The sequence below is a fragment of the Natrinema altunense genome, from assembly GCF_000731985.1.
In the GTDB taxonomy this organism is placed as follows: Archaea; Halobacteriota; Halobacteria; order Halobacteriales; family Natrialbaceae; genus Natrinema; species Natrinema altunense.
Map to the genome: position 1 here is coordinate 1 of NZ_JNCS01000004.1, position 57,671 is coordinate 57,671.

47 protein-coding genes and 1 pseudogene (1 of these 48 running past the window's edge) are annotated in these 57,671 nt (G+C 65.8%); 23 read left to right on the plus strand and 25 right to left on the minus strand.

The window, feature by feature from the left end; all coding sequences use genetic code 11:
• The first annotated feature begins 664 nt into the window (after positions 1-664).
• Complete coding sequence (locus ALTAJ2_RS09040) at positions 665-1,042, plus strand: winged helix-turn-helix domain-containing protein (protein WP_050031453.1); 378 nt, start codon at positions 665-667, stop codon at positions 1,040-1,042.
• Positions 1,039-1,335 (plus strand): DUF7521 family protein, encoded by a 297-nt coding sequence (locus tag ALTAJ2_RS09045; RefSeq protein WP_050031454.1) that lies wholly within the window; start codon positions 1,039-1,041, stop codon positions 1,333-1,335. Before ALTAJ2_RS09040 ends, ALTAJ2_RS09045 begins: the two co-directional genes overlap by 4 nt.
• Positions 1,336-1,481: 146 nt before the next feature.
• Here the strand turns inward: ALTAJ2_RS09045 and lpdA are convergent, their stop codons facing one another.
• The 11 genes from lpdA to ALTAJ2_RS20050 form a co-directional block, all read right to left on the minus strand.
• A complete protein-coding gene (lpdA, locus tag ALTAJ2_RS09050; RefSeq protein WP_050031455.1) occupies positions 1,482-2,948 on the minus strand; it encodes a dihydrolipoyl dehydrogenase in 1,467 nt (488 codons plus the stop codon).
• Positions 2,949-3,016: 68 nt separating this feature from the next.
• Positions 3,017-5,230 carry a phage tail protein gene (locus ALTAJ2_RS09055; RefSeq protein ID WP_007109781.1) on the minus strand — a complete coding sequence of 738 codons (2,214 nt, stop codon included), beginning with the start codon at positions 5,228-5,230 and terminating at the stop codon, positions 3,017-3,019.
• Between the two features lie 3 nt (positions 5,231-5,233).
• Positions 5,234-7,204 (minus strand): putative baseplate assembly protein, encoded by a 1,971-nt coding sequence (locus tag ALTAJ2_RS09060; RefSeq protein ID WP_007109782.1) that lies wholly within the window; start codon positions 7,202-7,204, stop codon positions 5,234-5,236.
• 45 nt (positions 7,205-7,249) lie between these two features.
• The gene (locus tag ALTAJ2_RS09065) at positions 7,250-10,405 is read right to left on the minus strand and encodes a putative baseplate assembly protein (RefSeq protein ID WP_007109783.1); all 3,156 of its coding nucleotides are present in this window, start codon (positions 10,403-10,405) and stop codon (positions 7,250-7,252) included.
• Positions 10,402-10,800: a GPW/gp25 family protein gene (locus ALTAJ2_RS09070; RefSeq protein ID WP_007109784.1), complete on the minus strand. Its 399-nt coding sequence runs from the start codon at positions 10,798-10,800 to the stop codon at positions 10,402-10,404. The genes ALTAJ2_RS09065 and ALTAJ2_RS09070 overlap by 4 nt, the downstream gene beginning before the upstream one ends.
• A gap of 3 nt (positions 10,801-10,803) precedes the next feature.
• The gene (locus ALTAJ2_RS09075) at positions 10,804-11,094 is read right to left on the minus strand and encodes a PAAR domain-containing protein (RefSeq protein WP_007109785.1); all 291 of its coding nucleotides are present in this window, start codon (positions 11,092-11,094) and stop codon (positions 10,804-10,806) included.
• A gap of 11 nt (positions 11,095-11,105) precedes the next feature.
• On the minus strand, positions 11,106-11,843 hold the full coding sequence (locus ALTAJ2_RS09080) for a phage baseplate assembly protein V (RefSeq protein WP_007109786.1): 738 nt from the start codon (positions 11,841-11,843) through the stop codon (positions 11,106-11,108).
• Positions 11,840-12,868: a phage late control D family protein gene (locus ALTAJ2_RS09085; RefSeq protein ID WP_007109787.1), complete on the minus strand. Its 1,029-nt coding sequence runs from the start codon at positions 12,866-12,868 to the stop codon at positions 11,840-11,842. The genes ALTAJ2_RS09080 and ALTAJ2_RS09085 overlap by 4 nt, the downstream gene beginning before the upstream one ends.
• A gap of 2 nt (positions 12,869-12,870) precedes the next feature.
• Entirely contained in the window at positions 12,871-13,545 is a 675-nt protein-coding gene (locus ALTAJ2_RS09090) for a CIS tube protein (protein ID WP_006187166.1), read from the minus strand.
• 5,948 nt (positions 13,546-19,493) lie between these two features.
• Positions 19,494-20,432, minus strand: a complete 939-nt coding sequence (locus ALTAJ2_RS09120; RefSeq protein WP_049900564.1) for a hypothetical protein — start codon at positions 20,430-20,432, stop codon at positions 19,494-19,496.
• Between the two features lie 2 nt (positions 20,433-20,434).
• Positions 20,435-21,760: an eCIS core domain-containing protein gene (locus ALTAJ2_RS20050; RefSeq protein ID WP_081904733.1), complete on the minus strand. Its 1,326-nt coding sequence runs from the start codon at positions 21,758-21,760 to the stop codon at positions 20,435-20,437.
• Between the two features lie 137 nt (positions 21,761-21,897).
• Here ALTAJ2_RS20050 and ALTAJ2_RS09135 point away from each other — a divergent pair, with 137 nt between their 5' ends.
• Complete coding sequence (locus ALTAJ2_RS09135) at positions 21,898-24,018, plus strand: ATP-binding protein (RefSeq protein ID WP_007109793.1); 2,121 nt, start codon at positions 21,898-21,900, stop codon at positions 24,016-24,018.
• Complete coding sequence (locus tag ALTAJ2_RS09140; protein WP_007109794.1) at positions 24,015-24,761, plus strand: DUF4255 domain-containing protein; 747 nt, start codon at positions 24,015-24,017, stop codon at positions 24,759-24,761. The genes ALTAJ2_RS09135 and ALTAJ2_RS09140 overlap by 4 nt, the downstream gene beginning before the upstream one ends.
• A gap of 41 nt (positions 24,762-24,802) precedes the next feature.
• On the opposite strand, the gene ALTAJ2_RS09145 is transcribed toward ALTAJ2_RS09140, so the two are convergent.
• From ALTAJ2_RS09145 to ALTAJ2_RS09165, 7 genes are all read right to left on the minus strand, one after another.
• Entirely contained in the window at positions 24,803-25,933 is a 1,131-nt protein-coding gene (locus ALTAJ2_RS09145) for a hypothetical protein (protein ID WP_239647721.1), read from the minus strand.
• Between the two features lie 329 nt (positions 25,934-26,262).
• The gene (locus tag ALTAJ2_RS09150) at positions 26,263-26,718 is read right to left on the minus strand and encodes a phage tail protein (protein ID WP_007109796.1); all 456 of its coding nucleotides are present in this window, start codon (positions 26,716-26,718) and stop codon (positions 26,263-26,265) included.
• Between the two features lie 48 nt (positions 26,719-26,766).
• Positions 26,767-27,024 (minus strand): DUF6760 family protein, encoded by a 258-nt coding sequence (locus tag ALTAJ2_RS20055; protein WP_239647727.1) that lies wholly within the window; start codon positions 27,022-27,024, stop codon positions 26,767-26,769.
• On the minus strand, positions 27,021-27,581 hold the full coding sequence (locus ALTAJ2_RS09155) for a hypothetical protein (RefSeq protein ID WP_007109797.1): 561 nt from the start codon (positions 27,579-27,581) through the stop codon (positions 27,021-27,023). Before ALTAJ2_RS09155 ends, ALTAJ2_RS20055 begins: the two co-directional genes overlap by 4 nt.
• Positions 27,578-27,739 carry a hypothetical protein gene (locus ALTAJ2_RS19685; RefSeq protein ID WP_165383988.1) on the minus strand — a complete coding sequence of 54 codons (162 nt, stop codon included), beginning with the start codon at positions 27,737-27,739 and terminating at the stop codon, positions 27,578-27,580. The genes ALTAJ2_RS09155 and ALTAJ2_RS19685 overlap by 4 nt, the downstream gene beginning before the upstream one ends.
• The gene (locus ALTAJ2_RS09160) at positions 27,736-28,194 is read right to left on the minus strand and encodes a phage tail protein (RefSeq protein ID WP_007109798.1); all 459 of its coding nucleotides are present in this window, start codon (positions 28,192-28,194) and stop codon (positions 27,736-27,738) included. Before ALTAJ2_RS09160 ends, ALTAJ2_RS19685 begins: the two co-directional genes overlap by 4 nt.
• 54 nt (positions 28,195-28,248) lie before the next feature.
• Positions 28,249-29,985, minus strand: a complete 1,737-nt coding sequence (locus ALTAJ2_RS09165; protein WP_007109799.1) for a phage tail sheath family protein — start codon at positions 29,983-29,985, stop codon at positions 28,249-28,251.
• Positions 29,986-30,314: 329 nt separating this feature from the next.
• Here ALTAJ2_RS09165 and ALTAJ2_RS09170 point away from each other — a divergent pair, with 329 nt between their 5' ends.
• A complete protein-coding gene (locus ALTAJ2_RS09170) occupies positions 30,315-31,556 on the plus strand; it encodes a hypothetical protein (RefSeq protein WP_007109800.1) in 1,242 nt (413 codons plus the stop codon).
• A 62-nt stretch (positions 31,557-31,618) separates the two neighbouring features.
• Here the strand turns inward: ALTAJ2_RS09170 and ALTAJ2_RS09175 are convergent, their stop codons facing one another.
• The 4 genes from ALTAJ2_RS09175 to lipA form a co-directional block, all read right to left on the minus strand.
• Positions 31,619-33,274 carry a 2-oxo acid dehydrogenase subunit E2 gene (locus ALTAJ2_RS09175; RefSeq protein ID WP_007109801.1) on the minus strand — a complete coding sequence of 552 codons (1,656 nt, stop codon included), beginning with the start codon at positions 33,272-33,274 and terminating at the stop codon, positions 31,619-31,621.
• Between the two features lies 1 nt (position 33,275).
• Positions 33,276-34,265, minus strand: coding sequence for an alpha-ketoacid dehydrogenase subunit beta (locus ALTAJ2_RS09180; RefSeq protein ID WP_049900567.1), 990 nt, complete (start codon positions 34,263-34,265; stop codon positions 33,276-33,278).
• A gap of 4 nt (positions 34,266-34,269) precedes the next feature.
• Positions 34,270-35,376, minus strand: coding sequence for a pyruvate dehydrogenase (acetyl-transferring) E1 component subunit alpha (gene pdhA / locus ALTAJ2_RS09185; RefSeq protein WP_007109803.1), 1,107 nt, complete (start codon positions 35,374-35,376; stop codon positions 34,270-34,272).
• A 276-nt stretch (positions 35,377-35,652) separates the two neighbouring features.
• Positions 35,653-36,621: a lipoyl synthase gene (gene lipA, locus ALTAJ2_RS09190; protein WP_007109804.1), complete on the minus strand. Its 969-nt coding sequence runs from the start codon at positions 36,619-36,621 to the stop codon at positions 35,653-35,655.
• A gap of 150 nt (positions 36,622-36,771) precedes the next feature.
• Here lipA and ALTAJ2_RS09195 point away from each other — a divergent pair, with 150 nt between their 5' ends.
• The 3 genes from ALTAJ2_RS09195 (at position 36,772) to ALTAJ2_RS09205 (ending at position 40,407) form a co-directional block, all read left to right on the plus strand.
• Positions 36,772-37,287: a PH domain-containing protein gene (locus tag ALTAJ2_RS09195; protein WP_007109805.1), complete on the plus strand. Its 516-nt coding sequence runs from the start codon at positions 36,772-36,774 to the stop codon at positions 37,285-37,287.
• 112 nt (positions 37,288-37,399) lie between these two features.
• Complete coding sequence (locus ALTAJ2_RS09200) at positions 37,400-37,990, plus strand: hypothetical protein (RefSeq protein WP_007109806.1); 591 nt, start codon at positions 37,400-37,402, stop codon at positions 37,988-37,990.
• A gap of 50 nt (positions 37,991-38,040) precedes the next feature.
• Entirely contained in the window at positions 38,041-40,407 is a 2,367-nt protein-coding gene (locus tag ALTAJ2_RS09205; protein ID WP_007109807.1) for a DEAD/DEAH box helicase, read from the plus strand.
• 56 nt (positions 40,408-40,463) lie between these two features.
• Here ALTAJ2_RS09205 and ALTAJ2_RS09210 read toward each other — a convergent pair whose 3' ends face one another.
• Positions 40,464-41,120 carry an HAD family hydrolase gene (locus ALTAJ2_RS09210; RefSeq protein WP_007109808.1) on the minus strand — a complete coding sequence of 219 codons (657 nt, stop codon included), beginning with the start codon at positions 41,118-41,120 and terminating at the stop codon, positions 40,464-40,466.
• 389 nt (positions 41,121-41,509) lie between these two features.
• Positions 41,510-42,010, minus strand: coding sequence for a hypothetical protein (locus tag ALTAJ2_RS09215; RefSeq protein ID WP_007109809.1), 501 nt, complete (start codon positions 42,008-42,010; stop codon positions 41,510-41,512).
• Positions 42,011-42,107: 97 nt separating this feature from the next.
• Between ALTAJ2_RS09215 and ALTAJ2_RS20060 the strand changes: the two are divergent.
• A pseudogene (locus tag ALTAJ2_RS20060) lies at positions 42,108-42,333 on the plus strand (hypothetical protein); the annotation flags it as partial.
• Between the two features lie 30 nt (positions 42,334-42,363).
• Here ALTAJ2_RS20060 and ALTAJ2_RS09220 read toward each other — a convergent pair.
• Positions 42,364-42,957 carry a DJ-1/PfpI family protein gene (locus tag ALTAJ2_RS09220; protein WP_007109810.1) on the minus strand — a complete coding sequence of 198 codons (594 nt, stop codon included), beginning with the start codon at positions 42,955-42,957 and terminating at the stop codon, positions 42,364-42,366.
• A gap of 432 nt (positions 42,958-43,389) precedes the next feature.
• Here ALTAJ2_RS09220 and ALTAJ2_RS09230 point away from each other — a divergent pair, with 432 nt between their 5' ends.
• The 14 genes from ALTAJ2_RS09230 to pheT all read left to right on the plus strand — a co-directional run.
• Positions 43,390-43,935, plus strand: coding sequence for a hypothetical protein (locus ALTAJ2_RS09230; RefSeq protein ID WP_007109812.1), 546 nt, complete (start codon positions 43,390-43,392; stop codon positions 43,933-43,935).
• 21 nt (positions 43,936-43,956) lie between these two features.
• On the plus strand, positions 43,957-44,331 hold the full coding sequence (locus ALTAJ2_RS09235) for a hypothetical protein (RefSeq protein WP_007109813.1): 375 nt from the start codon (positions 43,957-43,959) through the stop codon (positions 44,329-44,331).
• Positions 44,332-44,606: 275 nt separating this feature from the next.
• Positions 44,607-44,957 carry a hypothetical protein gene (locus tag ALTAJ2_RS09240; RefSeq protein ID WP_007109814.1) on the plus strand — a complete coding sequence of 117 codons (351 nt, stop codon included), beginning with the start codon at positions 44,607-44,609 and terminating at the stop codon, positions 44,955-44,957.
• 123 nt (positions 44,958-45,080) lie between these two features.
• Positions 45,081-46,217 (plus strand): helix-turn-helix transcriptional regulator, encoded by a 1,137-nt coding sequence (locus ALTAJ2_RS09245; RefSeq protein ID WP_007109815.1) that lies wholly within the window; start codon positions 45,081-45,083, stop codon positions 46,215-46,217.
• 171 nt (positions 46,218-46,388) lie between these two features.
• On the plus strand, positions 46,389-47,075 hold the full coding sequence (locus ALTAJ2_RS09250; protein WP_007109816.1) for a hypothetical protein: 687 nt from the start codon (positions 46,389-46,391) through the stop codon (positions 47,073-47,075).
• Positions 47,076-47,130: 55 nt separating this feature from the next.
• Positions 47,131-47,361 (plus strand): Lrp/AsnC ligand binding domain-containing protein, encoded by a 231-nt coding sequence (locus ALTAJ2_RS09255; protein ID WP_007109817.1) that lies wholly within the window; start codon positions 47,131-47,133, stop codon positions 47,359-47,361.
• Between the two features lie 201 nt (positions 47,362-47,562).
• Positions 47,563-47,868 (plus strand): MazG-like family protein, encoded by a 306-nt coding sequence (locus tag ALTAJ2_RS09260; protein WP_007109818.1) that lies wholly within the window; start codon positions 47,563-47,565, stop codon positions 47,866-47,868.
• Between the two features lie 230 nt (positions 47,869-48,098).
• On the plus strand, positions 48,099-48,875 hold the full coding sequence (locus ALTAJ2_RS09265) for a hypothetical protein (protein ID WP_007109819.1): 777 nt from the start codon (positions 48,099-48,101) through the stop codon (positions 48,873-48,875).
• A gap of 118 nt (positions 48,876-48,993) precedes the next feature.
• On the plus strand, positions 48,994-50,070 hold the full coding sequence (gene endA, locus ALTAJ2_RS09270; protein ID WP_007109820.1) for a tRNA-intron lyase: 1,077 nt from the start codon (positions 48,994-48,996) through the stop codon (positions 50,068-50,070).
• A gap of 111 nt (positions 50,071-50,181) precedes the next feature.
• Complete coding sequence (locus ALTAJ2_RS09275; RefSeq protein ID WP_007109821.1) at positions 50,182-51,321, plus strand: FtsZ/tubulin family protein; 1,140 nt, start codon at positions 50,182-50,184, stop codon at positions 51,319-51,321.
• 162 nt (positions 51,322-51,483) lie between these two features.
• A complete protein-coding gene (locus tag ALTAJ2_RS09280) occupies positions 51,484-53,079 on the plus strand; it encodes a tryptophan--tRNA ligase (protein WP_007109822.1) in 1,596 nt (531 codons plus the stop codon).
• A gap of 116 nt (positions 53,080-53,195) precedes the next feature.
• Positions 53,196-54,566 carry a hypothetical protein gene (locus tag ALTAJ2_RS09285; protein WP_007109823.1) on the plus strand — a complete coding sequence of 457 codons (1,371 nt, stop codon included), beginning with the start codon at positions 53,196-53,198 and terminating at the stop codon, positions 54,564-54,566.
• A gap of 370 nt (positions 54,567-54,936) precedes the next feature.
• Complete coding sequence (gene pheS / locus ALTAJ2_RS09290; RefSeq protein ID WP_007109824.1) at positions 54,937-56,517, plus strand: phenylalanine--tRNA ligase subunit alpha; 1,581 nt, start codon at positions 54,937-54,939, stop codon at positions 56,515-56,517.
• Positions 56,517-57,671: the 5' portion of a phenylalanine--tRNA ligase subunit beta gene (gene pheT / locus ALTAJ2_RS09295; RefSeq protein ID WP_007109825.1), read on the plus strand. The gene runs 558 nt beyond the window's last position; only the first 1,155 of its 1,713 coding nucleotides appear in the window; its start codon is at positions 56,517-56,519; its stop codon lies beyond the right edge, outside the window. Before pheS ends, pheT begins: the two co-directional genes overlap by 1 nt.

A 57,671-nucleotide genomic window follows, 5' to 3' on the forward strand; every position in this document is an offset into this window, starting at 1 on the left:
GATCCATCCGAGATGACGGAGCGAGTTGAACGCCCCGCCGATCACGTCTTCGTTCGCGTTCATATCCAACTGCCCTCGTACATATAAGGGCATCGGATCACGTCCCCGCCGGAAACCGCATCCGGCGAGGACTTCCGCGTACTCCGACCGACGATCCCCTATCGTATAAGGGCGTCGTATCGTGACGCCGTCGATCGGCGTCAGTCGCGGTGAGTCCGAGTGCCTCGAGATGGACGGCAACGGAGTGGTCCGCTGGCGTCGCGAGGGCGGATATGATGCCTACCTCCGTGCCGGGTCACGGCCGGAGGGAACGTGACGGCGTGCGCCACGTCGTTCGCATTAGTGTCGGATGCCCGGGCAACATATAAGGCCGTCGGACGAGACCGGCATCGGAACCCGATACCATGGCACGATTTTCCGCGAGATCATTGCTGGAGTGACACTAATAAATGCAGCGACTGCTCGAGCGAGTCGAAGCGCCGTCTCGAGAATGTCACGCGGGCGGAGGTCGGCCGGTCATCCCGCCCTTGTAGGGAGTCGGACCGAATGATACCCGCGTGCTCGCACTCGAGCGTGCACGCGCAAGAAGGCTTCGTGTCGCGGACCAACGGCGGGGCCAACGCATCGATGCCGATAAACCACGTGCGTTGCAAGAGGGAGACGAATGGTCCGGGACCCGTTCGCTTCGGAGTCGACGCCGTCGGCAGAGGAGATCTGCTCTGCGCTGGACGATCCCGACTGCCGCGAGATCATCCGCAATCTCGAGGAGCCACTGACCGCGTCGGAGCTATCGAAGCGGTGTGAGATTCCGCAGTCGACGCTGTACCGGAAACTCGAATTGTTGACCGAAGCGACGCTGCTCGAGGAGTCGACCGAGATTCGACAGGACGGCCACCACGCGAGCAAGTACTCGATCGCGTTCGACGAAATCACGCTCGGGTTGGACGAGGAGCGGTCGCTGACGGTCCAGATCGAACGGCCGGCGCGAACGGCGGACGAACGGCTCGCGGAACTGTGGTCGGAGGTGCGAAAGGAAACATGAATCCATTGCCCGCCGGCTCGGCCGAGACGATGTTCGCGCTGGCCGTCGTCAAGACGCTCGTGCTCGCGGTCGGGAGCGTCATTACGTACTTCGCGTTCAAGGCGTATCGTCGAACTCGACAGCCCGCACTGGGCTATCTCGCCGCAGGGTTCGGTCTCGTCACGCTTGGACTGGTTCTCGCCGGGATGTTGTACGAACTGCTCGATGTCGGGCTCGCGACGGGAATCTTACTCGAGAGCCTGCTCGTGTTGGCCGGTTTTCTCGTGATCGCGTACTCGTTGTACGTACAGTAAGGGTCGAACTCGAGGTCGGCCGGTCGCTACCCTCGCTGCGGACCAGTGTGGCCGCGGCTCGAGCCGGATGGGAATCGACACAACTCGGACGAACGGAAGTATCGAGGGTTCTATCCAGGGAGTAGTTCCACCGTCCAGTGATCGGGTTACCGATTGAGCGTGTGAATCGCGTGGCCGAGCGCGTTTTCGGCGGCCTCCATCACTGCCTCCGAGAGCGTCGGATGCGTATGAACCGTCGAGGCGACGTCCTCGAGGGTCGCGCCGAGTTCGATCGCAAGGCCGAGTTCGGCGATCAGTTCCGAGGCTTCGGGGCCGACGATCGAGGCGCCGAGGACATAGCCGTCCGCATCGTCGGCGACGATCTTGACGAAGCCGTCGGAGTCGCCGGTAGTCAACGCACGGCCGCTGGCGCGGAGCGGGAACTGACCGGTGACGGTCTCGAAGCCGGCATCTTCGGCCTCGGACTCGGTCATCCCGACGGTAGCGATTTCGGGGTCGGTGAAGACGGCCGCGGGCATGGCCTGGTGGTCGATCGCTGCGGGTTCGCCGGCGATCACCTCGGCAGCGACCTGCCCCTCTGTGCTGCCTTTGTGAGCGAGCATCGGTTCGCCGGCGACGTCGCCCACGGCGAAGATGTGATCGACGTTCGTGCGTGCGCGCGAATCGGTTTCGATGAACCCGCGGTCGTCGGTCTCGACGCCGGCTTCAGCCAGGTCGAGCGTGTCCGAGACCGGCTGACGGCCGACGGCGACGAGTACCTTCTCGGTGTCGAGTTCGAGGCGTTCGTCGGCGACGGCTTCGGCGCTTCCACCGTCGGCGGTGGCCTGTTCGGCCGGGTCGGCGACGACGCGGATCCCGCCGTCCTCGCGCTCGTCCCAGTCGGACGCGGTGTAGCCGAACTCGAAGTCGATCCCGAGGTCGGTCGCGCGCTGTTTGACCGGACGCTTGAGGTCGTCGTCGTATCCCGGCAGGATCGAGTCGAGCATTTCGATAACGGTCACGTCGGTCCCCAGTTTGGCGAAGACGCCGGCGAGTTCCATCCCGATGTAGCCGGCCCCGACGACGACCAGCGAGTCGGGGACGGAATCGAGCGCGAGCGCCTGTTTGGAATCCAGGACGGGCTCGTCGTCGAACTCGAAGTTCGGGATCTGGATGGGCCGCGAACCGGTTGCGACGATCGCGTGTTCGAACTCGAGCGTCTCCGAGCCCTGTCCCTCACCGCTGTGCGAGACGCGGACAGTGTTCTCGTCCGCGAAGTGGGCGGTGCCCTCGAGCAGATTGACCTGGTTCGCCTTGCAGAGTTTCTCGACGCCGCTCGTGAGTTGGTCGACGACGCCGTCTTTCCAGTCCATCATCCCGGCGAGATCGATCGCGGGATCGGCGTGAATCCCCATCTCCTCGGCGGAGGCGGCCTCGTGGGCGATATCCGTCGCGGTAATCAGTGCCTTTGAAGGGATACAACCGTAGTTCAGGCAGGTCCCCCCGTAGGCGTCTTTCTCGACGAGCGTGACATCCAAATCGAGTTGCCCGGCGCGGATCGCAGCCACGTAGCCAGCGGGTCCGGCACCGATTACCAGTACGTCCGTTCCAGTGGTAACATCTCCAACGACCATTGTTCAATTCGGACCGACGATCCGAAGCATACTGTAGGTGTTCCTTGGCGACGAACCAACGGGCGTCGTCACTCCGATTCGGTTCGATCGACGAGCACCGTATTCTCGCCGAGCGTCGTCTCGCCGAGCGCGAACTCCCGTTCGGTCAATCGGCTGTTGATACCCAGGAACGTATCGCCCTCGAGACTCAACTCGTCGTCGATTTCGACGACATCAGCGCCGACGTGGGCCGGTTTCCCGGAGGCGACGATCGACTCGATCGCGGCCCGTTCGTCGTCAGTTTCGAACGGCCCACAGAACACGGCAAACGACTGTGGATCGGACGCGGGGAGCGGATACTGGCGGCGAACCGAATCGCGCTCGATACACGCGAGGTCGTCGTCGTCGATGAAGAACAGGCGGTGGCCCGACGGCGTATCCCCGACGGTTCCGTCGCCGCCGTCGGCCGTCGCCGTCGGTGCTGCGGGCCTGCCCCCGTCGACACCGCTCCCGCCATCGCCGTCGAAGCCGCCATCTCCCGGCGAGGATGCCGGTGAAGGAGTCGCCGACGCCGATCCGGTATGGCGGAGATAGAGTTCGAGCATCGACTGGAGCCCTGCTTTCGTGCCGCGTCGTTTGTACAGCGCCGGTGCTCGAGAGAGCAGTTCCCGCCGTGCGTCCTCGGGCCAGTTCTCGTCGGTCTCGACCGCGAGCCACTGCTCGAGCCACGAGAGGGCCTCGCTCGGAACGGCATCGGGGTCGAAGTAGCGGCCGATGTCGTCGATTTCGGCCTCGATATCGGCGAAGACGGACTCGAAGACGGAGAGGTACTGTTCTAGGAACGCGGCCGACCGATCGTCCTCCTGGTAGAGTTCCGGAAGGTATCGGAGGTACGACTGGCGCGGACAGAACGCCGTCACGGAGTCGACACGCGGCGATGACTGCGGGCTTCCGTCGAGTTCGAGCGCGACGAACAGGTATCGACCGACGGCGTCCCGCAAGAAGACGTCGTCCGGGTTCAGGGAGTCGACGGTCGTCCAGTGGGCGTCGGCGTGTGCCGCAAGCGCGTCGATCGCTGCGGTCCGCCAAGCGTCTACGTCCGACCGGGACCGATCCGGTAGCGCCGCTGCGAGCCGGTCGCTGTCGCGACGGGCAAGCTCCCAGACGGAGGTAACGCCCAGATCACGCAGCGAATCGGCCGCGTCGGCCGGTATCGCATCGAGGTCCGCGAAATCAGCGTCGCTGGGCATCGGGTGGTTCGTCGCGAGATATCGGACCCGGACCTGCGTGCTCGCGGTCAGCTGGGAGAGCTCGAGCGCGATGCGGTGCCACTCGGTGTCGTCCGAGCCGGAATCGTATCGGTGGAACGCGTCGCCGACGTGGCGGTCCCGTCGCGGGTGGCGCGCGTGACGCTGTCGCTCCCGAAGCAACTGACCGGAGCCGTTCGAACCGGTAACCGCGTACAGCTCCCGCCGGTCGTCGGGTGCGGTCGGTCGAGCGGCGAGGGTCCGACAGGACCGGTCGAACCGGTGGCGTTCGCGGAAGGTTCCCGATTCGGGGTCGCGCTCGAACAGGGCCGGCAGTTCGTCCTCGAGTCGGCCGGCGATGAAGAGCGTGTCGTCGACCACCGAGAGCGCAGTCGGGGAGAACTCGCTGCCCGCCGCGACGAACTCGGCGTCCGTAATCGGGAACCGATCGGTGGCGTCGTTGTCCCCGAACGTCCGGACGATCGGGTCGCCGTCGTTACGGTCGAGCACGTATCCGCAGCCGTCCGCACCGACGGTGAGGTCGGTCGGGTCGACGAGCCACCAGTCGATAGTCAGCTCGGGACTTCCGTCTCTGCCGACGGTCCGGATACGACCAACGTCATCGAGGAGATAGAGGCGGCCACCACCGTGGGCGATCCCGATCGGGTCGGTCGCGTCGGTCTCGATGGTTCCGATCGTCCGCTGGAGTTGCGGTGCGATGACGGTGATGGAACCGTCGGTTCCGTCCGCGATGAAGGCCCGATCGTCGTCGACACAGAGCGCACACGGATCGACGACATCGCCGGCGGAACGGGTCCACAGGCGTTGTGTGATGTCCGTCGTCGGATCGTGGCGATAGAGCGACCCCGACGTGTGAAGGCTGTACAGATCGCCGTTCGAATCCATCGCTGCGTCGACGACGCTGTCGTCGATCGCCGACCGCTCGATGGCAACCGTCGTCGCCAGTCCGATCCCCTCCTCGCGGACGTCGACGTTTCGCCCGATCCACTCCCGCCAGTCCGCGGTACTCGTCGTCGTCGCGTATGAAAAGTCCATGAGTTAGGTCCCCCCGTCGGTCGAATCGGTTCGGATCGAGAGATCCGTCGTCACGTCTTTGACGGCGAACAGCGAGGTGTCGTCGATCCGGACGGTCCCGTCGTCGATCGTCGCACCGCCGTGGGCGACGATCGTGACTTCGCTAACCCGGTCTATCACGTCCAGTTCCGCGATCCGGTCGACGAGTTCCGAGCGGTGTAACGCCTCGCCGAACGGCCATCCCGTTCCGTCACCTCCCGTCAGGGGATGGACGAACTCCTCGATGGCCGTCCGAACGGCGACATCGTGACCACCGCCGGCGTATCGAGCTCTGGCCCGGCCGGTAACCGAGATATCGAGGCCGACGTACCGGGGTCCCATCACGCGGACTCGATCGCTCAGCAGTTTCCGGTCGCCGATGTGCTGCCTGACGGCGCGCAGGAACCCCTCGCTCGGTTCCGGCATCCCCACGTCCGGCGGCGCGAAGGGGACGACGACGACGGTGATCTCGCCGTCCTCGACGAGCACGTTCGTCCGGCCGATCCTGAGCCCGGGCGTATGTGCGGCGACGTACCGGTAGTCGTCGGCAGTGATCGCCCGGTACGGGATCCGACGGTCGCGCCGCACGCGGTCGAGCGCGTCGTCGATGGTCTCCCTCGCAGCGCCCCCGGTCGCGGCGGCCATCGGTGTCGCCTCGATGTCGCTCCCGTCGATCGGTCCCTCGAGCGAGACGTCGGGATCGGCGAGATGCCAGATCGTCTCGGCCGGAACGTTTCCGGCCTCGCCGCCGCCGGCAACGTAGTCGGCGACGACGGTGGCGTCGGCGGACGGAACCCGACCGTGATTGCCATCGCCGAAGGTGACGGTTCCCGCCTCGCGGTCGAGGACGAAGTGTCTATCGTCGGGCCCGGAGGAATCGAAGTCGGGAACCGCCTGCCACCGTTGCCCGTCGACGAACACCGTCGCGGAGAGTACCGGCGACCGCTCGAAGGCGTACGTCTGGCCGTCGAGCGCCGGCGTCTCGTGCGGGCGGCCGACCCGCGTCAGCGCTTCGTCGCGGACCGACACCCGATGGCTGACCGAGACGACGTTCGGCTCGATGGCGTCGAACTGCGGCGGGATCTCGTGTCCGGCCGTCTCGAGACGACACCGGAGCCACGGTCGCTCCGACGACCGGACGGCAGCCGGCGGTTCGGGCGTGTCCGCGCCGCCTGTCACCGTTCGGTCGTCGGGGAGGACCAGTTCGATCCGACCGCTCCGATAGAACGCGTTCGTCCCGTCGGCCGCGACCGAAAGCCGGTGCCACGCGTCGTCGTCCCCGCGGCGATACTCCCAGACGGGTTCGACCGAAGGTTCGAACGACGACTCGAGCGAGCCGTGGGTCGCCGGCTCCGGGAGATTGTCCTCGTGATAGCTGACGGTCAGGGTCAGCGTCCCGGCGTGTGCGAAGGGGTCGCCATCGAACCCCAGATAGCAGGCGTCTCCCGCGGTCGCGTCGGCACCGAACGCGCGGTAGAACATCCCGTCGGTCCGGTTCGCGTGCGTGTTGTCGGTCCGCCCGCTATCGGTCACCGTCAGCACGCGCTCGAGGGTCGCCGCGGTCAGCGTGACCGCGTGGTCGGTCTCGAACCGGTAGCTCGCGTCGGCGTCGTTGGTATCGGTGACCGAGAACTGCGTCCCGGCGGGGAGCCGTCCCCACGCAGCGTCGGTCGGCAGCGACAGTCGCAGACGCGTCGACGCCGGCGTCGGCGGCCGTCGACGCTCGCCCATCAGTGCGAGGTACTTCTCGCGGTGATCGTCGGTGACCCTGTCGAGTTGATAGACGTACGTTTCGGTCAGCCAGGACAAGACCTCGAGGATCGTGATCCCGGGATCGTGCGGATTGGCGTCGGTCCACTCGTCGGCGTAGGCCGGGATGAGGTTCGTGGCCTCGGACAGGATCTCCTCGTAGGTTCTGTCGTCGAGTTCCGGAACGTCAATACCCACGTCGATCACCCCCGGGCGATGGCCGGCTACGACGGTCGGGTCGAAGTGCGTCGATCACGAGCGATCCGCCTCCATCGTGACCGCCACGTCGTGACCGCCGCTGCAGACGAGCACGTCCGACGGGAGGGGTGGCCCCGTCTCGCGCTCGGACAGGGAGCGTTGCTCGCCGCCCACCTCGATCGTCGCATCCAGATCGACCACGTCAGCGACGTGGTCCGCACCGTCGACGAGATCGGCCAGCGCGTCGACCGACGGTGCCTCGCCGAAGGCCCACCCGTCGCCCCCGTTGCCGTCGAGGGGGTGCAGGAACTCGTCGAGCCGTCGTTCGATCGCTGCCTTCAGCAGCGAGACGCTCGTGCTGTCGGCCATGGACACCGCGACCGAGACCGATAGCTCGGCGTAGCTCGGTCCGCGGACGACGATCCGGGACGTTTCGGACTCCACGAGCGAGGCTGGCGCACGGTCGCGGACCGTCTCGCGAACCCGTTGTTTGAGTTCCATCGACGGCACCGGTTTCTCTCGCTGTGCATAGGGAACGATCAGGAGGGTGACGCTGCCGGCCTCGACGGCCCCGTCCGGATCGCACTTGACTTTCGACAGTTCACGAAACGCCGCGTTCGCGACCCGCTCGTAGTCGGTCGGCGTAACTGCCCGATCGCGGTGTTTGAGCTGGTTCGTGGTTCGTTCGACGAGCGCATCCCTGGACTCGGCATCGGCCCCGCCGTCGGCGGGCTTCGGGTTCGAGACGTCCTCGGCCAGCGAGATCGAACTCTGTAGATCGGTGATCGTGTCGGCCGCGACGTTCCCGTCGCGCCCGCCGCCGGTCGTATACGTGACTGTAATGTTCCCCTGTCCGGCCGGCGGGATCCGACCCCGGTTGCCGTCGCCGAAGCTGACGGTCCCGTCGATCCTGTCGACGACGTAGTGGCGGTCGGTCGCCTCGGACTCCAAAAAGTCCGAGACCTGCTGCCATCGGATCCAATACTCCGTCACGTCGCCGCTGGCGTCGGTGACGCGTCGAACGTCCTCGGGCCGCTCCGAGCGGAGGGCGCGCCGTTCGCTGGTCGACACCGTCTCGGACTCGTCGACCCACACGTCGACGTCGATGACCGGCGCGTGGGCACACGCGAACGATTGCTCGTGGGTACCGTCGCTCGAGCCGAGGACTTCGTCCTCGATCGTCCGCGTGTTGTAGGCCCACTGCGTGTTCGGATACAGTCCATCGAGGGTCGGCGGGGCTGTGGTCCGGTCCCGGGGCTGATCGGCTTCGGGGGCCGACTGCGAGCGGTCGCTCGGTCGCCAGTCGAACTCGTCCTGGGTGACCCGGACGCGGATCCAGTGGCAGCACCGACCGAAGCGGTCGAACGCGGTCGTCGGTTCGGGGAAGGTCAACTCGACGATGCCACGCTCGGTCAGCCCGCCGGTCCGGTCCCGAACGGTGAGTTTCGACCACTCGTCGGCGTCGGGGTCCACGCAGTACTCCCAGCGCATGCCGGGATCGAACGAACGCGGATAGGTGACATCCTCGATCGGGACGAAAAACGTAAGCGGACCGTTTCGGAGCGTTTCGTCGAAGCCCAGATACAGCGTCTGCGTGTCTTCGGGGAGTTCGTCGAACGGCGAGATCGGCGATTCGCTCTCCGCGAGGTCGCCGCTGATGGCGGCGTTGTTGCGCGTCCGAATCGTCTCGAACGACTGCATCCCGCGGTCGTAGTGAATCGAGATGTCGCCGAAACAGGGCGGATCGGGCGAGTTGACGACCGACCCCCGCGTGCCGGCGTCGGTGACGCCGAACGACGGCTGTCCGTAGTTCCCACTGACCAGCCGAGCGCGGACCCAGACGTTTTCGTGACCGGACACCGCCGTCGGTTCGATGTCCTCGGGAACGGTAAAACGAACGTGGCCGGCCCGCCGAAGCGCGTTCGTCTCGTCCTCGAGAACGGTCAGTCGGTTCCAGCCGCTGCCGGTCCAGTACTCCCAGGAGAGTTCCGGCGGCCCGCCGAGCACCCCGACGCCCTCGGCCGCCGATGTACCGTCGGCGTCGATGTCGACTTCGCCGGGTGTGTCGGCATCGGTTACGGCATCGAGTTCGTCCGCGTCCGGATCGGCGGGCGGGTCGAACCGCACTTCGACGACCCCGCCCCGCTTGGTAAAGGCCTCTTCCGAGGCGATATAGAACGTCGCTGGCGGCTGGGGCAGCCGACCGAGCGGCCGAACGTCCCCGTCATCCGTCGAGAGCGGAACGTCGTTCGAACGCAGCGAGTCGGGAGAGAGTCCGTCCTCGCTCGGATCGCGGCCGACGCTGGCCGAGATCGATTCCAGGTGCAACGAGAACACGTCCGGATCGGGCTCGTCATCGTCGATCCGACACCGAAGCCATCGACTTTCGACGCCGTCGACCGCGTGTTCGACCGGCGTTCCGGGAAGCCGAAACCGCAACTCGAGCCGATCGCCATCGCCGGATCCCGGGGCGGAAGACTGGAGCCGTTCCTGTAGCAGGTCGAGCCGAATAGCGTCGTCGGCCGCCTCGTCGTCAGTCCACTCCTCGAGTCGGTGCCATCCCTCCGTTCCGTCCTCCTCGCCGTAGTACTCCCAGACGGCGTCGGTCTCGAGGACGGGATTGTCGGTGGCCATCTCGGCGGTGATCGTGATCGGCGAGCCCGGCTCGAGAGTCAGCAGGTCGCTGTGTGCCAGATAGAGAACGTGTTCCTGGATACTGTCGCCGGTGAACAGTTCGACCGGCTCGTCGGCGGTCCGAACGTCGCCGTGGTCGACGATTCGATCGGCGGCGGGATCGACGGAGAGCACGTCCGTCAGCGATGCCCCAGTCGCTTCGAACCCGTCGTCCTGTGGAATTTCGAAGATCTGGTCGGGACCGTCGCTCGGTTCCGCGACGGCCTGTGTCCCCCCGGGGATCGCGACGTTGCGATCGATATCGGCCGAGACCGAAAACGTCAGTGGAAGCCGTGCGGCCTGGGGCGGTCGCCTATCGAACCCGAGCGCGTCGAGGAACGCGATTCGGTGTTTCGCCGGGACGTCGTTCAGCCGCCGGATGACGTCGGCACCGAGCTGGGAGAAGATCCGCAAGAGCACGGTGGCGTTGTCGTCCGTCGACGGGTCCCATGATTCGGTGTACTGATCCGCGAGGGTCCGTAACTCGGCGTACAGATCCTCCCGATCCCTGTCGTCGACGACCGGTGGCCGACTCATCCGTCGCCCTCCGTGATGTAGAACGGATACACCATGTTCGAGAGGCTGTTTGTCGTCCGGACCCGGTACTCGATGTCGATAAGGACCTTGTTCGGCGATTCGTCGTCCGTTCGAGCATCGATGTCCTCGATATCGATCCGCGGCTCCCACTGGACGAGCGCCTCGCGAACGCTGCTCTCGATGAGGTTCAGCGTCGCCGGCGTCGCGGCCGAAAACACGTGGTCGTGGATCTCACAGCCGAATTCGGGTCGCATCACTCGCTCACCCTTGGCCGTTCCGAGAATGATCCGGATCGACTCGCGGATGTCGTCCTCGGCCTCGGACGTTCGGACCGAGCCACGGGCATCGGTCTCGACCGGAAACGACCAGCCGGTTCCGAGAAACTCGTCGGACATGAGTCAGCCGATCATGACCGTCGAACACCCGCTCGCGATCGTGTTGGGCGGTCCGCTCTCGATGATCGTATCGCCCATTCTCGCCGCGGGCATCTTGTTGATCAGGACGCTCGTACTCCCCTTGGTCACGGTGCCGCCGACGTGGGGCACGGGCCCGGTCGTGAGCGGACACGTATGCACGTCCGCCAGCGCTCGCCACGCGGGCCGCTTCCCGATCAGGACGTTCGGACTGCCGGTCCCGGTCAGCGGCGTCCCGTGTGCCGTCTGATCGCCGACTCTCGCTGCTGGTTGCATTTGACTCTATTTTAATTCAAGGTAATTAGTTTCCCTTTAACTTTTACCATCCCGGTCCCGTCGACGTTAACCATCGATCCGGAGAGCGCGAGTTTCGCCTTACTATCGACGTTGACCGGTCCCTTCCCTTTGATCTTGACGCCCTTCTTGCCCGTGATCTCTACGGAGTTTCCGTCGAGGGAGATCGTCGATGCCGAGAGTTCGAGTTCCGATTTCGCGTCGATCGCAACCGAACCGCTGTCGGAATCGAGCGTAATGCTGTTGTCGTTGGACTCGTCACTGATCCTGATCGTCTCCGAACTGCCCGAGTCGTCGATCACGATCTCGTTGCCGCCGGTCGTTCGAATCGTAATACTGCCGTCGTCGGCGTCGTCGAACGCGATCACGTGATCGCTCCGGGAGCGGACTTCGCGGATATCGTTGTTCCCGTCGCCGTTTTTCTGCGGTGGTTTCTGCTTGCCGTTCCACAACGACCCGATGACGAACGGCTTGTGAATGTCACCGTTCTCGAACGCGACCAGTACCTCGTCGTCGATCTCCGGCAGAAAGTAGCTCCCGTACTCGTTGCCGGCCATCTCGGTGGCGATCCGCGCCCAGTGACTCTCGTCGTCGGCGTCGCGCCACGGGAACTGGAGTTTGACCCGCCCGAGATCCTTCGGGTCCTCGTTGTCCGTCACGATGCCGACGGCGACGCCGCGAATACCGCCGTCGTCCGCGCCCCCGTCGTCGATGAACCCGGACGGCTTCACGAGGACACCTCCGTTACCTCGAAGGACGTCCGATAGCCGGCGCTTCCCATCCGGTGAGTGGCTTCGGTGACGTAGTAGTCGGCGGAGAATCGGCCCCCCAGCTCCTCGAGTCGAATAACGCTGCCGGCCCTGATTTCGGGGGTGCCGTCGGCCTCACCGTGACCGGTGATGACGCCGTCGGAGAATCGATTCAACTTCGTTTCGGCGACCCGTTTCGCTTCGTCCCGTGACATTGCTTGTACTCTGAAAACCTCCTTGTAGTTCGCGTTCGTACTGCCGGCGGTCGCGACGATCTCGGATTTGTTCTGTTCGTCCCAGCTCCGGACCTCGACCTCGTCGATCTGAGACCGCCGTGTGATTTCGGCGTAGAAATCGTGAAGCGCTTCGCCGTACCACAGTTCGGCGACCGGGCCGTCGCCGTCGCCTTTCGCGGAGCGGGGGCGGAAGCGAACGGTGTCCCGCTCGGCGTAGAACTCGAATCCGTAGGTCTCGGCCAACTGCTGGAGGAACCGATAATCGCTCTGGCCGTCCTGAATCAGCTTTTCGCGTTTGATCGACGCGTCGGAGACGTCGACCGTCGAAAACGGGTACGACGACAGCACGTCCTCGACGGCCGTCCCGACCGTCTCCTCCGCCCACGAGTCCGAGCGGGTTCCCTGCATGAGTTCCCAGAGCAGGCCGTAGCCCGACACCGTGACCGACGGTCCGCGGTCGGTCGTGAACTCGGCGTTGATCGAGCGGATGGAACCGGTCAACAGCGGCGTCAGCGTCCCGTCACCGCCGTACCCCATCGCGATTTCGACGTCCGTTCCGACCGCGAAATCGTCCCAGGTCAGGCCGCTGAACTCCCCGAGCTCCTCGTCGAACGGGAAGTTCAGGGTAAACGAAAACCGATCCGCGCCGTCGAGGGTCGTCTCGACGACGAGATCGGCGATCCGGCCGCCCGGCTCCTGGAACTTCGTGTCGCCGATATCGACTTTGAACCGCGGCGAATAACGCGGCTGGATGTTCGTTCCGGTACTCATGACTACAGCGGGGGTAGTTCGAGTTTGTCACCCGCTTCGATCGCGCGGGGATCCTCGATGTCGTTGTGATCGGCGATCGTCCGCCAGTGCGACGAGTCGCCGTACTCCTCGGCCGCGATCAGCCACAGAGTGTCACCGTCGGTAACAGTCCAGACCTTCGTCTTGTCCGTCGACTCCGGCGACACCTCGGATTTGTGATAGTCGGCCGTCTTGTACTCCATGAACACGACGTTCACTCGAGCGCGGACGGGAACGCCACTGGGAAGGAACTTCGTGAACTGCTTGTTCGCCCGCTGAACGAGGGCGGTGAAGTCGATTCCGTCACCCCAGACGAACCGACAGACCGGCGGCGCGTGCAACTCGCCGTCGACCGACAGCAGCGTATCGATGTGTTTCGTATATCGCTCGCGGACGTCGACCCGCTCCGTGTCGGGCGACCCCTTCGAATCCAGTTCGTCGCTCGTATCGAAAAACAGCTCCATCGACAGCGTCTCCGCGTTCCCGTCGACGAACTGCATGATCGACGCCCCCGATCCGGTCGCCTTCAGTTCGCCGTAGTTGACGCTCTTCTCGACCGTGTAGGCGTTCGGGTTGAACTTACAGTCGATCGTCTCGCCCTTCTGTTTCCCGTTCAGGATCATGATCTGGGCTTTCTCGAGTTTGCCGCTGCCACTCATCTACAGCCCCCTCCGTTCGCGCTCGACCCTGATTTTCCGCTCGAGCTTCCGGTAGAGTTCCTGAACGGCGCGATCGACATCGGCGTCGAACCGCGGGTCCGTGCCGGACGACAGATCGACACTGTCGAACCGGTTCCGGCCGTGACGGTCCTGATCGGACCGACGACCCCGTGACGGCTCCGACCGCCGCTCCGTGGACTGCTGGGGTCGGTCGATCGACGACCGCTGGCGGTCGTTCAGTCTCGACCCTACGTCGTCGTTCAGTCCCGATCCTCCATCGTCGTGACCGACTACCGACCCGGTCTGGGCGGGTTCCCGGCTGCGCTTCGACCCGAATCCGGATCGCGTCCGATCACCGCCAGTCTCCTTTCGACCCGACGGTCCGCGTCGCTCACGGCCGGAGCCGTGTCCCGGCGTCGCGCGGCTCGTCGTCGATTCTCGAGTCGCTCCGCTCGGTGTCGTCGAATCGCGCGGCGTTGCGTTCGAACGGTTCGGTCCACCCCGGTCGACGGACGGCGCATCCGTCGTCGACGACCGTCGATAGGTCAGCGACGGTCGGTCTGACGCTGCACTCGTTTGCATCCCGTTCACACCCGTACGTTCCTCTGTTGATTCAATAGTATTAGTTGTTGGTTTATTTTTCGGGGCGTTCGACATCCGAGACTGTCCCGGCGACGTCGACGGGGCCACCGCGTCCGTCGTCGGTTCGGGCACGTCTTCTCGAGTCCGGAGCGAAAGCGACGGGGTATCGACTGCAGCGTGACCGCTTCGTCCCTCGTCCGGTGATCCATCCGTCGCAGCAGGCCCCGTCGACGGCCGTCGACGCATCCGGAGCCGTGACTCGAACCGACGACGCTCGCTCGCGATCCCAGCCGTAGTCGACGGTCGATCCGACGCGGTCGACCCGAGACCGTCAGTCTCACCGGACTCCGTGGCGGCCGTGCCGACCCGTGCTCGTCTCGAGTTAGCAGCGCCGACGCGGTCTCGGTCTCGCCGCGGCGACGCGTCGGCCCGCTCCGCCGTCGATCCCGGGCGGACGGCGATCGTCGGCGGTCGCGCCGGACGGTGATCGGATCGGGAACTGGACCCGTCGGACACGCTCGCAGCGGCGGTGTCGGTACGGACCGAGCGACGAGTCGTGTGAGACTGGCCCGACGAGCCGGCCGCCGTCGTTCGCAGAACCGAAAGCGGCGTCCGTCGGTCCGACCGAGGTGCCCGACTAGCCGCTATACCGGTCGCCTCGACTGGCGCAGTCGCCGCCGACTCGGTCCTCGGGGTCGTGTCGGGTTCGACTGTCCCTCGAGCCGGTCGGGGTTGCGACTGAGCGGCTGACGCCGTGGTATCGACGCCCCGACTCTTCGATAGGCGCTGGCGCGTGGTCGAATCAGTTGCCGTCCGCTGGTCGATGCCAGTCGATCCGGTAGCCGGTTCCCGACCGCGCCAGTCTCCCGAGCGGGGACGTGAACCGGCACCGTCGTTTCGCTCGGACGGCGATCGGCTGGGAGCGGTTCGCTGTGCGTCGGTAGCCGACGGACGGTGTTGTGCCATCGCTCCCGTCGGTGAAGCACCGACCGTACTATCGCGATCGAGCCCGGTGACCACCGAGCGACCGTCTCGAGGCGACTGGGACCGCGGTCCGGTCGGATCGGTCACCGCGGGCGATCGATACTGAAGCGTTGCCGACTGCCTACCGAACTCCGCTCCGAACTGGGAGCCGACGGCCGATGTGAGCGGGTCCGAACGAGTCGGTCCGCGAGGGTTCGCGGAGACGCCGGACGGAGAGACGACGGTGTTCGTCGAATGCGTGTGTGTCGTCGTCCGGCTCGGCGTTTCATGAACGCGAGCCGAGATATCGGTCGACCGGGCAACGGAGCGAGCGGTCGGTCCCTGTGCACTTGCCGACCCTCCAACTGGCAACGTATCCGTCGACGCCGAGGCCGCGTCCGCGGCCGAATGGATCGTCGCCCCGACCGGTCCGGAGTCGGGGAACGAGGAATCACCCGTGGTCCGTTCCCGCTCGCGTCGTGTCCGGGACGAGTCCGGGCTCGAGTGGACTGTCCGAACCGTCCGATCGCCCCGTCCAGGTGACGGTCCCCGGTCGGAACGCAGCCGAAGGACCGGCATCCGGCCGCTCGAGTCCGGCAGGGTCGCGTCCGCTCGATCGCGTGGTGTCCCCGAATCGAATCGATGGCTGCTAGAGGCGACCGCTGTTCCGAGAGCCGTCGGGTTCGGGTCGGGAGACGCGGCTGCGGGTTCGGTGTCGGCAGCGGACGGCTGCTGGCTCCTCGAGATCGAGTGTGACGGTGCGGACGGCGTGTCGCTGTTCGATACCGTCACGGGCGTCGCAGTCGTCGCCCCGGGCGCCGCGCTCGAGCGAGATCGCTCGAGCGAACGAGTGCCCCTTTCCCCGTCGTCCAATCGCGTCAGAGAGACCGTCCCCGTCCGAGAGCCGCCCATTTGTGCGAGCGTCTCCCCTTCGGATCCGCCTCTCTGCGTGACTGTCCCCATCCCGGACCCTCGGCGCTGAGAGATCGTACCGGGCGAACCCGCAGTCACGGGGTCGCGCCGCGACGAGCGGACCGGTCCGGCGATCGGTTCCGAACGGGCCGCGGCTTCGGTTCCCTGTTGCGAACGGTGGGAACGCTCGCGTCCCATCACCGCCAGCCGCGGTCCTCTCGAGTTCAAGGACGCGGCTCCGCGGGGCTCCGTCGGCTCCCGCTCCGGTGACGGAGCGACGTCGGGATCGGTCACCCCTCGAGTCGGTCCCGTAGCCGCGACGGACCGAAGCGAATCGATACGCGTCGGTGCTCGAAGCGAGCCCGAATCGTCGTGCCGTGACGGGCCGGCCGCTGCTGAGTACCGAGTCGGGTCGGACGAGCGAGTGTCGGTCCAAGAGGGCACTGTTCCCGCTCGAGCCGACCCGTCGCTTCCGGCGCGGACGGCAGTCGCCGAAGACGGAACGGGCGTTGTATCCGACGGTCGACTCCACTCCGCCCGGACCACATCGGCGGCGTGGCGGTCGGTCGAATCCCCGATACCCGATCGATCCCGCGCCCATCCGACGGCAGCGTGGGTCGCGGCCGGGGTTCGCAGGCTCGAGGGATTCGCGTCGGACCGAAGCGGCGACGAAACGCGCGCCCGGCGATTGGGTTCCGGTGCTCCCATCTCGTCGGTTACGGTCCCCGAATTGGCCCCCGCGGTCGAGTGGCGCTCGACCACGAGTTCCGAACTCCGACGGTCCGACTGCCTCGCAGGGGGACGCGACGCCGACCGACGATCGGTCACGGAGACCCGGCCGGAACCCGTCCGCCACTCGTCCCGATCGCCGATTCGTGGCGACGACGCACGCCGTGAAAAACCAGTGGCAGTCGATCCGAGCGACCGAGTATCGGTGGTCGACCCCCCGAACCTGGGCGTGCGGTCGGCACGACGATCACCAGCCGGTCGGCCGCTCGCACTCGAGAACGCGCGGATAGGCGATTCAGTGGGTCCGACGCGTCCAGTCGTCGTGGCGCTGGTACTGGAACCGGATCGATAGTCGTCGACCACACGGGTCGGGTCCGTACCCGGCGGTGGCGATGGAGTCCCGGATACGGATGCGGCGTTCGGCTCGAATCGCCGCTGTGACTCGGCCGACTGTCGACCGGCGACCGAACCCGGAGACACGGTCAGTCGACGGTCAGTCGCGGCCGGCTCCGGCCGACCGTCAGCTGCGTGCGCGCCGCGAGCCTCGGTCGCCAACTCCAAGGGAGGGTACTGGTGCTGTCCTGCTTGGCTCGGAGCCGCCATGGCAGGGGTCGCGGTCGCCGGGGAATCACCCCGGGCCACTGTTTCGTGCCCCGTTCGATCGGTCCGAGGCGAGGCACGTGACTCTCGGAAGACGAACGCGGAACGAGAGGAGTCCACTGCAGCCGTCCCATCACGAAGCCCGCGCGAGTCCGTCGCCGTCACCCGCGACTGCCGTGGAATCCGATCGGTACCCGTCGCAATCACCGTCGGCCGGTGGCGACGCGGTCGCCGCAACTGGACCGCGACCGCTCGACCCGAGTCGGAGCCGGACGGTTGGCGGTCCGCGCCGGCGCTGGCCGTGATCGGATCAGCCGCTCCCGGCTCGATCGGCTGTGACCGACTACGGTGGGAGTCGAACCCGACCACTTCGTCGATCCGAGTCTGCCATGGGGCGCGCTTGCGGCCTTCGGCTGAGACAGGCGACTGGGTCGTACTGTCAGCACGCCGCTCGAGGCTCCCGCTCGAGTCCGTTACGGTGGGACCGCGACTTACGCCTGCCCTGTTCGTCGGATCGATCGCGCTTCCGGGGCGCACAGGAGTCGACATCGAGGCCGCTCGAATCGGTGTCCATCCATCGTATACGGTGTCGACATCGGACCGACGGCGAGACGGCTGGTTCGCGCTTTTCGTGACACCGGCGGCCGTCGAAGCCGGACTCGAGTCGACCGCTGACATCGGGCGGCGATCATCGAGATGCGGACGACGGGGCGGGTGTTGTACAGTCTCACGCGAGGGTGACGGCGAAGCCGTCGGATCCGACGACGGAACCGGTCGATCGATGAGCGGCGGCGGCGCGGACTCGCCGCGGGCTGGCTCCTGGCGTACAGCCGATGTCACGTCCGACGTCGTCTCGGTCGGCCGGCGCGAGACGCGTAGCGATGGCGTCTCGCGTTCGAGCGACTCGCTGTGGCTCGAGGAGCCGCTTCTCGAAACGGTCGAGTCGAAACCGGTCGCCGAGCGCCGACGCCCGGAACCGTCGGAGTCGGACAGAGTCCGCCGAGCGATCGCGTCCGCCCACGTGACACGTGTCGCGAGCGTCCCCGGTCGGGTCGGCTGTCGCCGTCCGGTCCTGCCAGTCGATTGCCGTGGCCGGTCGTCGTCGACCGGTCCCGATCGACCGGGCATCGGCCCCGACTTCGCTCCGGAGGTACTCGGCGCGTCACCGTTCGAGCGAGCAGCGGCACCCGCCTCAACGTCGCCTCGCCGGTGCGCTCGCTCCGACGAACGGATTCCGTCCCGTCGTTCGGGACCGTCGTGCTCGCGAGACGCCGTCTGGGCGCGATCCGATGTCCGTGACCCGTAAGGCTGTGATCGCCTGTCGGACCGAAATACACGTTCTGCCGGCGATTGGGTGGCCGAGTCGGATACCGGTCCAACCGAATCGTCGGACTGTGAACCACGGCCCGACCGACCGGACTGCGTGAGATACGTGAACGCATCCTCGTGATGGTCCGGCCGGGCGAACGGTGATGGCGAGACGATCGATAGCTCCGGGTCGTCCACCGACTCGCCGTCAGGCGGAGCGACGGCAGGCGAGAGAAACGACAACTCGATCGGACTCCGTTTCCGCGCAATCCGGATGCCGAATCCGCCCGCCAGTCGGTCGGGCGTCAACGTCGCGATGGATGCGACGCTGGAGCGGAGGCGAGCAACCCCTGGCCGGTCGTCCGACTCACCCGCCGTCGACGTACCTGCGCCCGTCGAGCGACCAGTCACGCTGATCTCCCGCAGCGCCGTCTCGCACTCGAGGTCGTCAGTTGTCTTCATCACGGTTCGTCGAACCGCTGCTCGTACTCATCGATGGCCGATTCATCTTCCCCTCCCACCACGATACCGGTGTCCACGCTCTTATTGAGATATTATAAGAGGATCACTTAATGGTTTTGACGCCGCGTAATACAAAATTAGAACTCATCATACTGGACTGGTAACGGTTCGTGACTACGCCCTCGAGTCGCCGATCGGGATCGATCTCCAACTCGGCGTCCGACTGAGGCCTCATGCCGACCTCTGCACCGCCGTTTTGTGTTCGACAGTATCATTTATAACTGGCCAAGCCCCGTTACTTGCGAACCGGTCGGGACAAAGGCAAGACGAAGCGCTGTCGCCAACACCGGTCCGGGAGAGACAGACCGCAAGTGCGTTCATTCGGTCGTCGGTTACTCGAGCGCCAGCGCCCAGTCGATGGCAGCCTCGGGATCGTGATAGGGTTGGAGGGAATCGAGGGTCTGGTACATCATCGTGAACAAATCTCTTCCAGGGCCCTGCACGCGAGCGTATTCGGGTGGTCGTTGTCCCGTCTGAACGTAGGCGTCCCGAATCTGACACCGCAGGTGACGAACGAGGTACGACTGGAACTCCGCGAGCGAGCCCGGATCGTGCGGATGGACTTCGATCCCGACATCGGGTTCGCGATCGAACTCGAGGTCGCTGTTCTGGCGGTGGGTCTGCTCGCCGATCCGCCACTGAACAAGTACGTCCGAAACGGCGTCGATCCAAGCTTCCCCCAGTTCGGCGGATGAGCTGTCGACGGGTTCGGTACCGAGCGCCGAGAGCGCCCGATCGATCTCGCCGCTGGGTTCAGCGATAGCCTCGAGGACGATATCGAGACGGTCCTCGTTGAGGTTCTCGAGGATTCGCTGGAGATCGTCCCGATCCAGACCGAGGTATAGCTCTGTCGCGTAGAGGTAGTAGTTTTCCTTGGAGAGTCCCTCGGGCAGGTCAACCACCGGCTCCTGATCGGTCGACTCGCTTTTGAGTTGCTGGTAAAGATCGCCGAAATACCGCTCGAACTGCTCGCTCGAGAGGCTGGCGACGACGAACGCGGCGAGCGTGAGGCGGTCGGGGTTCTCGTTCGGCGGAAGCGTCTCGTAGCCCCGCTCGCGGTAGACGTAGTACCGGGCGAACTCCCGGGCTTGCATCACCGCTTTGCGCTCGGGGTCGGTTCGGTCGTCTGGGTGGTCTGGGTATTCATCCTGTTCATGTCCTGTTATCTTCCCATCTTCTTTTCGAACGTCCAAAATATGCTCGATATCGTTATTATCAAGAAGATTAACCCCGACTAATTCGTCGGTTTCGCCGGTGAGTACTGCTTTCATCTTTATACCTGACCTCCCTCACCGGCCTCAGTTGCCAAGCCCGTTATCCCATCGAGTTTACCGGCGAGATTACTGAGCAGTGTCTCGTTACTGGCGAGGTTTTTGGCTAGCGTTTCGTTCTGTGCGGCCTCTTTGGCGAACGCTTCGCTTTTCGCGACGGCACCGGTCATCTGTTCGACGATCTGCTCGGGCACTCCACCCTCGCCGCCGAAGACAGTATTAGCGGCAGTGGTGGTCACCAGCGCCGAGGCTGCAGCGGCACCGCCGGCGATCGCAGGGGCACCGCCGCTGGTTGCGATCGTTGCCGAAGCGGCGATTGCGCCGGCAAGTACACTCCGCAGACTCCCCTCTTTGAGCCCGTCGGTAACTCGCTGCATGAGTGAGTCCTCGTCGATGTCGAGGTCATCGGGATCGATACCCAACTCCTCGAGATCAACCTCATCGTCGCCGTACAGCTCCTCAGCGACCGACGGCCCGTGGTTCCAGTCCTTGCCCGCCCGCTGGATGTGCGTCTCGATCCCCTTCCGGTTGATCGTCACCGGCCCGTCGGCCAGCGCCTGCTGGGCCGCGTCCTCGGCTTCCCGTTCGAGTTGGGGATCAGGATCGATTTCTAACCCGCTGTCGTCTTGGGGCATCATGCTGATATCGGCCCCAGTCTGCTGGCGGACGTGCGCTAACTCGTGGGCGAGGATGTGCTGTCCCGCCGGCGATTCGGGATCGTACTCGCCGTGATTGAACGCGATGTGATTCCCGACAGTAAACGCCCGCGCGTTGATTTCCTCGCAGGCGTTCGCGGCGGTTGCGTCGGCGTGAATGCGCACGTCGCCGAACGAATCGCCCATCCGCTCTTCCATCGCCTGTTGAATGCCGTCGTCCAAGGGTTGCCCTGTCGACTGTATCACGTCTCGGACCGGATCTGGAACGCCCGCATCACCGGCCGGCTCCGTGGCAGCGGCGGCTTTCTCGCTTCGGAGTACGGACCGCTTGTTCTGTCGTTCGATATCGTCAGGGATAGCCTCGGGACGGGCGGCCTGGCGCTCGCGGAACGCCTCGGCCGCGTTCGGATCCCGCATGTCCTCGACGGTCATCCCCTCCTCGATCCACTCGTGGACGCGGATCGGATTCGACGCCTCGAGTCGTTGTAACTCGAACAGCGTCTCTTCGTTCGGAATCGACATCCCGTACTGCTCTTCCGCCTCCGCGAGCGGCATCCGTTGGGACCAGCCGCCGGCGTCAGACTCGTGGTCGGGCGACGACCGGACAGTCTCGCTCTGCTGGGATCGTCGGTCGGCGGTGGTCTCGGCGTCTCTTGCTGATCGAAACCCCATGTAAGACTCTTGGCACGGTATTTCCTCTCTCCGGGTATAAAAGTTGTCTAGAAAGAGTTTTTAAATAAAGGTCGAAATGGAGATACGTTCCGTCAGAACATGGTTGCTGATATATACACTCCGGGGGATGCAAACCGATGAGGTACGCCACGACGCAGGAACACCTCCTCGCCGAACTCGACCGCATCGATGCCATCCTCGAGGCCGCCGAGGACGCGGAGACCCCGGTCCCGCGGGACGAATCGTCGCCGACGGATGCTGCGACGCTTGCGGCCGAGCCGAGCGGATTGCCGCTGGCGCTTCCCGAACGGGACCGGGAGCGGATCGGCGAACTGACTGACGAAATCGATCGCAACTGTGTCGCGACTGGGGACGCGACGTTGCGGTTGCGCGTACTCGCCGATCGCTTCGATCTGTCGCGCCGACACCTCGACGTTCTCTTGCTGGCGCTTGCACCGCGGCTCGATACGTCCTATACTGCGCAGTACGAACGACTGCAGGAGGATCGGCTCCTCTCGAGGCTGACGGTCGTCCTCCTCGAGCGACTGTTCAGCCGGACGCCCGAGGAACGGCTCGCCGCGGGCGCGCTGGTGGCCAGCGAGTCCCCGCTCCGGCGACACGGCCTGCTCGAGGTCGTCTCGCCTCCCGACGGCGTCGCCACCGACCGCGGCCGGCAGTACGTCGTCGACGACCGCATCGTCGACTACCTCAAGGGCTACGACGGCCTCGATCCCGCACTCGAGACGGCGCTCGGCCGATACGCGGCCGACGACGCGGCGGTGCTGGAAACGCGCGAGATCGATCCCACGCTCGGCGTCGACGACCTCGTGATCGGCGACGACCTCGCCGACCGGCTCGCGTCGCTGCCGGCCGACGGAACTGGCCGGCGGTTTTATTTCTCCGGACCCGACGGAACCGAGAAGCACCGTGCTCTCGAGGCCGTCTGCTCGGCCGAGGAGTACCTTCGGGCCGACCTCGAGGCGGTCCTCGACGCCGGCGCGCTCGACGCGCTCGTCCGCGAGGCGAAACTGCTCGGGAAACCGCTGCAGTTGACCGCGGCCGGGGCGGCTACGTTCGACGCCCGCGAAGATGAGCGGTCGCTCGAGGCCGTGTTGGACCGCTTCGCGGCCGTCGAGATCGACCTCTTCGTCACCGGTGTGGCGGCCTGGACGCCCTCGGCGGTCATGGAGACGGAGATCGACGCCATCCTCGAGTTCCCCCGGTCGTCGCTGGCGCTCCGCCGACGGTTCTGGACCGCCCACGCTGACGACCTCCCCGACGACCTCGAACCCGAGGTACTGGCGGGGACGTTCGAACTCACGCACGGCCAGCTCGAGGCGGCGCTGTCGACGGCGCGGTCGCTGGCCGGTGGCGACGAGGTCACTGCCGAGGACGTCTACGAGGGCTGTCGCGCCCAGTCGGCCGACGGACTGGACGAACTCGCCCAGCAACTCGAGCCCGACAGCGACTGGGACGACATCCAGTTGCGAGACGACACCATGCACAAACTCGAGTTGGTGTGTGACCACGTCCGCCATCAGGGCCGGATCTACGGCGACTGGGGCTTCGAAGAGCAGTTCAGTCGCGGCACAGGCGTCGTCGCCCTGTTCAAAGGTGATTCGGGGACGGGGAAGACGATGGCCGCCGAGATTCTGGCCAACGACGTCGGGATGGACCTCTACAAGATCGATCTCTCGAGCGTCGTCTCGAAGTACATCGGCGAGACGGAAGAGAACCTAGAGCGGATCTTCGAGGAAGCCGAACACTCGAACGCGATCCTGCTGTTCGACGAGGCCGACGCCGTCTTCGGGGACCGCTCGCAGGTCTCGAGTGCGACTGACCGCTACGCCAACGTCGAGGTCAACTACCTGCTGCAGCGGGTCGAGGCCTACGACGGCGTGATCCTCATGACCACCAACTACGCCTCGAACATCGACTCGGCGTTTACCCGCCGGATCGACCACACGGTCACCTTCGAAATGCCCCACGAAGCGACCCGGGAACGCATCTGGAAGCACGTCTTCCCCGCGAACGCGCCCACGTGCGATATCGACTACGAGTTCCTCTCGTCGTTCGAGTTCACCGGCGGCCGCATCAAGACGATCGGCCAGACGGCCGCGATCCTCGCGGCCGGCGACGACGACGAAATCGGGATGTCCCACGTCGTCCGTGCAGTACAACTCGAGTACGAGAAGACCGGCCGCCTGCTCCAGCCCCCGCAGTTCGAACCGTACGACGACCACCTCCGCTTGGAGTGATCACTGATGCTTACAGCACCGCCGACCGATCCGACAGTACCATCCCGTTCGACAGCCAGCACCGATCCGGCTCGATCCTTGCCGGCGAATCGAACGCCACGAGTCCGGGCGACAGTCACGAGGTGGCAATCGTGACCTTTACCGCCGTTGCCGCGGTCAGCGAGACGCTATTGGAACTGTTCCAGAAACAGATCGAACAGCGCCGAAACGTCTCGTTCTCGCGCAGCGATGTCGCCCTGACCTCGCCCGAGACGGTCGACGCCGATTCGGGAGTCCGACTCGGACTGTTCCTGTATCACGTCACGCGCGACGAAAAAGCCGGGGCCGCCGCCCCCGAAATCGTCCAATCGACGAAACGCGATCCGCCGCTCCCACTCTCGTTACAGTACTTGCTGACCGCCTATCCGATGGACGACGAAGGGGAACAGGCCACGGGAACGCTCGCCCAACAGCGGACGCTCGGGTTGGCCATCCAACTCCTGCACGACAACTCGCGACTCGAGCCCGACGCGTGTGCGGCCGGCCTCGACCAGGAGCGACACCTCTCGATAACGGTCACGTCCGAACCCCTCGACCAACTGACGAACCTCTGGGCGCGATTCGGTGACGCGACCTACCACCCCTCGGTGACGTTCGAGGTCAGTCCGGTACTGGTCCAGTCGACGAACGAGGAGTCGGTTACGCGAATCGACGAACGCGAGACCGATCTTTCCCGACGACCCGACGAGCCCGAACGGCTGTGATCGGGGTCGGCGAGTGGATGACGCCGTCCCGGAACCGTCGGCTACTCCTGTGGCGTCGGGTCCGCACTCAACCCGATCGCCGACGGATTGGACGACCGAGTCGGATCGCGGTCCTCCGCGTCGTTGCCGCCCTTGAGAACGAATTGCTTGCCGGTCCGCGTGTAGACGATCGGGTGTTCCCGGCCCTGTTTGAGCGTGTATCCGAGCGGAAGCTCCATCGCCGCCTCGTTGGACTCGAGGAGGAACGCCTCCGGTACTTCGAAGGGGCGGCGCTCGCCGGGCTCGAGTGTCATCTCCAGGTCGAACTGATAGAGATCACGGTTCGTATCGCGGATCTTCGCCTGAGCCAGTTCGACGGGAGCAACGCCGTCGTTTTTGATCGTCAGCTCGCGGCCGGGGCGTGACTCCGGGCTCGAGACGCCGACGATTCTGAGATCGGTCCGATCGCTGATTCCGGACTCGTAGCGGTTGTAGACGAGAATCGTCGCGACCAGCCACAGGAAGCCGGCCAGGAGAGTCGTCTGGAGATGCGTGAGCGTGCCGTCGAACCAGGGGAGCCACGCGACCAGCGTGCGGAGTCCGAGACTGCCGAGGACGGCACCGGCGAAACCGACGATACCGGCCAGCGTCCGCGTCTGGAGGAGCTTGACCTGTGCGTAGCCGGCTTTGATGAGCACCGACTGGAACGCGGACGGCGAGTCATCGTCCGTGTCGGGTTCGCGGCGCTGGCGGAGCGTCAGCACGGTCGCGACCGGCCACGCGATCAGCGAGCCAGCGAGGACGAACGAGAGCGGAACCGAACCGGCGACGGCGGCGATGCCGAGTCCGACCGCGACTACTGCACCACAGCTCCCGCCGGCGATGGTCGCCTGTGCCCAGATCGAGAGCCGTTTCCACTGCTCCGTGATCGCGTCCTCGTAGTTTCGGTACAGTTTGTACCCGGCATAGACGAGTGCGACGAGGACGAACACCGTCACCAGCAGGAGGACTCGCGATGAAATCACCCAGCCGGTCACGGGAACCGACGACTGGGGAACGTAGTCGACGAGCCCCGTCACGACGGCCACGGCAGTGACGAGCAAGGCGACGATCAGCGCCGCCATCAATGGTCGAATAACCGGTGAGAGTTGTTTTCGAGCCGTCTTCGTGACCTTCGATGCGATGCGTCTCATGTCACCGGGTCACCCGTTTTCGGTCGGGAACGGCCGACTGTCGGCCGTCCGAGACCGGGCTGTACGTTATCCGCTCGGTCGATTTTGTTTCCGTTCTCTTATGCATATCTGTTGGATGATGTTTGTTAGATCCTATTAAAACGTAAGGGTAGTCGTGGGAAACGAGGGTCGAGATCAGGGAGCGCCACTCGACCGGTCGTCGCTCGAAATCGATCGGGCGACGACCGGTCGGTCGCTACGAGCACGTGATACGGCGGTTTGGCCCGTGCGGATCGATCACCGAGTGACGGGTTCGATCCACGCTTCCCGCCTGCTCGCGGTCGTGAGGTTCACTCCGGCATTCCCGACATCTTCGAGAACTGCTCGTATGCCAACTCGATGGATTCGATCGCCATTCCACGTTCGTTGCTCGCCAGATCCGGGCCCGACCATTTCGTCGGATACGCGTTCGCGAACTCCCATCCCCACTGGCTCTGTCCCTGGAACCCGTCTTTCACTTTGACGACGATGTTCTTCCGCGAGATCGTCCCGCTCATGACCGTCTGGATCCAGTCCCAGAAAGCCGTATTCGTCGTCAATCCCCGTTGGAGGACGAGGTTCGCGTGCGCGAACTGGCCGGGTAACTGGTGCACGTGATCGTTGACACCGCCCTCGCGGTACTGGACTGTTTCTAACTCCATCGTTATCCCGGCGACCTCGGCGAACCCGGCGACTGTCTCACCGTCTACCTCGACCTCGAAGTTGTACTGTGCGTAGGGATCGTCTTCCGTTGTGTATGGTGCCATCGTCTCAATACTGCGGTTATGACGGCATCCGTGAGGTAGATGCCGTGGTTACTCGGAGTCCGGCGGGTTTCGGAGTACGATACCGCCGCCGGCATCGTCACGTCCCCGGTCGCGACCGCGTCGACGGCCACGTGACCGATCGGACTGCGTGTCGTTCATTCGGTCGTTGATCCCGCTGATCTCTGTACACCAGCGCTGCCGTTCCCAATGAGGCATGTTCAACACCTCGTCGTGGCTCCACCCGAAATGATAGGCCACGAACGCAACCTCCTCGTAGAGGCGGTCCGGCTCGTACAGCCGGACTATTCCGCTGGATTTCCCGACTCGGGTTCCTCGCTTTCGGGCGATTCAGCGCTTGCCGTCCGCATATCAGCGGCTTCGAATCCGGGCGATTCGGCCGCCCCAACCCCGCCGAGGTCGCCCCCGGTACTGATGGGACCGGCATCGACGCCGGCGGACTCCATACCGCCGGCCGCTCCGTCGGTCGTCACGTGAGACCCGTTTTCCGCGTTGATTTCGAACGGCTCACCGCACTCGGGACAGGCCGTCTCGACGGCGTTTATTCCCTGATTGTTGATCCGTTCGTACAACGCCTGCAGGTACTCGAGGTCCGTAACGAACAACTCCTCGATAACGCTCGCATCGATCGTCTCGAGGTCGCCGAGTTCGGTGACGACCCGCGAAAGCAAGACGATGGTCAGATACGAGGAGTTCGATTGGACGCGGGGGTTTTGCAGCGGCTTGATCTCGTCGGCCGCCGTGGCGAGTCGCATTCGCCCCTCCTTGTGGAGCGTTCCCTCGTCGTCGACGTACCCCTGTGGGAGGGTGAACTCGAACTCGGTCTGGAGCGTGCCACCGGTCATGGATTGCCTCCGCTGTCGCAAGCGACGACGACGCGGTCGGCAAACGGGGCGGCATCACCGGTGTGAAGGACGCCCTCGTCGTCGACACGCCAGTCATCGTCGAACCGATGACGGGGAACGGTGAACGCCTCCGGAGACGAACCCGACAGTCGTGTCATACGTTCTTCCGTTCCATCTCGTCGAAGGTGACGACGTACTCTTCGGTAGCGAGGTTGCCCTGACCGCCACCGCCGTGGGAGTTGAGCGTCGGCGGGCGGTACTCCTTGATCCACGCCTTCGTGAACTCGAAGCGAAGCACCGAGTCGCCGACCTCGTTCATGATGATGACGGCGATGTTCTTCCGGCCACCGTCGTCCATTTTCCCCTGGTCGACGGACTTCCGCCAGTTGTAGAGTTCTTTATTTTTCTCGTTTGCACCCCGAACGAGAATGAGGTCGTCGTACTGGGTATCCCCCCAGAGCTTTCGATTGTGCGATGGATCGTTTCCTTCGCGGTACTCGACCTGCTCTGTTCGCATCGCTGGGAGTTCGACCTCGACGAATCCGGGAATGCCGACGCCGTCGAGTTCGACCTTGAATTCGGTTTGTCTGAGTGGTCCGTGTGAGTCTGGCATTATCGTAGTGATTGCGTAAAGATTGGTTGATCGTCAGATGCGATGTGGGCGGCGTTATTCGCCGGTGTCCTGGCTGATTCTGAACACGACGAACTCGGCCGGCTTGACCGGTGCGACGCCGATTTCAACGATGAGTCGACCGTTGTCGATGTCGTCCTGCGTCATCGTCTCCTCACCGCACTTGACGTAGAACGCCTCGTCGGCGGTGCTCCCCTGGAGACCGCCGTCTCGCCACACCGTCGTCAGGAAGTTCTCAGCGGACTGGCGCACGCGGGCCCACAGATCCTCGTCGTTCGGTTCGAAAACCGCCCACTGAGTCCCTTCGTCGATCGACTGTTCGATGTAGAGGAACAGTCGTCGCACGTTCACGTACTTCCAGGATGGATCGCTGGAGGTGGTCCGTGCGCCCCACAGCCGGATGCCGCGACCCTGGAAGCTTCGGATACAGTTGACTCCCTTCGGGTTGAGGATGTCCTGTTCGCCCTTCGTGATGTTGTGCTGGACGCCGAGAATGCCGCGCACGACTTCGTTCGCCGGTGCCTTGTGAACGCCGTGTTCCGCGTCGCTTCGTGCGAAGATGCCGGTGATATGGCCGCCCGGCGGGACGAGCTTCTTCCGGTTGGTGAACGGATCCTTCGTCTCGATCCACGGATAGTAGTAGGCGGCGTACGAGGAGTCGACGGGCGTCTCGATGTCCGAAATCGCACCCGCGTTCTGTGGTGCCTGTAGGATCGCGAACCGCTCGCCCATGTTCTCACAGTGGGCGACGAGTGCTTCGGTCAGCCCCTCGATATCGTTATGATCGGGGATACACATCAGGGAGACGCCGTCGAGTTCCCTGAACGCCGCGAGGCCCGTTCGCATCCCGGGCTTGTTGATACCCTCGTAATCGCTGAGAGCGACATCCTCGCTCCGGGGCTTCGACGACAGATCCGAGACGACATCGACCTCGACTTCCTTCTCGCCGGACTGGACCTTTTCGAGGTCCTCTAGAAGGTCCTCTCGAGACTGCGTGGCGTCGATATCGAACGGTTTGGCGATTCCCTGCAGTTCACTGTATTCCCGGTCGTCGAGCTCTTCCGGAACGTAGGCTGCGGTCTCGGATTCGGAGTCGAGTTGGATCAGGCCGCCGTCGGAGTACTCGTCGGGAACCTCGCGCGACAGCCACGAGAGACCCTCGGCAGGTCGTCCGGCATCCAGCTGTTCGAGATCCACGAGGACGGACCCCGGAATCTGTTTCTCGTAGAACTGGCTGGATTCGGGATCCGCCGACATGTCCTCGTAGACTTCTTCGATGTCGGGAGCCGGGTCGGGCTGATCGGAAGCCGGCTTGCTGACCTCCTCGATATCGCACGACCAGTATCGCAGCGTCAGTTTGAAATATTCGTTCTCTCCCTCCTCGTACAGCGGCCCGTCCTCGACGATCGCGGCGATGGAACACCCCCACGCGCCGGGACCGGTCGCCTCGACGGAGATGACGTCGGTTCGATCCTCGTCGACGAGGGTCGTCGTCGCGACATCAGTCGGCTCGGCGGCTGTGACGCGACCGACGTAACAGCGGCTCCCCCCGTTTTTGAAGAATCCGTCCACGGCAACGTCCAGATTCGAGGACTGTGGACTCGAGCCGAACGTTCGTTTGAATTCGGAAAAGCTCGTTACGAGCTTCGGTTCGACGGGACCCCGTTCCGTTTCACCGAGGAAGCCGGCAGTGCTAGTGCTGACTCCTTCGACGGATTTGGTTCCGCTGTCGACCTCTTCGACGTATACACCTGGTGATAGGTATTCTGGCATTTATTTCGCTCCTCCAGTTGCCCGGGTAGCAGTCCTGTATTTACAATCAGATAGTATAAAACTTATCCATCGGCTAACTCCGTGATCAGAACCGACTCAAAATATTATCCGATATTCTAGATTGGTACTGTCATATAGAATTCTAAATTGCCGGGTTTTAGACCCTTCATAACGCCGAAATAGTGTAATACCGCATGACGAAATCGGACCGAATTCGAGCCACAGCTGGCAGCCGGTCGCAGCCTCACCGACGCTCACTCGACGTCCGACCTCGCTAAATAGACATAATTAAATGGAATACCGGCGCAATAAACAACACTCACTACGCCATGGCCCAGGATCCGGACCACAGCGACGGGGAGAGGGGCGGTCTATCGCAGTTCCGGAAGAACCGGTTCTTCAGCGGAAAGCTGATGACGCCCCGCGATATGGAAGCGGACCAGGAGTATCACGCCGAGCGACTGCACACGCTCGCCCGGTTCGTGGTCGGCAGCGGGATCGTCCACGGACTCGCGGTACGATCGATCAACGAAACCGACGACGGGCTCGAGGTGACGATCGAGCCGGGGTTAGCGCTGGACGGACGCGGTCGTCCGATCGTCGTCGAGCAGGTGACGACGAAATCGCTGCCGCGTCCGTCGTCGGAGGAAATCTCGCTCTCGATCCAGTACGACGAGGTCTCGATGGAAACCGTTCCCGTCCCGAACACGGACGATGCCGTCGACGCGGAATCGACGTCGAACCGTATCGTCGAAGTTTTCGAACTCGCGTACCAAGAGGCGACCGATGATGGGAGCCGGTTCCGCGACGTCGACGTTCCGTCCGTCGAGACGGATACGGACGCGGAAACGGTACGGGAACGGCTGCTGAAACGCTATCACGACGAGCATCGATCGTCGATCCCGTCCGACGCGGATACGGCGGTGTTCCTCGGGTCCTTCGAACGGACGCCCGACGGCGTCTGGACGGAAGTGGACGATTCGGCCCCGCGGGAGTTCGTCTACGACCACGAGTTGCTCTTCGAGGCGATCATCGACCACATTACGGACACCGATAACCCACACCGGACACCGATCGAACGGGAACCACCAGATATCCCGGACGATATCGGGGCGATCACCGATCGGCTCGACGCCCTCGAGACGGAACTGGGCGGGCTCAAGCGGGACCAGACGGCGCTGACCCGGTATATCATGCGCAAGACGCTCAAGGACCGGGCGCGGTTCTTCGACGCGTTGGCCGATCGTATCGAGCAACAGACGAGCGAAGGGGGACGACTCGCCCGCGAGATCGCGGCGATCTCGCGTGCTGACGGCGAACGCATCTGTGAAAACGAGGAGGCCTACCGACATCACTTGCAACAGGTCCTCGAACATCTCATCGCACTCGGCGACGATCTCGAGGGCGCGACGACAGAAGGGAGCCTCGAACGGTACCTCGAGTCCGTCTCCGAGCTACAAGCGGCGCTCGAGGCCGACGACTCCGTCCTCGAGTTGGCCGAAGCTCAAGACCGGGTGTGTGAGGCCGCGGACTCGCTTGAAGTACTCGTCGAGATCGTCCCGGACGAATAGCGTCGATCGGCGAGCGTGTCACGGTCCCCGCGAAGGGACCGATCGGACGCGTGGTCCTCGCGTTACTCGAGCAGGAGGAGGCTCGGGTTCTCGAGGTACTCCATGACCGTATTCGTGAACTGTGCACCGACGGCACCGTCGATCAGTCGGTGGTCGAACGACAGCGACAGGGTCATTACCGAACGGGGTTCGATCGATTCAGCCCCGGTCTCGTCGGTGACGACGCGGGGCTTGCGCTTGATCTCGCCGACCGCGAGGATGCCCGCTTCGGGATAGTTGAGAATCGGCGTGGCGTACTCGCCGCCGATACCACCGATGTTGGTGATCGTAAACGTCGACCCGCGAAGCTCGTCGGGGCCGATCGTTCGATCACGGGCTTTCTGGACGAGTTCGTTCATCTCCGAAGAGAGTTGGAGGAGTCCCTTCCGGTCGGCGTCGTCGACGACCGGCACCATCAGCCCGACGTCGGTCGCGGTCGCGACCCCGATGTTGTAGTAGTCGCGGTAGACGATCTCCTCGTTTTCCTCGTCGATGACCGCGTTCATCTCGGGGTGTTCTTTCAGCGCCGCGATGACGGCTTTCATGATGAACGGCATGTAGGTCAGCCGGATCCCGCGCTCCTCGGCGCGCGGTTTGAGGTCCGACCGGGCCGCGACGAGTTCGGTGACGTCGACCTCGTCGTGGTGCGTGACGTGCGGGGCGCTGTACTTCGACTCGACCATCGCATCGGCGATGCGTTTGCGGACGCCTCGGAACGACTCGCGGCGTTCGCGCTCGCCCTCGGCAAAGCCGGCACCCGTCGCTCCGACCGAATCGCCGGAGGCGACCGCCTCGGCGTCGGCTTCCTGCGCCTGACGCTGGAGGTCGGCATACTCCCGGACCGCTTCGGGGGTGACGAACGCCTCGCCGTCGCGCTCCTCCGTCGCCGGGACGGCGTCGATGTCGACGCCCTCCTCCTCGGCGATCCGACGGGTCGCGGGTGCGGCGAGGGTCGTGTCGCGGTCCGCCGACTCGATCCGCGCCGGCGGCTCCGATTGCTGGGGACTCGAGGCCGCGGTCGCCCGTTCCGTGGACGCTCCCGCGGCGGGACCGGCACCTGCACTCGCGTCGCTCGAGTCGGTCCGGCCGGCTGCCGCCCCGCCGGACGCCGACTCGGACGGCCGTGACTGGCCCTGCGCCGGTTCGTCGGCGGCCCCGCCGCCCGTTGCTGCCTGCACGTCGGCCGCAGTGATCCGTCCGCCGGGGCCGCTCCCCTGGATCGTCGAGAGGTCGATCCCCTGCTCGCGAGCCATGCGGCGAACGCGCGGGGGCGCGAAGACACGATCGTCGGGCGGTGCGACCGACTCGGTGTCGGCCCCGGTCGCGCCGGGGTCGCCGGCGGAGTCGCCCGTCTCCGCTCGGTCCGGTTCAGTGGGTTCTTCGGCCACCTCCCCCTCGCTCGCGGTGTCGTCGCCCGCTTCCGTCGCGCTCGAGTCCTCGCCCTCGACGTCGAACGAGATGATAACCGTCCCGACCGGGACGACGTCACCTTCCTCGACGTGTAACTCGCGGACGGTGCCGTCGACCGGTGCGGGAACCTCCACGAGCGCCTTGTCAGTCTCGACCTCCGCAACCGGTTTGTCCTCCGAGACCGCGTCGCCTTCGGCGACCAGCCACGAGACCAGTTCACCCTCCGCAACTCCTTCGCCGACGTCCGGTAGTTCGAACTCCCTGACCATGTTAGAACTCCACCGCGTCTCGAATTCCGTCTTCGATGCGCGCCGGTTCGGGCAGGTAGTAGTCCTCGAGCGCGTACAGCGGGAACGGCGTGTCAAAGCCCGTGATGCGCTCGACCGGCGCTTCCTGGTACAGGAGTGCCTCCTCCTGTAGGGTTGCGGCGATTTCCGCCCCCAGTCCGCCCGTCTTCGGGGCCTCGTGGACGACCGCCGCACGGCCGGTCTTCTCGAAGGACTCGACGATCGTCTCCTCGTCGAGGGGCGAGACCGTTCGGAGGTCGACGACTTCGGCGTCGATCCCCTCGTCGGCGAGGGTCTCGGCGGCCTCGAGCGTCGGCCGGGTCATCGCGCCCCAGGTGTAGACCGAGATATCGGTCCCCTCGCGGCGGACGGCCGCTTCGCCGATCGGGACCTCGTACGATTCCGTCGGCACCTCTTCGCGGAACGCCCGGTAGATGAGTTTCGGCTCGAGGAAGATCACCGGATCCGGACTGCGGATCGCGCTGGTCAACAGCCCCTTCGTGTCGTATGGAGTCGACGGGATGACGACCTTGAGCCCGGGCTGGTGGGCGAACATCGCTTCGCTCGACTCGGAGTGGTGTTCCGGCGCGCGAATCCCGCCGCCGTAGGGGGCACGGATGACCATCGGACACGTGTACTGTCCGCGCGAGCGCGTCCGCAGGCGCGCCGCGTGCGAAACGACCTGATCGAAGCCGGGGTAGATGAATCCCAGGAACTGGATCTCGGGAACCGGCCGCATCCCGTAGGCCGCCATCCCGATGGCCGTCCCGATGATCCCCGACTCCGCAAGCGGCGTGTCGACGACCCGGTTGTCCCCGAACTCGTCGTGGAGCCCCTCGGTCGCGCGGAAGACGCCGCCGTTCTTGCCGACGTCCTCGCCCATGACGACGACGTCGTCGTCACGTTCCATTTCGGTGTGTAATCCGTCCCGTACCGCCTGTACCAGCGTGAGGTTCTCAGATTCTGCTGCCATGGTATCACTCCAAGAGCACGTCGTCGCCGTGCTTCTCGCGAACCGACTCGAAGTACTCGAGTTGTCGTTGTAGCCGTCGCGGCATCCCCTCGTATACGTGCGCGAAGATCTCCTCGGGGTCGGGTCGTTCGACCGACTCCGCGGCGTCGATGGCGTCGGCGACTGCCTCCTCGATCCGCGACTCGATCGTGTCGACTCGCTCGTCGTCGAGGATGCCGGTCGATCTGAGATACGTCTCGAGACGCGGGATGGGGTCCTTCTGCTTCCAGCGTTCGACCTCCTCGTCGGTGCGGTAGACCGACGGATCGTCGGCCGTGGTATGTGCCCCGAACCGGTACTGGACCGCCTCGATCAGCGTCGGCCGCAGTTCGTCCGCACCGGGGTTTTTGGCCTTCTCGACGGCTTCTTTGGTGACTTTGTACACCGCAAGCGGGTCCATACCGTCGACCTGCACGCCCTCGAAGCCGTAGGCGGTGGCCTTCTGAGCCAGCGTGGCGCTGGCCGTCTGGCGCTCTCGGGGGACCGAGATCGCCCACTGGTTGTTGTTACAGAAGAAGACGTTCGGCGTGTCGAAGACCCCGGCGAAGTTCAGCCCCTCGTGGAAGTCCCCTTCCGAGGTGGCTCCGTCGCCGAAGTAGCAGATGAATGCCTTCTCTTCGTCTCGCAGTTTCGAGGCCCAGGCCGCGCCGGTCGCGTGCGGGATCTGGGTCGCGATGGGAACGGCGACCGAGAACATATTGACGTCCTCGGGGATGTAGTTGCCTTGCTCGTGGCCCATCCAGTAGAGCAGGGTGCGCTCCAAGGACAGCCCCCGGACCAGCCCGACACCGTGTTCACGGTAACTGGGGAAGACCCAGTCGCCGTCGGCCAGGGCATGGGCACTGCCGATCTGTGCGCCTTCCTGCCCCGATAGTGGCGGATAGGTCCCCATCCGCCCCTGTCGCTGGAGGCTGACGGCTCGCTCGTCGAAGCGCCGGACGAGCCGCATCTGTTCGTACATCTCGACGAGTTGGTCCTCGGAGAGGTCGGGTACCTCGGCGTCCTCTCGGACACGGCCGGCGTCGTCAAGGATCTGTACTCGTTCTTGCGGATCGCGCTGTAACGTACTCACGGGAAGACCCACCTGTACATACTCGGTGTAACTATCGCTCAGGGTAAAGGAGTTTCCCAAATAGTTTACTATCAGTGATATTCTTGCCATCCGCTCGAAAAACCACCGTACGACGACGGACAGGGATGGACAGAAATGAGCCGAGCAGCCGATTTGTTTTTATTTGTCCGATTTTCTACTCGGTTGTCGGTGGAGACTGGACGAACCCACAGTTCGATCGCACCCGTGACTCGGTGATCGGGCGGGTCGACAACGACGACCAGGGGTACCGATGGCTCAGGACTCGGTCTGTCGGGGCTCCGTTCGGCGCGCGTCGGCTCTCGCCGCTGCGACGCTCTTTCCCTCCCGCAGAACGGCATCGACGAACAGTTCGCCGGCCTTGTACGACGACCGCACCATCGGCCCGCTGGCACAGTACAGAAAGCCTAATTCCTCCTCGGCGACGCGCCGCCACGTCTCGTACTTGTCCGGGTGGTCGTAGCGCCGAACCTCGAGGTGATCCCGCGAGGGGCGCAGATACTGTCCCAGGGTGACGATGTCGACGCCGCGCTCGCGCAGGTCCGCCAAGGTCTGGTAGACCTCGTGGTCGTACTCGCCGTGGCCGAGCATGATCGAGGTCTTGGTGTAAATGTCGCTTTCCCGCTCGACCTGCTCGAGCACCGACAGGGACTGCTCGTAGCCCGCACGCCGGTCTCGGACCGGGAACTGCAGGCGCTCGACGGTCTCGACGTTGTGGGCGATCACGTCGGGTTCGGCGTCGATGATCTTCCGGACGAGTTTCGGCTCGCCCTGAAAGTCCGGAATCAGAACCTCGACGAGGATGCCGGGATGGCGGGCTTTGATCTCGCGGATCGTCTCGGCGAAGTGGCCCGCGCCCTGATCCGGGAGGTCGTCGCGGTCGACGCTGGTGAGGACGACGTAGTCGAGGCCGATCTCGGCGACGGCATCGGCGACGTTTTCCGGTTCGTCGGGATCGAGCGCCCCCATACCGCCCGTCTGGACGTCACAGAAGTTGCAGGCTCGAGAGCAGCGGTCACCCATCAGCATGAAGGTGGCCGTACCGCCGCGGCCGTCCGATCCGTCGGGCCCCGATCGGCCCGACCAGCACTCGCCCAGGTTCGGACAGTTGGCCTCTTCGCAGACGGTGTGGAGGTCGTGCTCCCGCAGCGTCTCTCGGATGCCGGCGAACTCCTGTCCCGACGGTGGCCGACTTTTCAGCCAGTCGGGCTTGCGCGCGCGACTCATACCCCATCATGGGGTCGGGCAGTGAAAAACCGTGGTGGTCGCCGAAGACGCGGCACTCGCGATCTCGCCGGTCAACACGTTCGATCGTGCCGCAATTAATCGCTCCGTTCCCCGATAGCTTTACGGACGGGTGTGGAATAGGCGGTCCCGATGGCCTTCGGCTCGACACCCGACTGGTTCCACATCAGCGACGACGAGGCTATCGTCTGGGAGAGCCGCCCCCACCCGGTCGCGATGGGGTCGACGCTGCCGGTCGGGGTCGGGCTCGCGCTCGCCGGCTTCCTCGTCATCGGCTGGAGCGGGGCCGACGGCGTCGGCCTCCTGACGCTCATCGGCGTCCTCGTGACGGTCACCGGCACGGTGCTCGCGTTCGCCCGCTATCTCGTCTGGACGAATACCCGCTACGTCATCACCTCCGCCGAACTCTACAAGAAACGGGGGATCGTCTCGCGGGACGTCACCCAGTTTCGCCTCGAGCGCGTCCAGAACATCAGCCTGCGCCAGTCCGGCATCGGCCGCCTGCTCGGCTACGGCGATCTGACCGTCTACACCGCCGGCTCGGGCGATCCGGAACTGGTCTTCGAACGCGTCCCCAAGCCCGACCGGGCCAGCAGCCGACTCAGCGACCAACTCGAGACCGTCACGACCGACGGCTCGGCCGTCTGACGGGGACAAGCGGGACCGCCGACTGCACGCCACCCGCCGATCGGGTCCGGGAGCGACCACATGTCGGGGACCACAAGACCCATTAGACCAACTGACTTCCTGCGGGTACACAATGTCTCCAAAACCGACACCGTCCGATGGGAAACCGATCTCGCGTGGCTCGAGCGTCGCAGCGAGTGCGGGACTCGGCGTCTTCGCGGCCGCGATCGGCTATCTCCTGACGTATCTGCTGGTCGGGAGCGACGTTCGCGAAATCTTCGGTGAGGACGTCGCCCAGTGGAAAGGCGTCGCGTGGTACTTCTACGAGGCCCACATGGTCGATGTCGAGGCCAGCGGTCAGGTCGGCTCGTTCAGCGGGACGCGGGTCCTCGATCTCATCGCCGAATCGGGCGCCGACCCGCTGTACGCGATTCCGCCGCTCGTGTTGGTCGCAGTTGGTGCGTTTCTGGCCGTGCGGTGGTCCGTTACCGACCTCGGCGAGGCCGTTATCGCCGGTGCGCCGGTGACGATCGGCTACGCCGCGGTCATCAGTCTCGGAGCGATCGTCGCCGAATCAACCACGGAAGCGTCCGCCTTCGGTATCGAGACCACCAGCTCGATCGCACCGGTGCTCGTGCCCGCGATCGTCCTCGGCGGCGTGATGTATCCGCTCGTGTTCGCCACCGCCGGTGCCGCGATCGGCGCCGTCGTCAACGCACAGTAGCGACGACTCGAAGGAAACGCCTTTGACCCGGCACCCCCCGTTTCCGTGTGATGGAGGTCGCCGAGGTTCTCCCCGAGTTCGCCGACGCTTTTGCCTTCGAGGAGTTCAACCGGATGCAACGCGAGGCACTGCCCGCACTGCTCGAGTCCGAGGAGAACGTGGTCGCGAGCGCGCCCACGGCCTCGGGGAAGACGGCGCTCGCGGAACTGGCGATCTGTAAGGCGCTCGCCGATGGCGGCACGGCGCTGTTTATCGCTCCGATGCGAGCGCTGACCAACGAGAAGGAAGACGACTGGGACCGGTTCGAAGAGCTTGACTACTCGGTCTACGTCGTCACCGGCGAGCGCGATCTCAACCCCCGTCGCGCGCGACGCGCGGACATCCTCGTGATGACCCCCGAGAAACTCGACTCGGCGACCCGCAAACACGATTCGCGACGCTACGACTTCGTCACCGACATCGATGTCTGTGTCATCGACGAGGTCCATCTGCTCGACGCCGACCGACGGGGCTCGGTGCTCGAGGTGACCATTTCCCGCCTGCGTCGGCTCTGTGAGCCCCGGATCGTCGCGCTCTCGGCGACGATGCCGAACATCGACGACGTGGCGGCGTGGCTCGACGCGCCCGAGGAGACGACCTTCGAGTTCGGCGAGGAGTACCGGCCGGTCGAACTCAACGCAGGCGTCAAGACCTACACCCACGGCGACAACTCCTTTGCGGACAAGTACCGTCGCCTCTACCGAGCGCTGGACCTCGCGGAGCCACACCTCCGGGAGGACGGGCAGGCGCTGGTCTTCGTCTCCTCGCGACAGGACACCGTCCAGGCCGCCAAGAAGGCCCGAGACGAGATCGCGGAGCGCGACATCCCGATGGGCGCTCGCGGCGACTACGATTTCCATACCGACTCGACGGACCTCGACGACGCCACGCTCCGCAAGTCGGTGCTCGACGGCGTCGCCTTCCACCACGCGGGGCTCTCGAAGAACGACCGCGACCTCGTCGAGGAGTGGTTCAAAGAGGGCCACATCGAACTGCTCTTTTCGACCTCGACGCTCGCCTGGGGTGTCAACCTGCCCGCCCGCTGTGTGGTGATCCGGGACACGAAACACCACGATCCGCTCGAGGGCGAAGTCGATATGAGTCCCCTGGACGTGCTCCAGATGCTCGGCCGCGCCGGCCGCCCGGGGTACGACGACATCGGCTACGGCTGGGTGATCTCGGATTCGGCCGAGGCCGACAAGTACCGGCGACTGCTCCGCGACGGCAAGGAGATCGAATCGCGACTCGCGGAGAGCTTGGAGACCCACCTCAACGCCGAGATCGCGATGGGGACCATCACCGATCTCGAGGACGTCATGGACTGGCTCGAGACGACCTTCTACTACGTCCGCGGCCAGTCCAGACCCGACGACTACGACTTCCCGAACCTGCGACAGCGGGTCCGGGACTGTCTCGAGGGGCTGGTCGAACGCGGGTTCGTCGAGACCGGCGAGGACCTCTCGATCGAGGCCACGCCGCGGGGCGTGTTGACCTCGAAGTACTACCTCCGACTCGATACGGCGGCCCGCTTTGCGGCGCTGTGTGACCGCGTCGGCGGCGATGCCGACGGGGGTGACGAGTTGACGACCGGCGACGTTCTCACGGCGGTCGCGACCGCCGCCGAGTTCGATTCGGTCTCGGCCCGGCAGGACGAACGCGACGCGATCAACGCGGTCCTCGTCGGCGAGGACACCGACGACCTCGAAGCCGGCCAGCGGAAAGTGCTCGCGATCCTCCGCAGTGCGGCGAGCGGAACGACGCCGTCCGAACTCCGCAGTGACGCGTGGGTCATCCGCCGGAACGCGACGCGACTGGTCTCGGCGCTCGGGGCCTTCCTCGATCGGTTCGTCGGGCCACACGCCGCGAACCTCGCACGCCGGGTCGAGGCCCGCATCGAGAACGGCGTCGCCGAGGACGCGGTCGGCCTGACAGCCATCGACGGCGTCGCGTCGGGTCGCGCGAGCAAACTCGCGACGGAGGGACTGTCGACCCCCGGCGACGTCGTCGACGCGGGCGTCGAGGGGCTCGTCGACGCCGGCCTCTCCGAAGGCATCGCCGAACGCGTCTACGAGGGGGCCCAGTCGCTGCCCGCGCTCGAGATCGAGTGGGGGCAGTTCCCCGACACCGTCGCGACCGGCGAGAACGATGTCCGCAAGGTGACGGTCCGAAACGTCGGCGAACCCGGCCGCGCCGGCATTCGAGTCACGGTCAACGGCGTCGAGATGACGAGCACGAGCACCTACCTGCGCGACGAGGAGCGCGTCCCGGTCGGCGTCTTCGGTGCCGATGCCGACGAACTCGAGTTCACCGTCAGCGTGGCGTTTCCCGAGGTCCCGCTGGTTCCCCACGCCGAGACGCGAACGGTCTCGGTCGAGTGAGCCGCGAGCAGCCGTGACCGAGCATCGCGAATCGTCGCGGAACGGCTGCGAGACCGCTACAGTCGCTCCGCCAAGGAGAGCGTACACTCCCGAAGCGCCGCCGGCGAGGCCACGACCTCGTCGGCCGGGGACCGATCGATGTCGCCGTGAGCGTCGATCCGATACGCGATCACGACCGTTCCCGCTCGAGCGGCCGCTTCGATCCCGTTCTCGGAATCTTCGACGACGACGCAGTCCTCGGCCGGGACGCCGATCTCGCCGGCGGCGTACTCGAAGATGTCGGGCGCGGGCTTGCTCGCCGCGTCGATGTCGTCGGCGCTGATCACGTGGTCGAACTCGTTCTCGAGGTCGAAGCGCTCCGTGACCATGCCGATCCAATCGTGGGGCGACGAGGAGACGAGCGCGGTCGGGACGCCGCGGTCGTCGAGTTCGGCGAGGAGGGCGTGGAGGCCGTCGAGTAGGGCGGCGCGCTCGGTGTAGATCTCCTCGGTGGCCTCGGTGAACCGCTGGACGAACGCCTCACGGGAGATAGCCGCGCCGTACTCGTCATCGAGGTAGTCGTAGATCTCGCGGAAATTCATCCCGCTCGTTTCGGCGACGGCGACGTCTTCGTCGGGGACGGTGGCCGGAAGGATCTCCTCGCGCTGGAACTCGACCCAGTAGTCCTCGCTATCGACCAGCACACCGTCCATATCGAACAGCACAGCAGTCATGTAGCCCAGGTTATCGGGTCGGGACGGATAGCTGTTTGGCACGAAGCAGTGAGCCGCGCCGTCACTGCTCAGAGCCCGAGGGGAACCAGTCACGGCTCGAGCGCTCGCCGCCGCAGCGAGTTGCCGGTCGAAGGCGACGACAGTCGTGTGAGTCACCAGAGACCGAGAAACTGCGCCGTAGCAACCGACGAGACGTCCGTACCGACGTGTTGAACGTCCCCAGCAAATGCTCACGGACTGCGTCGTCGGGGAACTGGCTCGAGCCCCGAAACGGGATAATACTGCGTTTTACAGATACGGCAACGCAAACCGTCACAGCAGCGATTTGAATCCAAAACGGTTGGTCAGGGGGTACTGAAGGTCATCGAACCGCACTGACGACGGTCGGATCACTCGACGGATCGGCCACTCAGTCGGGACAGTGGCCCCTCCGGGAACAACCGAACGAACACGTCTCGTGCCAAGACGAGGGCACCGAGTATCCCTCCGAACAACAGTGCCCAGATCGATGGAGAAACACCGCCCGTGTCCGCCAGATAGTGGACGGACAGGCTCGCAACGGCCCACCACAGGGTGAACACGGCGAGCGTTCCGAGCACGACCGAGGCGAGGATGTGACTCGCCGCCGTGTCACCGGGCTGGGTTCGGTCACCGGTACCGAGAACTGTCGAACCGAACCGGATCCCGTGCGCCAACACACCGACCAGCACGGAAAGGGCGAGGAGACCAGGAACGAGTATCGTGACCGGGAACCAAAACGATCCGGGGACGCGTTCGAAGAGGATCACGGATTCGGTAACGACTTCGACCGTCGAGAGGACCGCCAGGACAGCGAGGACGGGTTCGGCTACCCGTCTCCCGACCGGACTACCGATGTGGAAGGCAAGCATGACCCCTGCTGACCTATTGTGTTAAACGTAATAAACTTACTTCAGACCGGGGCTTCGACGAGACGGTGAGACAACGTGACGGAGACCTCAGTTGCCGTATACTGCCGTCGATCCGCAAACGAACGCCTTCCGTCGTAGACGACTGTATTCGACGGCTCAGACCGCTTTGACAGAACGGTTCCTGCATGCGCGCTTCGAAACGCGTCTTTCGTGAGATAGAACGCCGAACCACGTCGTTTGCAAACCGTTTCAGCCACACGAAATCCGAACCCGTCGACAGTCTCATCGTGGCCTCGAGCCTCGCCGTTCGGCACACTGCGACAATCGAAACCCGACCGTATCGGGCTGGGAAGTCAGCGGACGACCTCGCCGCGCCGGTCGTGTTCCATCTCCGTCTCGACCGCCGCGGCGATCGCCGCGTCGAACTCGCGCTCGAGCAGCCATAGCGCCAGATCGATCCCCGCGGTCACGCCGCCGGCGGTGAGCACGTCGCCGTCGTCCACCACACGTGCATCGTGGACGGTCGCGGCCGATGCTGCGAGATCGCCCATTGCGACGGCGTGTGTCGTCGCGGGCCGCCCCTCCAGCACGTCCGCTTCGGCCAGTATCATCGCACCGGTACAGACCGACGCGATCATCGCCCCGGCCGCGAATCGCTCGCCGACGGCCGCGGGCACGGTCCCGGCTTCGACGACGGCCCGGACGCCGCCTTCGGTGGTCCAGCCACCGCCGGGAACGAGCAGGATGTCCGGGTTCCCGAGCGTCCCGTCGGGCTCGACGCGCAAGCCGTGACTCGCCGTCACGAGATCGGTCTCCGCGAGCGTTACCAGTCGTGTCTCGAGGGACGCGCCGGCCTGTGCTCCGTTCTCGAACACCTCGTAGGGCCCGATCGCGTCGAGTTCGTCGAAGCCGTCGAACAGGACGATGTCGACAGTCGTCTCGGTCATGCGGGGATAGTCGCGACCGGCGGGGAAATCCGTTGCGTCAACACGGCCCGTCTCCGCGAACCGTCGCCGTCGACCGGACGCCGCGGCACGGCGACGACGGAAATCAAACGACAGCGTGGCGAATTTTGAACGGAGTTCCAACCGACTTCGAACGGAGTTGCGTCGAGTTTCGAAAAATACCCTCGAGAACGATCGGGCCGGTGAGCGTCGCCTCGCAATCGAGCGCGCGCGACTCGGTCGCCGTCTCGGTTCACTGCCATCGGTCACCTCGTTCCCCGAGCCACCCACGATCGTCGCGGTAACCCCGCTCGATCGGCGTTGAACGGGCCACAAACCGACGAAAACGTGTTTCAAATGGCGTCAAACGCTCGAAAAGCCGGTTCACGGCGACCCCCCTTCAAGTCGATCGATCCACCGAGAACCGGATGCAGTATGAAACGAACGACGCTCATCGCAGTCACCTGCGCAGTACTGATCGCGGCGACCGGCTTCGCCGCTGCAGCACCCGGAACCGCACCCGTGTCCGTGGACTCGAGTGCGGACGACGCGGCGGATCGGAAAGCGAACGACCACGCAACCGACGACCGCGCGAACGGCAACGCGGAGCACCGCGAGAACGGAGCGGCGGCCGACAGCGGTGCGGACGCCAGCACCGGACAGGGGCCGAGCGGTGACCTCCCCGAGCAGGTGCCCGATCACGTCTCCGCGATCCACGACCGGGTTTCGACCTTCCTGAGCGGTGGGCTCGACGGCTCGCTCGGCGATGCGATCAGCAGCGTGACGCCGGACGACGACGAGCCCGCAACGGAGAGCAGCGAGGCTGCTGACGCCGCTGCCGACGACGGAGACGGTGACGACGAGACCGCAACGGACGACGCGAACGTCGACGAGGACGACCGGTCCGACGACGCCGAGCAGCCCGACAGCGAGGCCGAACAGTCCGACGACCGAACCGAGTCCACCGAGGGCGACGAGTAACCCGGCGGGGACCCCATATCCATGCCACCGGTCACACCACCGGCGTCGCTCGGCCTGACGGATCGGGTGCTGACGTTCGCCGTCAGCCTGCTGGTCGGCGGCGTCGCCCTCCACGCCGGCGCGCACGTCCTCGCCGACGCTCGAGACTACGGTCACGCGGTGGTGACCGCGTTGTTCGGCGCGCTGGCCTGGGCCCTCCTCGAGCCGATACCGCTGATCGGCGGCGCGGTGGCGATCGTCACCTGGGTCGCGATCGTCAAGCGACGGTACCGGCTCGGCTGGCTCCGGGCCGCCGGCGTCGGCATCGCAACCTGGGCGGCCGCAGTGGTCGTCCTCGCGGCGCTCGAACTGATCGGAATCGGCTCGGTCTCAGCGCTCGGCGTGCCGGGTGCCTGAACCGCGTCCCGGCTGGCGCTCGCTTCGACTAACGCAGTCCCACTGACGGGCCGCCATCCAGGCCCCAGCTGACGCACTTCCGCCTCCACGTTCGCACCCGTACCCACCCCACTGGCGTTTCCGGACGGCCAGTTGCTGTCGTTGGTTCCGATCAACGCCGCGCCGACAGCGAACGCGAATGCGGTTACGGGGCTCGAGCGGTGCCGGTCGTGTCGGTCCCGGACCGGCGATAGCGATGGCATCGTTATAATTGGCCAGCCGTGGAAGCGGGTTCTATGGTCTCCGTCATCGGATCGTTCGTTGCCTTCCTGGTTGCACTGCTCGTCGGCGGACTGGCTATCTTCGCCAGCGCGCGGCTCATCGTCGATATCGACGACTATTCGCACGCGGTCGTGACGGCGCTCCTCGGCGCAGTCGCGTGGGCGCTGACCGCGTGGATACCGCTGCTTGGCCCGGTACTCGCGCTGATCGCCTGGGTCTGGGTGATCAACTGGCGATATCCCGGCGGCTGGGGGACGGCGGCGGCGATCGGCTTTATCGCCTGGCTCGCCGCCCTCGGCATCCTCTTCGTGCTCAACGTGGTGTTCCGTCTCGGCGTCGGCGCGTTCGGTGTTCCAGGCGCGTAACTGAGTGTGACGGGCTTCTGACTGGTTCCGAGAGGTGCCGGCCCCTACGTGTCGGAGACGTGCCATTCGGGCCGGTTCTGGGACTTCCGCATGTTTTAACAGAGGTGGCAAGTACCGACTCGTATGAACGTTCGCGCCGACGTGCTGGCCGTGGTCGTCGCGGTCCTTCTCGTCGCAACGGGGCCCGTCGTCGCCGTCACCGGAGCCGCGGCCGTCGGGCAGCGCCAGTCGAGCCCGTTCGCAGTCCAGCAAGACCGGATCGATGCGGACGAGGTCCGAATGGACGTCACGCTCCGGCCGAACGGCACCGCCGAGTGGACCCTCGAGTTCTGGGTTCGGCTCGACGACGAGAAGAGCACGACGGCGTTCGAATCCCTGCAGGAAGAGATTCGAAACGAGCCGGAAAACCACACGCAGTCGTTCGCCGATCGGATGAACGAGACGGTCGCGACGGCGAGTACCGCGACGGGCCGCGAGATGACCGCCAACGGGTTCGACGTGACGACCGCGCGCCAGTCGCTCGCACGCGAGTACGGCGTCGTCCGGTATACCTTCCGCTGGGACGGGTTCGCGGCGGTCGAGGGCGATGACCTCCGCGCTGGCGACGCGATCGAAGGGCTCTACCTCGACGACGGAACGCGGCTCCTGCTGACGTGGCCGGACGGCTACGAGCGTGCGTCGGTCACGCCCGAACCGAACGACGAGCGCGACCGGGCCGTCATCTGGCGCGGCGGCGAGACCGACTTCGTTTCCGGCGAGCCGCGGGTCGTCGTCACCGACGGGGGAGCCGGCCCGAGCACGGCCGCGATGGCGACCGCTGCAGTCATTATCGGTGGGATCGCCGTCGCCGGCGCGTGGTGGTACCGGACCCGCAGGTCGGCGACGGCGGGGACGACCCGCGGAGACGACGGTCGTGAGCCGGATGCCGATTCCGAACCCGCGCCGACCGGCGGTTCGGGGACCGCACCGCCGGCGGCGACGAACGACGAGACGAGTACAGGCACGACCGATGCGCCCGACACGGACCTGCTCAGCAACGAGGAACAGGTCCTCCGACTCATAGAAGAACGGGGCGGCCGGATGAAACAACAGGCGGTCGTCGAGGAACTCGGCTGGACCGACGCGAAGACCAGCAAGGTCGTCAGCGGCCTCCGAGAGGACGGGCGACTCGAGTCGTTCCGTCTCGGTCGCGAGAACGTCCTTTCGCTTCCCGAGGCCGACGACGAGCATCCGGAGGGCAGCAGTGAGGGGCACACATGACTCAGCATCGACCGCCCGGCGACTCGACCGCGCCGGCGGGATCGGAGCCGACCAAATCGGCGAAATCGACAGACGGCAACGGATCGAAAACGGCGTTGAATCGGGGAAACCGTCGATGAACCCAAGTCTCCGTCTCGCGTCTCCTTCAGCAAGCGACCCGATCACTCACCAATGAATCGAACTACGTCGATCACGCTGGCAGCGCTCCTCGTCGTTGCGACGGTCGCAGTCCCCCTCGCCGCGGCGAGCGTCGTCTCGAGGGGCGAAGCGCAAGCGGAACCCGACGCCGACGCGGACACCGAGATCAAACCGGGCGAGCGATTCGCCGCCGCCGTCGGCGTCCAGAACGCCGAGATCGAGGGCGACGTCTCGGAGCGAGCATTCGCTGCCAGAATCGCGAACGCCGAGTCGAACCGGACGAAAGCCGCCGTCGTCGCCGCGGGCGTCAACGAGACCGACGCGCGCATGACGGACCTCGAAGACAGGCTCGCGGACCTCAACGAGTCCCGCGAAACCGGCGCGATCAGCGAGGGACGCTATCGCGCCGCCGTCGCGACGACCGTCGCCGAGATGCGGAGCCTCGAGCGGCGGGCCGCAACGGCGGAGACCGCCGCAGCCGAATTACCTCCCGAAGCGCTCGCGGCACACGGTCTCGACGAGGAGGCGATTCGAACGCTCCGGGAACGAGCCGGCGACCTCGGCGGCCCCGAGACCGCGGCGGTCGCTCGCTCGATCGCCGGCGACGATGTCGGCGGCTCGGCCGGGACTGAACACGGGTCCGAACGTCCGGCGGATATTCCCGCCGAACCTCGAGACGACCGGCCTCCGCGCACCGACAACGAGACGAACGGGAACTGAGCGATAGCAGCCACGCCACGTCAGTTTTTGTCCCTCCGGACCGTAGTTCGATGGAATGGCCCGCGCATTCGTAGCAATCGACGTCGCGACTGGAACTGCCGGCGAGGTGTGTCAACGCCTGCGCGACGCCGATGGCGTCGTCGAGGCACACGTCATCACGGGTGAGTTCGACGTCCTGGTCGAGCTGACGGGCGACGACCAGCGGGACGTGCTCGAGACGATGACGACCGCCGTCCGACCGCTCGACGACATCGGGGCGATGCGAACGTACGTCTGTCTCGACTAATCGATACGCGCGACCAGATCGGTCGCCGATCACAGTCGTCGCGAGGTGGAAACCGATGGCCACAAACGCGGTGCCGACCATAGAACCGGCGACCCCGTCGAATACGTCGGAACACCGCACGCGAGGCGACCGACTCGAAAATCGAAACTACAGCGAGCCCGACTTCGTGGCACTTTTCACCACTCTGAAATAATCAACTGTATGGAGGAGCAACGGAAAGTCGCCGACTTCGTCACCGAATACGACCTCGAGACGCCCCCAGAATTCCGCCTCCTCGACCTCGTCTCTGAGGTCGGCGAGCTCGCGAAGGACGCAAACACCGCCACCGACTACGGCGAGTCGCCGGCCGATCTCGAGATCGCGACCGACGAACTCGGCGACGCTCTGTTCGCGCTCCTGGCGCTCGCGGACGCCCTCGAGATTGATGCGAGCACGGCGCTCGAGGAGGCCATCGAGAAGTACGACCGCCGACTGGACGGCAACGCGACCCCCGGTTCCGGCGAGTAGACGGGCATCGAACGGCTCAGCGATGCGGTACCGTTCGGTAGAGAAGCCGGTCGCATTGAGCCCTTTGACGAGAGGGAAGCCGACAAACGATTGTAACGCCCTCGTGCGATCAGGTGTGCAATGACTTTCAGTTGCTACTATAGCCGGATGGGCGCGTTCCGGCCGAATTCGTGCTACGCCATCGTGACTCCGTCCGCGAGTTTAAGTACGAAACCGCGGCCACCCACCCTATGATCGACGATGCGATCCGCGTGCTCGCGGGTGACTGTACCGTCATCGCCGAGGACGCCGACCGGGAGGAGTACCGCGGCCGAGTGACGACGATCGTCAAGCCGGACAACACCGTCCTCGTCCACGATATCGACGGCTATCAGCCCGTCGCCTGGCTGACCCGCGCCGACAGCGTCTCGAGCGACCGTCGGGACGGTTTTTCCCTCGTCGCGAAGAAGGAGACCAAGACGCTGCGGATCGCCGCCCACGAGCGGGACGGGTTCGCTCACTATCCGGCTTCGGCGGCCGGAACGCCCGTCGGGAAGTGTCCCGACTGCGGCGCGGCGTTAGTGCGCTCGAGCGGCGTCCACTGCGTCGGCTGTGGCGACCGGTACGGCGTGCCGGCGGACGCGACGGTCCGCGACGAGCACTGCGATTGTGACTGTGGCCTGCCCAAGATGCGCGTCGAGCGCGGTCTCGCGTTCAACGTCTGCCTCGATCGAGGGTGTGAATCCCTCGACGCAGCGGTCAAAGAAGCGTTCGACCGCGAGTGGGCGTGTCCGAAAGCGGACTGCGACGGCGACCTCCGAATCCTCCGCCGCGGCGGACTCATCGCCGGCTGCGAGCACTACCCCGACTGCGACACCGGCTTCGCCGTCCCCGCCGGCGTCGTCGACGGCGAGTGCGCCTGCGGACTCCCGACCTTCGAGACCGCCAGCGGCATTCGGTGTCTCGATGCGACCTGTGACCGCGCCCTCGAGACCCCGCTCGAGGGCGACTCCGTCGCCGACGACTAACGACACGACCGAACGCAACGGCAGCGGCCAACCGTCCGACAGCGCACCGACGGACCGTGACACGGGCTCCGGGGAAGCGATCCGCAGCCACTTAGTGTCGGCCGGCCAAACCCCGGCTATGTCACTCGAGGGACGGTTCGACGCGGACGAGGGGGTCGTCCGCGTAGGCGGCGACGCGCGCCAGCGATATCACGACTCGCGGGGATACGGCTATCCGCTCGAGGGGAACGAAATCGCCCTCGCACCCGTGGAAGCGGCCCACCTGCTCTACCGGGGGGACCTCGAGGCGGTCGTGAATACCGCGAGCGGCGACCGACTCGGATTCAGAGCGTTTATCGCCCGCGAACCCGGCGACGATTTCGGCGTTCGGTTTCTCGTCTACGCGGACCTGCGATCGCGCGGGTTCTATCTCTCCCCCGCGTCGGAGCCGTGGGTATCTGACCCACCCGGCGGCGAAGCCGACTTCGCGGTGTTCCCGCGGGGGAAGGGGCCCAGCGACGGCGAAATCGCCTACGCCTTGCGGATCATCGGCGAGCGAACGGATATTCCCGCCGCCGAGCTCCGGGAGGGCGTGCTGGCCGTCGTCGACGAGGAGAGCGAGATCACCTACTTCGAGGTCGGCAGCCGTGACCCGACCGGCACGTCGAACGCCGACGCGTCGCTGCCGGCGGGGTGTGCGGCCGACCTGCTCGCCGACCGGGTCGTGGTCTGGGAGCCGCCGCTCGACCTCTACGAGCGAACGTTCTACGGCCAGCCGCTCGAGGGCCGGGAGTACGACGAGCCGACGCTGCAGTGTTCCCTGCTCGAGGCGGCCTACCTCGCCGAACGGGGTGCGATCGATCTCGAACCCGGAACGGTCCGCGAGCGCGGCCGCGAGGTCGAGGGCGAGCGGTTCGACCGGCGGCTGAGCGTCTATACAGCGCTTCGAGAGCGCGGCGTGGTCCCCAAGACGGGGTACAAGTTCGGTGCGGACTTCCGGACCTACGCCGACGTGGAATCCGTCGAGAACCTCGGCCACTCCGAGTTGCTCGTTCGTGTCCATCCGGCCGACTACGTCTTCGAGCCGCGGGATCTGGCGCTGGACGTGCGGCTCGCTCACGGCGTCCGGAAAACGATGGTGTTCGCGCTGGTGGCCGACGGGGCCGAGGGGACGGACGGAATCGAGTGGTGGTCGCTCGAGCGGCTGACGCCCTGAATCAGCCGCCACCCACCGGATTGAGAGCCCTCGGACCCGCATATCGAGGCCCGACGAACGCCGGTCCGCGCGAGCGGAATCCTGAAACCCCCGACGGACGAGGACCACACCATGCAACTCGAGGTACTCGGCGTCGGCGGCGCGGGCTGTCGGATCGCCGACTCGATCCGGGCCGCGGAGCCGACCGACCACTCGTTTCTCACCGATGTCTTCGCGTTCGATACCGACGAGAGCAGCCTGAACGGGACCGTCATCCCCGAATCGCATCGATCCCGGTACGGTCCCGACGACATCGACGGCGGTCTCGCAGGCGATCTCGAGCGCGGGCGAACCGTCGGCCAGGCGTACGCCGACGACCTCCTCGAGAGCGTGCCCCGTCCCGCGGCCGAGGCGGCCGACGCGATTCTCGTCACGGTCGGCCTCGGCGGGGCGACCGGCGGGGGGACGGTGCCCGCGCTTGTCGCCACGCTCCAACAGCGGACCGACGTCCCGGTCTACGTCCTGGCGACGCTGCCGGCCGACCGCGAGTTCGACGCCGCGGCCGACCGCTCGAGAAGCGGGCCTCGCGGTCCCGCCGCCGACGCGCCGCGCCCGAACGCAGCGGCGAACGCCGTGGCCACGCTCGAGCGACTCGACGGGGTCGCGAGCGCGATCATCACGTTCGACAACGAGGACTGGCTCCGCCCCGGCGAACCGCTGCGCGACGGTCGCGACCGCTGTAACCGCGAGCTGGCGACGCGCGTCGCGGCCGTCTTCGCCGGTGGCGGCGATTCGGAGGGGCCGGTCGCCCAGACCGTCGTCGACGCGAGCGACGTCCGGCGGATCGTGGGCGATCAGTCGGCGATCGTCGCACTCGGCTACGGGGACCAGACAGTCGAGACGAGCGGCTCGCGGTTCGGCCTCGGGCTCCTGTCGGCCGAGCCGGACATCGACACGAGCGAAGCGGTCAGCGCCATCGAGACCGTGGTCAGGAAAGGGATTCGCGGGAAGCTCTCCCTCGAGTGTGACCCCGAAACGGCCGAGCGCGGACTGCTGATCGTCGGCGGGCCGCCGGCGTGGCTCAACCGGCAGGCGATCGCCGAGGGCCGGCGAACCCTCGAGTCGGCGATCGGCGGCTCGGGCATCCTCGGCGGCGACGCACCCCGGCCCGACGGCGACCGGGTCTTCGCGGCGGTCGTCCTCGCCGGCGTCGAATCGCAGCGGCTCGAGGCGTTGCGAGCGGCGGCCGACCGGACCGAGCCGGCCGATTGACGACGGTCCCGCCGTCGGTCGGAGCCGGCCCGTCGGGCGTGTCGCCGTCCTCGCGAGCGGGACGATCGATCGCGACGCCGGCGATCGTCGTCTCGGTGGCCGAATATTTCGGCGTCGCCGAAGCCGAAGGCTTTTGCGCGCTGGCGCGCCAAAACGCACCTAATGACCGGAGACGACCCACGCGAGGAGTCCGCGTCAGGGGAACCGACGACCGGGGAACCGCTGACCGACGGCGGCGCTGCAGGTGCAGACGATGTCGCGCTGGACCCCTGGGGTTCCTCGAGCGTCTCCGACTATCGGAACCTGTTCGAGGAGTTCGGCATCGAGGAGTTCGACGAGGTCCTCGAGGAGGTCCCGAACCCACACTACCTGATGCGCCGGGGCGTCATCTTCGGCCACCGTGACTACCGGCCGGTAGCCGAGGCCCTGCAAAACGACGAGCCGGCGGCGGTCCTCTCGGGCTTCATGCCAACCGGCGATCCCCATATCGGCCACAAGCTGGTCTTCGACGAGATCATCTGGCATCAACAGCAGGGGGCCGACGCCTACGGCCTGATCGCCGACCTCGAAGCCAACTCCGCCCGGGGGATGAGCTGGGCGGAAATCGACGAGCACGCCCGGGACTACCTGCTTTCCCTGCTCGCGCTCGGCTTCGACCCCGAGGAGGGCGAACTCTACCGACAGTCGACCAACCGCGAGCTACAGGACCTCGCATTCGAACTCGGTGCCGAGGCCAACTTCTCGGAGTTCCAGGCGATCTACGGCTTCGACGGCGAGACCGACGTCTCGCACATGCAGTCGGTCGTCACCCAGATGGCCGACATCCTCTACCCGCAACTCGAGGAGCCCAAGCCGACCGTCATTCCCGTAGGCCCGGACCAGGACCCTCACGTCCGGCTGGCGCGCGACCTCGCCGAACGGATGCGCTTTTTCAAGGTCAGCGAGGCCTACGCCAGCTTCGAACTCGAGCCCGACGAGCGTGCGCTGGTCGCCGAGTTCTACGAGCGACTCGAGCCCGAGGCGTTCGACGACGACCAACTCCGCTGTGTTCACGTCGCCGAGGCGCTCGAGGAGACGCCACTATCGGAGCTCGAAGTCGATGCGGACACGCTGCGTTCGGTGTTGACGAAGCTCGAGGAGGCCGGCATGGAACCGGTCCGGCCGCGAACCCGCTTTTTCGACCGCCGAGCGACCGACGAGGCCTTCGATGCGCTGATCGACGCCATCGACGGCGAAAAACGGGTCTACGAGAGCCACGTCGACGCCTTCGAGATCGATCGCGCCGCGGCGGAAGCGCTCGCCCGCGAGGTCGAGGTCGACACCGGCGGCTACGGCTTTCAGCCGCCCTCGTCGGTCTATCACCGATTCATGACCGGGCTGACCGGCGGCAAGATGTCCTCCTCGATCCCGGCGAGTCACATCTCGCTGCTGGACGACCCCGAGGACGGCTACGACAAGGTGAAAGCGGCCACGACCGGCGGCCGCGAGACCGCCGAGGAACAGCGCGAGAAGGGCGGGAAAGCCGACGAGTGTCCCGTCTACGAGCTCTACGCCTACCTGCTGGCCGGCGACGACGACGAGTTCGCCAAGCGCGTCTATGACGAGTGCGTCGGCGGGGAACGGCTCTGTGGCGACTGCAAGGAACAGGCCGCGCAGCTCATGAAGGAGTTCCTCGCGGAACACCAGGAGAAACGCGAGGAAGTCGCGGACCTCCTCGAGCAGGCGGACATCGAACTCGAGTCGCCGCGGCGTCGCTAACGCGGGGTCGCGACGGACTGTCCAGGCGACGACAAGAATCGGAGCGAATGGCAGCGGACGGACATGTTGGTGTCTGACAAACATATATACGGGCAGTCGTGGAACCGTGAGCCACGATGGCACCGAACCGCCGTGGCGCGCCCGACGACCGGCTGGTCTGTGCGGACGTCCTCGGCGCGTTCGGCGTCACGGCGGCGGACGTTCGACGGAACGCCGCCGGTGACGGCGACCTCGAGGCGGCGCTGGCCGACGCGCTCGCGACGGGCATCGATCGGACGACGGTGCTCCGCCGGACGATCGCACGGAGCGACCGCGGCCTGGCGTGTGCGGCCCGGTACTCGCGGGCCGACCTGCACGCCGAACTCGCGGCCGTCTTCGACGCGATCGGCTGGTCGCTCGAGCGATCGGCCGCCCGCGACGGGCTGGCGCTGACCGCGTCGGACCCCCGCGGCCGAGCGCGGACGGCGACGATCACCTACCCGGAGACCCCGCTGGGGAGCGACAACCTCCCGGCCGTCCTCCGGACGATCAACGACGCAATTCTCGCGGGGACCGATGCGCGATTCGTCCTCCTCTCGTCGGGCGTCGACCGCTGGCGGGCCGCGCTCGTCGAGCGGAACGAACTCGACGCGCTCCGCGACCGCTACGGTCCGCGAATCGAGGCCGTCGATCGACCGCTGTTGCCGGAGCACGGACTCGCGGCGTACGTTCCCGCGGCCGGCGACAATGTGGCCGCGTCGACCGAGACCGGACCCGACACCGACAGCGACGAGCCGTGGCCACCGTGGGCGCTCGAGCGCGGCACGCGTCGTTCGAGCGGATCGACGTCGAACGTCGGCTCGCTCATCGACGAAGCCGAACCGTCCGAACGAGCGGATGCGAATGCGACGGGACCGTCAGCGGACCGGGCGAGCGATGCGACGGCCGACGCGGCGGCGACGGCTGATACGGAGCGATCGACCACGGCAGCGCCCGCCGGCGAGATCGATGGCTTCGAACTCCGGGGCTCGCCCGCCGTGTCACGGCGACGCGACGGCGAGACCGACCGGGCAACGGAGCGTGGCGCCGAGGCCACGTCCGATTACTCGGGACCCGCAGGGGACTCGAGTCACGGGGGTCGATCGATGGCAGCGGACGAGGAACCGACGGATACGGACGGGTTCGGGACGCTCTCGGGACCCAGTGACACGGCGCGGGTCAGCAACGAATCGTTCGGCACGGACCTCGCCCCGCAGGCCGACGACGAGCGCTACCGCGCGCTCGGCGCAGCGCTGGACGCGGGCGGGACCGTCTCCGTTCGCGGGCTGCTCGAGGACGACGACTTCCTGCCCGAACTGCCGGCCGCCGAGTCCACGGAGACCCGTATCGAGTTCGCCACGGACTTCGATCCCGCCGCGGTCCCGGAGGCGAAAGCGACTGCGGAGGAGTCGGGATTCGAGTGGATCGATTCCGGCTCGCTCGACACGACGCGCGTGTCGAACTCGTAGGGGGGCCCGACCGACGAACGGACCCATGGCAGACTGCACACTACCGATTCGATCGGGCTGTCACCCGCTCGACGACACCGGTCGAGACCGCAGTGCAGTGGTACCGTCCCGCAATACTTTTGCTCCCGTCACGATATCGAACGCGTATGGCACCCGAATCCCACGTCCGTGCCAGTCTCGAGACCCAGCCACAGCGCCGCCGATCGGGATTCGGCTTCTTTTTCGCCCGGTGATTCGGGCCGGTGGACCCGGGGCCGACCCGATCGGTCGTCCGCGGCGAACCCGTCCGACAGCGTCGTCGACTCGAGCGTCGGCGTCGAACGGAGTCGGAACCGCTAACTGACCGACCCACGGCAATGCAGGTAAGCGAATGCAACTTCCATCACAACAGGTCGCGGTCTTGGAGGCCGCACGTGCGGACGAGGCAACGTCCGTCGACGCCCTCGCCGCGGCGACCGACCTCCCGCCCGAAACCGTCACCGGGGCGGTCTTCGAACTCGAGACGGAGGGCCTGGTCGCCGTCAGCGAACGCGTCGACGAAACGGTCGCGCTCACCGACGAGGGGCGCGACTACGTCACCGAGGGACTGCCCGAGGTTCGGCTCTACGAGGCCGCGCTCGAGGCCGGTGCCGACGCCGACCCCGTTTCGATGGGGCGGGTCATCGGCGCGTCGGGGCTCGAAGGCGGCGCGGTCGACATCGCGCTCTCGAACTACGCGCGCAAGGGGTACGGCGTGATCGACAGCGGCGAGATTACGGCCGACCCCGACGCGGACCCGGACGCCGACGCGGAGGCGAACGCGCTCGCGGCGCTGGCCGACGCAGACGACGCCCCGGTCGACAGCGTCGACGTCGATTCGGAGACGCTCGCCTCCCTCGAGCGCCGGGGTCTCCTCGATCGGCACGAATCGACGGTCCGCGAGGCGACGCTCACCGAACGCGCCGTCACGGAGTTGATGGCAGGGATCGAGACCGCCGAGACGGTCGGCCAGGTCACGCCGGAACTGCTGACCAGTTGGGCGAAGCAAAGCTTCGCCGACCATTCGAGCGGCCAAGGGCCGCGAGAAGACGGCGAGTGGGAAGATGTCGAGTTCGCCGAGTACAACGTCGAGGCCGACGCCGAGCAGTTCGAGGGCGGCAACGTCCACATCCTGCGCCAGACCGCCGAGCGCGTCAAGGACACGCTCGTCGGGATGGGCTTCCAGGAGATGGACGGACCCCACGTCGACGCGGACTTCTGGATCAACGACTGCCTGTTCATGCCCCAGGACCATCCCGCTCGCACGCACTGGGACCGGTTCGCCCTCGAGAACCCCACGCACATCGACGACCTCCCCGCGGACCTCGTCGACCGCGTCGAGCGCGCCCACAAGGACGGCGTCGGCCCGGACGGCGAAGGCTACCACTCGCCGTGGGACGAGGACTTCGCCCGGGCGCTCGCGCTTCGGGGACACACCACCTCGCTGTCGACCCGCTACCTTTCGGGCGAGGAAGTCGGCGAGCTCGAGCCGCCACAGCGCTATTTCAGCGTCGAGAAGGTCTACCGCAACGATACGCTCGATCCGACCCACTTGCTCGAGTTCTTCCAGATCGAGGGCTGGGTGATGGCCGAGGACCTCTCGGTGCGCGATCTGATGGGGACCTTCGAGGAGTTCTACTCCCAGTTCGGGATCGAGGACATCCAGTTCAAACCCCACTACAACCCCTACACCGAGCCCAGCTTCGAGCTGTTCGGCACCCACCCGACGACGGGCGAACTCGTCGAGATCGGTAACTCGGGGATCTTCCGCGAGGAGATGCTCGAGCCGCTGGGGGTCGACTGTGACGTGATGGCCTGGGGCCTGGCGCTCGAGCGGCTGCTCATGCTGATGTACGGCTTCGAGGACATCCGGGACATCCACGGGACGCTGTGTGACCTGGAACTGCTGCGCAACACGGAGGTGACCTACTGATGCCCACGGTCGATATCGATCCCGACGAACTGCGCGACCTGACCGGTCACGACGAGAAGAGCGACGACGAGCTACAGGAAGACCTGTTCGGACTCGGCCTCGAGTTCGAGGGTCGCACCGAGGACGGCGCGTTCGAACTCGAGTTCGCACCGGATCGGCTCGATCGCCTCTCCGTCGAGGGCGTCGCCCGCTCGATGCGGTACCAGTACGGCGACGCGCGGGGCGTGCACGTTCCCTCGCCGAACTCGCCGGAGTGGACGATCGAAGTCGAGGAGTCGGTCCCCGACGAGCGCCCCTACGTCACCGGCGCAGTCGTCCGCGACGTCGATCTGGACGAGGAAGCCCTCGAGTCCCTCATTCAGCTTCAGGAGAAACTCCACGCGACGATGGGCCGCAAGCGCGCGAAGGGTGCGATCGGGATCCACGACCTGACGATGCTGAAGGGGACCGCCGCGACGGAAGGCAACCCGACGATCCAGTACGTCGGCGTCGAACCCGACGAGGACCGATTCGTTCCGCTCGACTCCGATCGGGAGATGACACCGGCCGACGTGCTCGCGGACCACCAGACGGGCCAGACCTACGCCGATCTGGTCAGTGAGTACGAGCGCTACCCGGCGATCTACGACGATCTCGGGCTGTTCTCGTTCCCGCCGGTGATCAACGGCCGGCGGACGGAGGTCTCGACGGACTCGAGGGACCTGTTCGTCGAGATGACGGGCACCGACCAGTGGACGATCGACAAGATGCTGAACATCGTCTGCTACGCGCTGTCCGCCCGCGGAGCCACGCTGGAGGAGGTGACGGTCGAGTACCCCGACCACGAACTCGTCCGGCCCGATCTCTCGATGAAGACGAAGACGGTCGCCCATGACCGCATCGAGACTATCCTCGGCATCGGGCTCGATCCCGACGACGTGATCGACCTGGCCGAGCGGTCGGGTCTCGAGGCCGAAAGAGAAGAGGGCGAGGACGGCGACCTCGTCTACGAGGTGACGATCCCGCCCTACCGCGTCGACGTGCTCCACCCCCTGGACGTCATCGACGACCTCGGGCGGGCCTACGGTTTCAACGAACTCGAGCCCCGGTATCCCGACGTGGGGACCGTCGGCGGCCGCCACGAGCGCTCCCGCCTCGAGAACGCCGCCCGCACC

Bases quoted from the DNA above. Each gene is read 5' to 3' on its own strand.
- ALTAJ2_RS09210 (WP_007109808.1), bottom strand. From the start codon at position 41,120: ATGACTGCTGTGCTGTTCGATATGGACGGTGTGCTGGTCGATAGCGAG.
- ALTAJ2_RS09045 (WP_050031454.1), top strand. From the start codon at position 1,039: ATGAATCCATTGCCCGCCGGCTCGGCCGAGACGATGTTCGCGCTGGCC.
- pheS (WP_007109824.1), top strand. From the start codon at position 54,937: ATGCAACTTCCATCACAACAGGTCGCGGTCTTGGAGGCCGCACGTGCG.
- ALTAJ2_RS20050 (WP_081904733.1), bottom strand. From the start codon at position 21,760: ATGGGGTTTCGATCAGCAAGAGACGCCGAGACCACCGCCGACCGACGA.
- ALTAJ2_RS09245 (WP_007109815.1), top strand. From the start codon at position 45,081: ATGAACGTTCGCGCCGACGTGCTGGCCGTGGTCGTCGCGGTCCTTCTC.
- ALTAJ2_RS09235 (WP_007109813.1), top strand. From the start codon at position 43,957: ATGCCACCGGTCACACCACCGGCGTCGCTCGGCCTGACGGATCGGGTG.
- ALTAJ2_RS09150 (WP_007109796.1), bottom strand. From the start codon at position 26,718: ATGGCACCATACACAACGGAAGACGATCCCTACGCACAGTACAACTTC.
- lpdA (WP_050031455.1), bottom strand. From the start codon at position 2,948: ATGGTCGTTGGAGATGTTACCACTGGAACGGACGTACTGGTAATCGGT.
- ALTAJ2_RS09215 (WP_007109809.1), bottom strand. From the start codon at position 42,010: ATGCTTGCCTTCCACATCGGTAGTCCGGTCGGGAGACGGGTAGCCGAA.
- ALTAJ2_RS19685 (WP_165383988.1), bottom strand. From the start codon at position 27,739: ATGACACGACTGTCGGGTTCGTCTCCGGAGGCGTTCACCGTTCCCCGT.
- ALTAJ2_RS09255 (WP_007109817.1), top strand. From the start codon at position 47,131: ATGGCCCGCGCATTCGTAGCAATCGACGTCGCGACTGGAACTGCCGGC.
- ALTAJ2_RS09055 (WP_007109781.1), bottom strand. From the start codon at position 5,230: ATGGACTTTTCATACGCGACGACGACGAGTACCGCGGACTGGCGGGAG.
- ALTAJ2_RS09265 (WP_007109819.1), top strand. From the start codon at position 48,099: ATGATCGACGATGCGATCCGCGTGCTCGCGGGTGACTGTACCGTCATC.
- ALTAJ2_RS09160 (WP_007109798.1), bottom strand. From the start codon at position 28,194: ATGCCAGACTCACACGGACCACTCAGACAAACCGAATTCAAGGTCGAA.
- ALTAJ2_RS09285 (WP_007109823.1), top strand. From the start codon at position 53,196: ATGGCACCGAACCGCCGTGGCGCGCCCGACGACCGGCTGGTCTGTGCG.
- ALTAJ2_RS09070 (WP_007109784.1), bottom strand. From the start codon at position 10,800: ATGTCCGACGAGTTTCTCGGAACCGGCTGGTCGTTTCCGGTCGAGACC.
- ALTAJ2_RS09155 (WP_007109797.1), bottom strand. From the start codon at position 27,581: ATGACCGGTGGCACGCTCCAGACCGAGTTCGAGTTCACCCTCCCACAG.
- ALTAJ2_RS09280 (WP_007109822.1), top strand. From the start codon at position 51,484: ATGACCGGAGACGACCCACGCGAGGAGTCCGCGTCAGGGGAACCGACG.
- lipA (WP_007109804.1), bottom strand. From the start codon at position 36,621: ATGAGTCGCGCGCGCAAGCCCGACTGGCTGAAAAGTCGGCCACCGTCG.
- ALTAJ2_RS09065 (WP_007109783.1), bottom strand. From the start codon at position 10,405: ATGAGTCGGCCACCGGTCGTCGACGACAGGGATCGGGAGGATCTGTAC.
- ALTAJ2_RS09135 (WP_007109793.1), top strand. From the start codon at position 21,898: ATGAGGTACGCCACGACGCAGGAACACCTCCTCGCCGAACTCGACCGC.
- ALTAJ2_RS09250 (WP_007109816.1), top strand. From the start codon at position 46,389: ATGAATCGAACTACGTCGATCACGCTGGCAGCGCTCCTCGTCGTTGCG.
- ALTAJ2_RS09120 (WP_049900564.1), bottom strand. From the start codon at position 20,432: ATGAAAGCAGTACTCACCGGCGAAACCGACGAATTAGTCGGGGTTAAT.
- ALTAJ2_RS09085 (WP_007109787.1), bottom strand. From the start codon at position 12,868: ATGAGTACCGGAACGAACATCCAGCCGCGTTATTCGCCGCGGTTCAAA.
- ALTAJ2_RS09075 (WP_007109785.1), bottom strand. From the start codon at position 11,094: ATGCAACCAGCAGCGAGAGTCGGCGATCAGACGGCACACGGGACGCCG.
- ALTAJ2_RS09260 (WP_007109818.1), top strand. From the start codon at position 47,563: ATGGAGGAGCAACGGAAAGTCGCCGACTTCGTCACCGAATACGACCTC.
- ALTAJ2_RS09200 (WP_007109806.1), top strand. From the start codon at position 37,400: ATGTCTCCAAAACCGACACCGTCCGATGGGAAACCGATCTCGCGTGGC.
- ALTAJ2_RS09090 (WP_006187166.1), bottom strand. From the start codon at position 13,545: ATGAGTGGCAGCGGCAAACTCGAGAAAGCCCAGATCATGATCCTGAAC.
- ALTAJ2_RS09205 (WP_007109807.1), top strand. From the start codon at position 38,041: ATGGAGGTCGCCGAGGTTCTCCCCGAGTTCGCCGACGCTTTTGCCTTC.
- ALTAJ2_RS09170 (WP_007109800.1), top strand. From the start codon at position 30,315: ATGGCCCAGGATCCGGACCACAGCGACGGGGAGAGGGGCGGTCTATCG.
- ALTAJ2_RS09230 (WP_007109812.1), top strand. From the start codon at position 43,390: ATGAAACGAACGACGCTCATCGCAGTCACCTGCGCAGTACTGATCGCG.
- ALTAJ2_RS09175 (WP_007109801.1), bottom strand. From the start codon at position 33,274: ATGGTCAGGGAGTTCGAACTACCGGACGTCGGCGAAGGAGTTGCGGAG.
- ALTAJ2_RS09195 (WP_007109805.1), top strand. From the start codon at position 36,772: ATGGCCTTCGGCTCGACACCCGACTGGTTCCACATCAGCGACGACGAG.
- ALTAJ2_RS09040 (WP_050031453.1), top strand. From the start codon at position 665: ATGGTCCGGGACCCGTTCGCTTCGGAGTCGACGCCGTCGGCAGAGGAG.
- ALTAJ2_RS09240 (WP_007109814.1), top strand. From the start codon at position 44,607: ATGGTCTCCGTCATCGGATCGTTCGTTGCCTTCCTGGTTGCACTGCTC.
- ALTAJ2_RS09275 (WP_007109821.1), top strand. From the start codon at position 50,182: ATGCAACTCGAGGTACTCGGCGTCGGCGGCGCGGGCTGTCGGATCGCC.
- ALTAJ2_RS09165 (WP_007109799.1), bottom strand. From the start codon at position 29,985: ATGCCAGAATACCTATCACCAGGTGTATACGTCGAAGAGGTCGACAGC.
- ALTAJ2_RS09220 (WP_007109810.1), bottom strand. From the start codon at position 42,957: ATGACCGAGACGACTGTCGACATCGTCCTGTTCGACGGCTTCGACGAA.
- ALTAJ2_RS09180 (WP_049900567.1), bottom strand. From the start codon at position 34,265: ATGGCAGCAGAATCTGAGAACCTCACGCTGGTACAGGCGGTACGGGAC.
- endA (WP_007109820.1), top strand. From the start codon at position 48,994: ATGTCACTCGAGGGACGGTTCGACGCGGACGAGGGGGTCGTCCGCGTA.
- ALTAJ2_RS09145 (WP_239647721.1), bottom strand. From the start codon at position 25,933: ATGAGACGCATCGCATCGAAGGTCACGAAGACGGCTCGAAAACAACTC.